The following is a 56,481-nucleotide window of genomic DNA, read 5'->3' as shown; positions in this document are numbered from 1 at the left end:
CTGCACACCGATGCCACATCACGATGGGCCACGCACGAAGGCCCATCAGGAACACGGAACGACCCTTGGGAGCGCGAACCCCCTCAGAAGGGGGTCGTGCGCCGCAAAGAGGATGCGATGGCGGCGGCCGTGGCGCCCGGGTCCGGGGAGGCGGTGATCGGGCGGCCGATGACCAGGAGATCGGCGCCGTCCGCCAATGCCTGCTCCGGCGTCGCCACCCGCGCCTGGTCCTGGCTGTCCGCCCCGGCCGGGCGTACGCCGGGTGTGATGAGGGTGATCTCCGGCCCGACCTCCGAGCGCAGGTCGACGACCTCGTGCGGCGAGCACACCAGGGCCGTGGCGCCCGACTCGACCGACAGGACGGCCAGGCGGCGGACCGCGTCCGAGGCGGGGCCGGCGAGCCCGATGCGGCTCAGGTCGGCCTCCGAGAGCGACGTCAGCACCGTGACCGCCGCGATCTGGGTGTCCGGGGCCGCCTCGACGGCCGCGCGGATCATCGCGGGGCCGCCGGCCGCGTGGACCGTGAGGATGGCCGGGCGGAGCCGGGCGACCGCCCTGGCCGCCGCCGCGACCGTGTTGGGGATGTCGTGCAGCTTGAGGTCCAGGAAGACCTGTACGCCGCTCGCGCCCCGGATCGAGGCGATCACGTCGGGGCCGTAGCGCAGATAGAGCTCCAGCCCGATCTTCACCGTGGTGACGTGCGGGGTCACCAGGGCGGCCCACCTGGCGGCGGTCTCCAGGTCGGGGGCGTCGAGGGCGACGGCGATGGGTGCGGGCGTCAAAGGGAGCTCTCCTCGGAGTCGACGAGCAGGTGCCGGGGGGCGCTCCCCGGCGGACGGTGGGCCAGGCCGACCGCGTCGGCCAGCCGCTGGAAGCCGCGTGCCCGCAGCAGGTCCTCAAGCTCTCGCTCGATGCGCAGGCACGCGTAGGGGTCGTGGAACAGCGCCGTCCCCACCCCGACCGCGCAGGCGCCCGCCAGGATGAGCTGGAAGGCGTCCCTGCCGGTCGTCACGCCGCCGACGCCGATCAGCGGCACCCCGGGCAGGGCGGCGTGCACCTGCCACACGCACCGTACGGCAAGAGGCAGGATGGCCGGTCCCGACAGCCCGCCGGTGACGGCCGCGAGCGAGGGCCGCAGCGCCTCGGTGTCGATGGCCATGCCGAGCGGGTTGTTGATCATGGACAGCGCGTCGGCTCCGGCGTCCACGCAGGCGCGGGCGACCGCCACGATGTCGGCCACGTCGGGCGCCAGCTTGGCGACCACCGGGACGTCGTACCGCATGATGGAGCGCACCGACGCGATCACCTCGGCGGCGGCGCTGCCCTCGCGGGCGAAGACTCGGCCGCGGTCCTCGATGTTCGGGCAGGACAGGTTCACCTCCAGGGCGGTGACGCCGGGCGCGTCGGCCAGCCTGCGGGCCAGCGCCGAGTACTCGGCCACGGTGCCGCCGCCGATCGAGACGATGGTCCTGATGCCGCGCTGGGCCAGCCAGGGCAGCTCGCGTTCGAGGAAGGCGTCGATGCCGGGGCCCTGGAGGCCGACGGCGTTGAGCATGCCCGAGGGGGTCTCGGCCATCCGGGGGGTGGGGCGGCCGGCGCGGGGGGCCATGGTGATCGAGCTGGTGGTCAGGGCGCCCAGGCGGTGGAGGTCGAAGAACTGGGCCAGCTCGCGGCCCGAGGCGGCGCAGCCGGCGGCGGTGGTGATGGGGTTGGCGAGCTCCACATGCGCCAGAAATGTCCGCATATCTACCGACACGTCAGCCCACCCGCCGCAGAGAAACCGCAGACAACGCAGAGAAACAGCCACCAGATCGCGCGGGACGCAGACGCCGTGGAGAAGCGGAACGCAGGCGCCGCAGAGGAGCGGGACCCGGGCGCCGCAGAGAGACAGCCGCCAGATCGCGCAGTACGCGGCAGAAAAAGCGCGGGCAGTCAGTGTCAGCCCGCATGGCGCGCACCGCCCTGGCCCCCGGGCGCCCCCAGCGCGTCGAACGGGATCGTCCCCACATCCTCGAACCGCACCCGCTCCCCCCGGAACACCGGCCCCTCGGCGCAGGCCCGCACCATCCGGGTCACGCCGTCGTCGCCGATGACCGGCAGCACGCACGTCATGCAGACCCCGATCCCGCAGGCCATCGCCTCTTCCACCGCCACCTGCACCGGGATGTCGAACTCCATCGCCACCGCCGTGACCGCCCGCAGCGTCTCCATGGGCGCGCACGCGTAGACCACGTCGGCCCGCGTGTCGGCGATCACCGCGGGCAGCGCGTCGGTCACCCTGCCGCGCAGCCCTAGCGAGCCGTCCTCGGTGGTGAGTGTGGTGGTCTGGGCCATCCGCCTGGCCCGCATGGCGCCGAACACCCGGTCCGCGCTGGCGCCGCCCAGCACGAAGTCGACGCGGCAGCCGCGTTCGATGAGCTGGTCGGCCACCGGGAACAGCACCGCCGAGCCGTACTCGGAACCGACCAGCACGCAGTGGACCGGGTCGCGCGGCAGCGGGAAGGGCCGGCCGAGCGGCCCGACGAGGTCGATCGTGTCACGCGCCCTGCGCTCGGCCAGCCACGCGGTGCCGGGGCCGCGCACGGTGAAGACGAGCTCCACCGTGCCGCCGTAGTCGGGCTTGACGTCGTGGATGGAGAAGGCCCGCCGCGTCACCATGGACGTGTGGGCCCCGCCGACGGCGACGGACACGAAGTGGCCGGGCCGGTAGCGCTCGGCGATGCCGGGCGCCACCACGGTGAGGGCATGGTAGGCGTCGACCCGGCGCGTCGTCAGCACCGTGCCCGTCACCTGTACCGGAGTGCCGGCCAGTCCTCTTCACCTCCCGCGGGAGCCTGCCGTCGATCGAGCCCTACGCCCCTGCCGCCCGCAGCGCCCGCCCGTGCTCTTGGAGGGACCGTACGCCGACGTCGCCCCGCACGATGGCCTGGATGCCCGCGGCCGCGGCGGCGAGGCCGGCGACCGTGGTGATGCACGGGATGCCGCGCAGCACGGCGGCGGTGCGGATGTCGTAGCCGTCGAGCCGCGGGCCCGACTGGCCCGGACTGCCGAACGGCGTGTTGACGATCAGGTCGATCTCGCCGTCGAGGATGTACTGGACACTCGTGGGCTCACCTCCGGCTCCGGGCCCCTCGCTCTGCTTTCGCACGATCTTGGCATGGACACCGTTGCGGCGCAGCACCTCAGCGGTCCCCTCGGTGGCCAGGATCTCGAACCCGAGGTCGGCGAGCGCCCGTACCGGGAAGATCATCGCACGCTTGTCCCGGTTGGCCACGGACACGAAGGCCCGGCCCTTGATGGGCAGTTCCCCGTACGCGGCCGCCTGCGACTTGGCGAAGGCGACGCCGAAGGACTCGTCGATGCCCATGACCTCGCCCGTGGAGCGCATCTCGGGCCCGAGCACGATGTCGACGCCGCGGAAGCGGTTGAACGGCAGCACCGCCTCCTTCACCGCGATCGGCGCCTCCAGCGGCAGGGTGCCGCCGTCTCCCGTGGCGGGCAGCATGCCCTCCTCGCGCAGCGAGGCGATCGAGGCGCCCAGCATCACGCGGGCCGCCGCCTTGGCCAGCGGCACCGCCGTGGCCTTGGAGACGAACGGCACGGTACGGCTGGCGCGCGGGTTGGCCTCCAGGACGTACAGGACGCCGGCCGACATGGCGTACTGGACGTTCAGCAGCCCGCGGACCCCGACGCCGCGGGCGATGCCCTCGGTGGCGGCGCGGATGCGCTTGATGTCGTTGCTGCCGAGCGTGATCGGCGGCAGCGCGCACGCCGAGTCGCCGGAGTGGATCCCGGCCTCCTCGATGTGCTCCATGACGCCGCCCAGGTAGAGCTCCTCGCCGTCGAACAGGGCGTCCACGTCGATCTCGATGGCCTCGTCGAGGAACTTGTCGACCAGCACCGGATGGCCGCCCTCCTGGGCCGCCATGTAGGTGGTCAGCGTCGCGTCGTCGTAGACGATGGCCATGCCGGCCCCGCCGAGCACGTACGAGGGCCGGACGAGCACGGGGTAGCCGATCTCCTCGGCCACGGTCAGCGCCTCGGCGACGGTCGTCGCGGTGCCGTGCTTGGGCGCGGGCAGCTGCGCCTCGGCGAGCACCCGGCCGAACGCGCCGCGCTCCTCGGCCAGGTGGATCGACTCGGGCGAGGTGCCGACCACGGGCACGCCCGCGTCCTTGAGCGCCTGCGCCAGGCCGAGCGGCGTCTGCCCGCCGAGCTGCACGATCACGCCCGCGACCGGGCCCGTCTGCTGCTCGGCGTGTACGACCTCCAGCACGTCCTCCAGCGTGAGCGGCTCGAAGTAGAGCCGGTCGGAGGTGTCGTAGTCGGTCGAGACCGTCTCCGGGTTGCAGTTGACCATGACGGTCTCGAACCCGGCCCGCGACAGCTCGAAGGAGGCGTGCACGCAGGCGTAGTCGAACTCGATGCCCTGCCCGATGCGGTTGGGCCCGGAGCCGAGGATGATGACCTTCTCCCGCTCGCCGTACGGGACCTCGCTCTCCTCGTCGTAGGCCGAGTAGAGGTAGGGGGTCTTGGCGGCGAACTCGGCGGCGCAGGTGTCGACCGTGTTGTAGACCGGCCGCAGGCCGAGCGCGTGGCGCAGGTCGCGTACGCGGGCCTCGTCGATGCCGCGGATCTCGCTGATCTGCGCGTCGCTGAAGCCGTGGCGCTTGGCCCGCTCCAGCACCTCGGCGGTCAGCTCGGTGGCCTCGCCGAGGGTCCGCGCCTCCTCGTCCAGCAGGAACAGCTGGTCGAGGAACCAGGGGTCGATGTGGGTGGCCTCGAAGAGCTCCTCGGCGGTGGCGCCGGCCCGGATGGCCTGCTGCACGGTGCGCAGCCGGCCGTCGTGCGGGACGCGGGACTCGTCGATGAGCTCGGCCTTCGGCCGCTGGGGGCCGGCCCAGGTGAAGGAGGAGTCCTTCTTCTCCAGCGAGCGCAGCGCCTTCTGCAGCGCCTCGGGGAAGGAGCGGCCGATGGCCATGGCCTCGCCCACCGACTTCATGTGGGTGGTGAGTGTCTGGTCGGCGCCCCTGAACTTCTCGAAGGCGAACCGCGGCACCTTGACCACGATGTAGTCGAGCGTGGGCTCGAAGGAGGCCGGGGTCTCCTTGGTGATGTCGTTGGGGATCTCGTCGAGGGTGTAGCCGATGGCCAGCTTGGCGGCGATCTTGGCGATCGGGAAGCCGGTGGCCTTCGAGGCCAGTGCGCTCGATCGGGACACGCGCGGGTTCATCTCGATGACGATCATGCGGCCGGTCGCCGGGTTGACCGCGAACTGGATGTTGCAGCCGCCGGTGTCGACGCCGACCTCGCGGATGACCGCGATCGCGACGTCGCGCATGTTCTGGTATTCGCGGTCGGTCAGCGTCAGCGCGGGCGCGACGGTGACGCTGTCGCCGGTGTGGACGCCCATCGGGTCGATGTTCTCGATGGAGCAGACGATGACCACGTTGTCATGCTTGTCGCGCATGACCTCGAGCTCGTACTCCTTCCAGCCGAGGATCGACTCCTCCAGGAGCACCTCGGTGGTCGGCGAGGCGTCCAGCCCGGCGCCGGCGATGCGCCGCAGGTCCGACTCGTCGTAGGCGAACCCGGACCCGACGCCGCCCATCGTGAAGGAGGGCCGCACGACCAGCGGGTAGCCGAGCTCGGTGGCGGCGGCCAGGCACTCGTCCATCGTGTGACAGACGACCGAGTTGGCCGACTCCGCGTTCAGGCCGTGCTCGCGGGCGACCTTGGCGACGATCTCCTTGAACCGCTCGCGGTTCTCCCCCGCCTGGATCGCGTCGAAGTCGGCGCCGATCAGCTCGACGTCGTAGCGCTCCAGCGCGCCCGACTCGTGCAGCGCGACGGCGGTGTTGAGGGCGGTCTGGCCGCCCAGGGTCGGCAGGAGCGCGTCGGGGCGCTCCTTGGCGATGATCTTCTCGACGTACTCGGGGGTGATCGGCTCGACGTAGGTGGCGTCGGCGAACTCGGGGTCGGTCATGATCGTCGCCGGGTTGCTGTTGACGAGGATCACGCGGAACCCCTCGTCGCGCAGCACGCGGCAGGCCTGGGTGCCGGAGTAGTCGAACTCACACGCCTGCCCGATCACGATCGGCCCCGAGCCGATCACCAGGACGGACCTGATGTCATCACGCTTGGGCACGGTTCATGACCTCACAGAACTCGTCGAAAAGGTAGGCGGCGTCGTGGGGGCCGGCGGCGGCCTCCGGGTGGTACTGCACGCTGAAGGCACGCCCGTCGAGCAGGCGCAGCCCTTCCACGCAGCGGTCGTTGAGGTTGACGTGGCTGACCTCGGCCCGGCCGTAGGGGGTGTCGAACGGCTCGCCGAGCGGCGCCTCGACCGCGAAGCCGTGGTTGTGGGCGGAGATCTCTACCTTGCCGGTCCGTACGTCCTGGACCGGCTGGTTCACCCCCCGGTGGCCGTAGCGCAGCTTGTACGTGGACAGGCCCAGGGCCCGGCCGAACAGCTGGTTGCCGAAGCAGATCCCGAAGAACGGCACCTTCGCCTCCAGCACCCCGCGCAGCGCGGAGACGTCCGCGGTGGCCGGGTCGCCGGGGCCGTTGGAGAAGAACACCCCGTCCGGGCCCACCGCCATGATCTGCTCGAAGGTGGCGGTGGCCGGCAGCACGTGCACCTCGCAGCCGCGCTCGGCCATCCGGTGCGGGGTCATGCCCTTGATGCCCAGGTCCACGGCCGCGACCGTGAACCGCTTCTGGCCGATGGCCGGCACGACGTACGGCTCGGCCGTGGCCACCTCGGCGGCCAGGTTCGCGCCTTCCATGACCGGCACCCGCCGTACGCGCTTGACGAGCTCATCGACCGGCGCGGTCGGATCGGTGAAGATCCCGGCGCGCATGGCGCCGCGCTCGCGCAGGTGGCGGGTGAGCGCGCGGGTGCCCGGCATGGCGATGCCGACGACGCCCTGTTCCTTGAGGTAGTCCTCCAGCGAGCGGTTGGCCCGCCAGTTGGAGACCACGCGGGACGGCTCGCGTACGACGTAGCCGGCGACCCAGACGCGGCCCGACTCGGGGTCCTCGTCGTTGACGCCGGTGTTGCCGATGTGGGGGGCCGTCATCGCGACGATCTGCCGGTGGTAGGACGGGTCGGTGAGGGTCTCCTGGTAGCCGGTCATGCCGGTGTTGAAGACCATCTCGCCGAACGTCTCGCCCGCGGCGCCATACGGGGTTCCGTGGAAGACGCGACCGTCTTCCAGAACGAGCAGCGCAGAAGTCACACCAGCTTCCCTTCAAGTACTGTCGGCTTGCCGCGCAGGAAGGTCGCCACGACCCGGCCGGGGAGCGTCATGCCCTCGTACGGCGTGTTGCGGCTCTTCGACGCGAAGGCGGACGGATCCACCTCTGTACGGACGGACGGGTCGTACAACGTGAGGTTGGCCGGTACGCCCACCTCGATCGGTTGCCCGTGCCCCGAAAGGCGGCCGATACGCGCGGGCACGATCGACATGCGCTCGGCGACGCCGGCCCAGTCGAGCAGCCCGGTGTCGACCATGGCCTCCTGCACCACGCTGAGCGCGGTCTCCAGGCCGACCATGCCCATGGCCGCGGCCGACCACTCGGTCTCTTTGTCCTCGACCGGGTGGGGCGCGTGGTCGGTGGCGACGATGTCGATCGTGCCGTCGGCCAGCGCGGCGCGCAGCGCCTCGACGTCGGCGCGGGTGCGCAGCGGCGGGTTGACCTTGTAGATGGGGTTGTAGGCGCCGACCGGCGAGTCCTCGACGAGGTCGTCGGTGAGCAGCAGGTGGTGCGGGGTGACCTCGGCGGTGATGTTCCAGCCCTTGGACTTGGCCCAGCGCAGGATCTCCACCGAGCCGGCCGTGGAGACGTGGCAGACGTGCAGCCGGGAGCCGACGTGTGCGGCCAGCAGGCAGTCGCGGGCGATGATCGCCTCCTCGGCGACCGCCGGCCAGCCGGTCAGGCCGAGCCGGCCGGAGACGACGCCCTCGTTCATCTGGGCGCCGCCGGTCAGCCTGGGCTCCTGGGCGTGCTGGGCGATCACGCCGTCGAACGCCTTGACGTACTCCAGGGCGCGGCGCATCAGCACGGCGTCGTCGACGCACCTGCCGTCGTCGGAGAAGACGCGGACCCGGGCGGCGGAGTCGGCCATCGCGCCGAGCTCGGCCAGCTGCCTGCCCTCCAGGCCGACGGTGACCGCGCCGACCGGCTGGACGTCGCAGTGGGCGAACTCCCGGCCCAGCCGCCAGACCTGCTCGACCACGCCGGCGGTGTCGGCGACGGGCGAGGTGTTGGCCATGGCGTGCACGGCGGTGTAGCCGCCGCGGGCGGCCGACTGGGTGCCGGTCTGCACGGTCTCGGCGTCCTCGCGGCCGGGCTCGCGCAGGTGGGTGTGCAGGTCGACGAGGCCGGGCAGCACGATCGCGCCGCCGCCGTCGATCGCCGCCTCCCCGTCGATCCGCGGGGCGATCTCGGCGATCACCCCGTCCTCGATGCGGATGTCGGCGGGCTCGCCGCCGAGAATCCGTACATTCCGAATGATCACGAGGTCTCTCCCCCGAGCAGCAGGTACAGGACGGCCATGCGGATGGTCACACCGTTGGCGACCTGCTCGACGATGGTCGAGCGCGGCGAGTCGGCCACCTCGGCGGCGATCTCCATGCCCCGGTTCATCGGCCCGGGGTGCATCACGATGGCCTCGTCGGGCATCTTGGCGAAGCGGTCGCGGTCGAGGCCGTAGCGGCGGGAGTATTCGCGCTCGCTCGGGAAGTAGGCGGCGTTCATCCGCTCCTTCTGCACCCGCAGCATCATCACCACGTCGGACTTGGGCAGCACCGCGTCGAGGTCGTAGGAGACCGCGCACGGCCAGGTGTCGACCGAGACCGGCAGCAGCGTGGGCGGCGCCACCAGTGTGACGTCGGCGCCGAGCGTGGCCAGGAGCAGCACGTTGGAGCGGGCGACCCGGCTGTGCAGGACGTCGCCGACGATCGTGACCTTGCGGCCCTCCAGGCCGCCCAGGCGGCGGCGCATGGAGAAGGCGTCGAGCAGCGCCTGCGTGGGGTGCTCGTGGGTGCCGTCGCCGGCGTTGACGACGCTGCCGTGCACCCAGTTGGCCAGGCGGTGCGGCGCGCCGGAGGCGCCGTGGCGGATGACGACCGCGTCGGCGCCCATCGCCTCCAGCGTCAGCGCCGTGTCCTTCAGCGACTCGCCCTTGGAGACGCTGGAGCCCTTGGCGGAGAAGTTGATGACGTCGGCGGACAGCCGCTTGGCCGCCGCCTCGAAGGAGATGCGGGTCCGGGTGGAGTCCTCGAAGAACAGGTTGACCACCGTACGGCCGCGCAAGGTCGGCAGCTTCTTGATGGAACGTTCCGAGACCCTCGCCAGTTCCTCGGCCGTGTCGAGGATGAGCAGGGCGTCGTCCTTGCCGAGGTCGCCCGCGGAGATGAGATGGCGGTTCACTTGGCCTCCTCCTTCATCAGCAGCACGGCGTCGCGCCCGTCGGTCTCCTGCAGGTAGACCTTCACCTTCTCGCTCTTGGCGGTCGGCAGGTTCTTGCCGACGTAGTCGGCGCGGATGGGCAGCTCGCGATGGCCGCGGTCGACCAGCGTGGCCAGCTGTACGGCGGTCGGGCGGCCGAGGTCGTTGAGCGCGTCGAGCGCCGCGCGGACGGTGCGGCCGGAGTACAGGACGTCGTCCACCAGCACCACGATCCTGCCGTCGATGCCGTCGGGCGGCAGCTCGGTGTGGCCGAGCGGCCGGGCGGGCCGGAGCCGGAGATCGTCGCGGTACATCGTGATGTCGACCGAGCCGACGGGGATCTTGACGCCTTCGAAGCGCTCGATGCGGTCACCGAGCCGGCGGGCCAGAGTGACGCCGCGGGTCGGGATGCCGAGGAGGACGACACCGTCGGCGCCCTTGGTTCGTTCGAGGATCTCGTGCGCGATACGAGTCAGCGCCCGGTGGATGTCCGGGCCCTCCAGAACAGCCCTCGACAAGGGTGTCAGGTCGGACGTTGGGGATTCGGACACGGCAGAGCTCACCACCTTTCCCGCCTCACGGGACGGGTCTTAAAAGGGTGTTGGTCGTGACACACAGTACCAGGGGCTACCAGCCAGAACTCTTGCCACCTACTCCCCATGGCCGCCCACGGTTGGGTAATTTCCCCGCCCTTTCCGTGTCGGAACCGTCCACGCGGGGCACGTGACGGGCATCGCGGGCGGTGCCAGCGCGTTGACGTCCGCCTGCTTCGAGGGGATACAGGGACAATGACCTTCCATGTCGACTCCGAGGTGGGCAAGCTCTACCAGGTGCTGCTGCACAAGCCTGACCTGGCGCTCAAGCGGCTCACCCCGACCAACAAGGACGCGTTCCTCTTCGACGACGTGCTGTGGGTGCAGCGCGCGATGGAGGAGCACGAGGAGTTCCAGCAGGTGCTGCGGGAGCGCGGCGTCAAGGTCCACATGCTGGCGGACCTGCTCAGAGAGACGATCGAGATCCCCGAAGCGCGTAAGCACATCCTCGACGGGATCCTCGACGAGCGCTTCATGGGCCCCCTGGCCGTCGACGACATCCGCAACACCCTTGACTCCATGGACTCCAAGACCCTGCAGATGTACCTGACGGGGGGCATCACCAAACGCGAGATGGTCGAGGCGGGCTGTGACCCCAAGTCGATGTCCTACCACGCGGCCGGTGACGACGACTTCATCCTGCCGCCGCTGCCGAACCACCTGTTCACCCGCGACACCTCCTGCTGGGTGTACGACGGCGTCTCGATCAACGCGATGAAGAAGAAGGCGCGCATGCGCGAGACGGTGAACATGGAGGCCGTCTACGAGTTCCACCCGACCTTCGCCGACGGGTTCGGCCGGCCGCAGAAGGGCGGCTACAACGTGTGGCTGCCCGGCCAGTCGGTCGCCCCGGCCACGCTGGAGGGCGGCGACGTGCTGGTCCTCGGGCGCGGCGTGGTGCTGATCGGGATGAGCGAGCGCACCCAGCCGCAGGCCATCGAGATGCTCGCGCAGCGGCTGTTCCAGGCCGGCTCCGCGCGGAAGATCATCGCGCTGAACATGCCGAAGGCCCGCGCGTTCATGCACCTCGACACCGTGATGACGATGGTGGACGTGGGCGTGTTCACCAAGTACGCGGGGCTCGGCATGCTGCCCTCGTACACGATCGAGCCGGGCGACACCGAGAAAGAGCTCAAGGTCACCGACCACCCGCCGGAGGACATGCACCGCGCCATGGCGCGGGCCCTGGACCTGGACGACATCAAGGTCCTCATCCCGACGCAGGACGTCTACGCCGCCGAGCGGGAGCAGTGGGACGACGGCTGCAACGCGCTGGCCATCGAACCGGGCGTGGTCGTCGCCTACGAACGCAACACCACGACGAACAACTTCCTGCGCGGCCACGGCATCGAGGTCATCACCATCCGGGGCAGCGAGCTCGGCAGGGGGCGCGGCGGGCCGCGCTGCATGAGCTGCCCGCTCGAGCGGGACGGCTTCTGAGCGATGAGGGTCATCGTCGCCCTGGGGGGCAACGCGGTGCTCCGGCGCAGCCAGCAGGCGGACGTGGAGCCGCAGATCGCCAACGTCGCCAACGCGGCCAAGACGCTGGCCAAGCTCGCGGAGAAGCACGAGCTGATCATCACCCACGGGAACGGGCCGCAGGTGGGCCTGCTGGCGCTGGAGAGCGCCAACGACCCCCGCCTGACCAAGCCCTACCCGTTCGACACGCTCGGCGCCGAGACGCAGGGCATGATCGGCTACTGGATGCTGCAGGCCCTGCAGAACGCGCTGCCCGGCCGGCAGGTCCTGGCCATGGTGACGCAGACGCTCGTGTCGGCGGTCGATCCGGCCTTCGACAACCCGACCAAGTTCGTCGGCCCGGTCTACGACCAGGAGGAGGCCACGAAGCTGGCCAAAGAGTACGGCTGGACGGTCGCCGCCGACGGCCACGACTGGCGGCGCGTCGTCCCCTCCCCCACCCCGCAGCGCGTGGTGGAGACGCGGCTGATCAGCAAGATGGTCCGCGAGGGGGTCGTGGTGATCTGCGCGGGCGGCGGCGGCATCCCGGTCATCCGCGACGAGCACGGCCGCCTGTCCGGCGTCGAGGCGGTCATCGACAAGGACTCCACGGCGTCGATGCTGGCCGAGGCGCTCGAATGCGACGCCTTCCTCATCCTGACCGACGTGCCGCGCGTACTGAAGGACTTCGGCACGCCGCACCAGAGCGAACTCGCGAACACCACCCCGCACGAACTACGCGCCCTCGACTTCCCAGCGGGCTCCATGGGGCCGAAAGTGGAAGCGGTCTGCCGTTTCGTGGAGACCACCGGCGACATGGCGGCCATCGGCGAGCTCGGGCAGGCGGAGCAGATCCTGGAAGGCACCGCCGGCACGATCGTCACGCCGAACGCCCGCTGGCCGCTGACCAGCACGCTTTAGGGCTCTAGGAGGTTTCGATGGCACTCGCCCAACGGCTCTTCCGCATCAAGCCCACCGACCAGATCGTGGCCGAAGGCGGCCACGGCGAGGGCGGTGAGCTGCGCCGCACGATGTCGCTGTGGCAGCTCACGCTGTTCAGCGTCGGCGCCACGCTCGGCACCGGCATCTTCGTCATCCTCGGGCAGGCCGTGCCGAAGGCGGGTCCCGCCGTCGTGCTGGCCTTCGTGCTGGCCGCGATCACGGCGCTGTTCTCCGCGCTGTCGTACGCGGAGCTGGCCGGCACGATCCCGGTGTCCGGCTCGTCCTACTCCTACGCGTACGCGACGCTGGGCGAGATCGTCGCCTGGATCTGCGGCTGGTGCCTCATGCTGGAGTACGCGGTGTCGGTCGCGGCGGTGTCCGTCGGCTGGGGCGAATACCTCAACTCCTTCCTGAAGGGCCTGTTCGGCTGGGAGCTGCCCGCGTCGATCACCCACTCCCCCGGCCAGGACGGCGGTGTGGTCAACGTCACGGCGATCCTCATCGTGCTGCTGGCCACCTGGCTGCTGCTGCGCGGGGCGTCGGAGAGCGCCACGGCCAACGCCGTGTTCGTGCTCATCAAGGTCGCCGTGCTGATCTTCTTCTGCGTGGTGGCCTTCACCGCGTTCAGGGCCGGGCACTTCTCGCCGTTCGCGCCCATGGGCGTCGCGGGCGTCACGGCCGCCGCCTCGCAGGTGTTCTTCTCCTACATCGGCTTCGACGCCGCCTCCACCGCCGGTGAGGAGGCCAAGAACCCCAAGCGCGACCTGCCCCTGGCGATCATCCTGTCGCTGGCCATCGTCACGATCATCTACGTCGTGGTGGCCGTGGCCGCGATCGGCGCCATGCCGTGGACCGACTTCGACCCCGAGCGCACCGAAGCCAGCCTCTCCTACATCGTCGACCTCGCCACCGGCGCCACCTGGCCGGGCCTGATCGTCTCCTTCGGCGCGGTCGTGGCCATCGCCAGCGTCGTCCTGACCGTCATCTACGGCCAGACCCGCATCCTGTTCGCCATGTCCCGCGACGGGCTCATCCCGCACATCTTCCAGAAGGTGAACCCGCGCCGCCAGGTGCCCGTCGCCAACACGCTCATCGTGGCGGCGTTCATCTCCGTACTGGCCGGACTGGTGCCGCTGGGCCAGCTCGCCGAGGCCACGAGCATCGGGACGCTGTTCGCCTTCGCCATCGTCAACATCGGCGTGCTCGTGCTCCGCTACCGCAGCCCCGAGCTGCCGCGCAGCTTCCGCACGCCGCTCTTCCCCGCCACGCCGATCCTCGGCACGATCTTCTGCGTCATCGTGATGGCCGGTCTGGCCGGCGTCACCTGGCAGGCGTTCGGCCTCTGGATGCTGGTGGGCCTGATCTGTTATTTCCTGTACGGCTATCGCCACTCGCGGTTGAACACCGAGGTGCCTCGATGAAGCTCGAAAGCGTACTGGCCGGATTCATCCCCGAGCCGAGAGGACGTGACGCGCTGGCGCTGGCCATGCTCCTGGCCGGACAGGTCAAGGGGCAGCTGACGGTGGCGTACGTGCAGCCGCCCGCGTGGACCACGCCGGGGCCCGCGCGCGCCGACCTGACGGAGTGGCGCAAGTATCTGCAGGAACAGGCGGAGGCCACGCTCGGGCAGGCCCGGGCGCTCACCGGCGACAAGGCCGACTACATCGTCCACACCAACAAAGGCAGTGGGCGCGGGCTGGTGGACCTGGCCCGCAAACGCGCGGCCGACGTCGTCGTGATCGGCTCCGCGCCGGGCGGCGGCAGGGGCCGCATCTCCGTCGGCAGCACCGCCGACCAACTGCTGCACTCCTCGACGGTGCCGGTCATGCTGGCCCCACGCGGTTACGCGGACGCGCCGCCCACCGCCGTCGAGCGGATCACCGTCGCCTACCGCCGCGGCCCGTGCGCCGACGCCGCGGTCCGCGACGCCGCCCAGGCCGCGGTCATCCTCGACGTGCCGCTGCGGCTGGTCACCCTGCTGATCCGCGGCGCCCGCCGCGCCAAGATCGAGGAGGACATGCTCACGCGGCTGCGCGACCAGGTGGCGGACGACCTGCAGGCGGCGGCCACCGGGCAGCGGCGGCACATCCGGGCGGAGTTCGAGATCCTGGAGGGCCGCGACGTGGCACAGGCCATGGGCCAGACGTCGTGGTCGCCGGGCGAACTGCTCATCTGCGCCTCCAGCAACGCGGGGCCGTTGCGGCGGGTGTTCCTCGGCGACACGTCGCTCAAAATCGTCCGTGCGGCCACGTGTCCGGTCATGATCCTAACCCGTCAAGACTGATCCCGACGCCACACCACCCGCCCCATCGCCGGGTCCACCGCCCTTCGCGGCGCTCTTGGATGGCCCCGGCCAGCCCTTCTCAGTGCCTCTCACCTCGGTCTCCACGCGATCACTGACATGGTTTAGAGGTGATTTCCACCATGCATGTCACCGGACAAACAGTGACGAAGTATTGTTACTCAGGGGACAAGAGGGGCTATTAAGTCGTTCCATCCCGGATCGGATTCGGCATCTTTTTTCCAATCAGCTTGACCTTCGGCGTCCGCCCCTTTACCGTCACTGTGCGTAACCACACTGCGCGGCGTTATGGGGTAAACCCAGAGCCATGGCTACCGATGGTGCCTAACAAGGCACACACCCCCCGGTGGCCGGGGCATTCGCCGCAAGGGAGCACAATCTACTGAGAGCGCTACATACGAGAGCCGGGGGGCCACACGATGCCGTCTGAGTACGCAAAGTCGCTGGGTGCACGACTCCGCGCCATCCGCACCCAGCAGGGCCTGTCCCTGCACGGAGTCGAAGAGAAGTCGCGTGGCAGGTGGAAAGCCGTGGTCGTGGGCTCGTACGAGCGTGGCGACCGTGCTGTAACGGTTCAGAAACTTGCCGAGCTTGCCGACTTCTACGGGGTGCCCGTCTCCGAGCTGCTGCCCGGCGGTGCCGCGCCGAGCCCGCTCGGCCCGACACCGAAGCTTGTCATCGACCTGGAACGTCTTGCGACGCTGCCGAAGGAGAAGGCCGGGGCACTCGCCCGGTACGCGGCCACCATCCAGAGCCAGCGTGGCGACTACAACGGGAAGGTCCTGTCGATCCGCCAGGAGGACCTGCGTTCCCTGGCCGTGATCTACGACAAGTCGCCGAGCGAGCTGACGGAGGAGCTCATCAGCTGGGGCGTCCTCGACGCGGAGGCCCGCCGCGCCGTCGAGTCCTTCTGACCGCTCCTGTTTTTTCGGGGCGCGCCATGTGACGGGCGCGTCCCGCTTTTTCGTCTTGGTGCTCGCGTACGGCGGCACGGTGAACCTCCGTACGGGAGCACGACGAACCTTCGTGCGGGAGCACGAGGACGGGCTTTGTCCGGGCACGCACGGGACCCACCACCCGCCGACCAGGCCGAAGACCCCAGTAGGGCGGCCCTTTCCGCACGCCTCCAGGCCCGTGGTCCTGCCGTACAGGTCTCTCACGCGGACCCCGCCGCACCCCCGCCGTGCCCGCACGCCCACACACGTACACGCAGGCCCGGCCACGCAGGTCCAGCGGAGTCTGGCCGTCCAGATGCCCATCGCGTTCGCCCAGATGGGGCCCGGGAAACGGCGTGTCGTCTAGCGATATCGAACTCCAGTTCGTATAATGGATCAATGCATCTCGACATGAAAGGCCTACCAGGGTTGTGGCGGCCGCCGATCGTCGAACATGCCGCGACGACGTTCTCGACCACCGACTGCGGCGGCGAGGCGCGTTATCTGCTGGCTTGGGGCGATACGGAGGGAGAGCGGTGGGGATTCCTGCTATGGCCCCCGCAGACGCTGAACACCGACGACGGCACCGAGCACATGGGCCAGGCCCGGTGGGTGCGCTGGCAGGACATCCGACCGGTGAACGGCGAGGATTACAGCACCGTACCGCTGTGCGATCCGATGTGAACCACCTCCTGACGCGCCACTGAGGACGGGCGGGCAGCCCGGCCGGGACTCGTGCGCCGAGCGGGCCGGGCCTCGCAGAGCGAGCATGTTGAGGCGCGTGGAGCGGATCTGAGCGCTCGGGGCGAGCAGATCGCGCGAGGATCGTTCATGCCGTGGTGGGCACGGCGATGTTCTGCTCGTAAGCGGTGCCGCCGGGAAGGCGGAAGGCTTCATCGGGGCCGGGACTTTGCGCGTTCTCGCGGCGGGCCATCTCGGCGGAGTCAGCCGTGAAGGTCTGCCAGCGCCTGGCCTGGCTGTTGAGGAGAGCGACCAGAGGCAGCAGCGGAGTGGCGTCCGATTCAGGGATGCCCAGGTGGTCGGAGAGCTCGCTGCCGAAGGCACGCCGCAGCAGGCCGTGGAGGAGGGCGGCTGTTCGCCCAGGCTGGCAAGACCGTCGGCGAGTCCCCTGTTGAGGATGTGGCGGCCTTCCTTGCCCAGCTGGTCGAGTTCGGCGATCACGGCGTCGGCCAGCGGGTCTCCGGCCATGACCAGCTGGGCCGCGTGGTCGGCCATCGCACCGTGCCGTTGTCGGGCCTCGTCCAGGTTCACGACTCGCTCGGGGATGACAGCGTTGCGGTAGGTGTGGGACATGCGTCTGCTCTTACTTTCTCTAGGGGGAGCGGCCGGTGGGAGGGGGAAGACTCTCCTCGCCCCTTCGGTAGGTGGCACTTGCCTGGGCTCCCATAAAAGCGCTGGTCAGTGGGGTTTTTGTGAGCCGGGGTCGGTGTGCTCGTGCTGGTCGTCCGGCTGATCGTGCTGGGGGGATCGTCTGCCGCGTCGAGGCAGGGTCAGCGGGAGGTGAGGGGGGTTTCCGACTCGACGCGGGTGAGTTTTTCGGGGTTGCGGACGTAGTAGAGGCCCGTGACGCGGGCGTTGTCCACGCGGAAGGCCAGCACGCCGTCGATCACGTCGTCCAGGCGCAGGATGAGTCCGGGGTTGCCGTTGACCGTCGTGGGCTCACTGGTGAAGGTGCCGCCGGCCTTGCCGAGACTGCCGGCCATGTAACTGAGCACCTTGTCGGCGCCGACGACCGGCCGCAGGGCCGCCAGCTTGAGGCCGCCGCCGTCGCTGACGAAAACAACATCCGGGGCGAGTACGTCGAGCAGCCCCTGCAGGTCCCCGGTCACGAGCGCGGACTGGAACGAATTCAACGCCGCCCGGGTTTCTTCCTGGGAAACCGGTGTGGACGGTCGGCGGGCGTCGACGTGCCGGCGTGCGCGGTAGGCGATCTGGCGTGCGGCGGCGGGACTCTTGCCGATCGCGGCGGCGATGTCGTCGTAGCCGATGTCGAAGACCTCGCGCAGCACGAAGACGGCGCGTTCGGTCGGTGAGAGGGTTTCGAGGATGAACATGAGTGCCATCGACAGGTTCTCGGACAGTTCGACGTCCTCGGCCACGTCCGGCGCGGTGAGCAGGGGCTCGGGCAGCCAGGGGCCGACGTAGGCCTCCTTGCGCCGTTGGAGAGTCCGTAGCCGGTTGAGTGCTTGCCGGGTCGTGATCCGTACCAGGTATGCGCGCTGGTCCCGCACCTGCCCCAGGTCGACCTTCGCCCACCGCAGCCAGGCCTCCTGGAGGACGTCCTCGGCGTCCGCCGCCGATCCGAGCATCTCGTAGGCGACGGTGAACAGCAGGTCTCGGTGGGCGACGAAGGCCTCGGTCGCGGGGTCGGTGACGTGGTCGTTCATGTCGTGCGCTTCACTCTCTCGTGGTCGGCCTCACAAGCCGGAAGCAGACCGTGGATATGTACCCAGTCCAAAGACGGGGTCGTCGGCAGCGGCCTCCCCACTGATCAGGTCAGGTGGGATGCGCCGGAGGTGGCCTTGCGTGCCCCGGACACCAACTGATTGAGGGTGAACCGGCAGGCGATCTCCTTGACGGGGGCACCAAGCCGCCCGCTGATGTGGAGCGCGTTCACCCTGTCGTTCAGGTAGGAGAACTGGGTGATGCCCTCGTTGCGGCCGAGGCTGAGACATTGCCCGGCGAACAGCAACCGGACGGGAGCGGGTGTTTTCCCCGCGACCCGCCGCAGAATCGTGGTGGCGGCCCCCGGGCCCAGCTGCACGGCGGCCTGGCAGCTCATCCGGAATGGCCGGTCCGTCATCGCCGCCGCGTCCCCAGCGGCGACGATGCGCACGTCGTCCACACTGGTCAGCGTCGTGTCGGTGATCAGGCGGCCTTCGGTGTCGGTGCGCAGCCCGCTGCGGGCAGCCAGGTCCGGGACACGGAATCCCGCGGTCCAGATCGTCACCGCGCTGGGCAGCTGACGGCCGTCGTCGAGCCGTATCGCCTCGCGTGTCACTCCGCCACCCGCGCGCCGGGACCTTCGAGGATGGTCACACCCAGCTCGGCGAGCCGGCGAGCGACCAGGCGGCGGACCCGGGCATGCAGGTAGGGACCCAGCACATTGCCGCAGACCAGGGTGACCTTGCGGCCCAGTTCCGCCAGCTCGGCGGCGGTCTCCAGGCCGGTCGGGCCGGCCCCGACCACGGTCACCGGAGCCGTCGCGGGCGTCGCGGCCAGGGCCGACCGCAGTCGTCGCGCTCCCTCGAGGGTCGACACCGAATGAGCGAACTCCGCCGCTCCGGGCACGCCGGGATCGGCGGCGCCACTGCCCACCGCGTAGACGAGGTAGTCGTAGGAGAGTGTGCCACCGCCCGCCAGCGAGACCCGGCGTTCGGCAGCGTCGATCCGGGTCGCGGTGTCGACCACCAGCCGGACGTTCCTGCCCAGAACCTCACCGAAGTCCTCGACCGCGTCCTTGGAGCCGGTCACGAGCTGGTGCAGACGGATCCGCGAGACGAAGTCGGGACGCGGATTGACCAGGGTCACCGACACGCCATCGCGCCGAGCCAGGCGATTGGCCGCCGTCACGCCCCCGTACCCGCCACCGACCACGACCACCGCGACGTTCCCGTTCATCATGTCTCCCTCGTGTTGTGAACTCGACATGGAGACACCAGCCGCGCATCCGGTGTAACAACCCGCGGATGAGACTTAACGCACAACGGAGGAGACGCAGGCGGAAACGCCGCCCCCTTCCGCCGCGAGTGGCGTAACACGGCCCTGACGAGGTCGGGCAAGGGACGAGGACCCTCGCGGTAGCGGGCGAGCGGGGCCCAGCCCGCTGTATTCGGCCTGGCACGGCCCCCGGCGGTGGCCGCGCGGGGTCCTCCCGGCGGTGGCCGCGCGAGGTCCTTGGCCGCCACGACCAGCCCCGGCTACCTGGCCGACCCCCAGGCCGCCAAGACACTGTTGCCCTCAACGGCCGGCTGCGTACCGGAGACCTGGTCCAGATCGACACGCAGGGGTACCGCCGCATCACCGGCCGCCTCAAGGAACTCATAGGAGTCCTGCTCACGTCAGAGTCGGTCCGGTAGCCGGGTGACGCCAGAGACATCCTCGAGTTCGGCCGCGCGGCCATGGAGGAACGGATGGGTCACAGGTTCCGCAAGACCCTGTCCATGACGCAGATCATCGAGCTGGCCCAGGCCGGCAGCAGCGCGATCGCCGTTGAGAACTGGACGGCCTGACGTTCCCCCTGCCGCCCTGCCGATGGACCACGAGGCCCCTTGGCCTACCGTTCAATTCTGCGGAGATCCTCCTCGACCGCCTGCCCGCCCAAGTTCGCGGCGTTCGATCGTCTGCATGCGGCGTCTTTGCGCATGCTTCAGGCGTCGCGCTCTGCTTCCACCGGTTGGGCGGGGTCGTCCTTGGTCGGGATGGTCTGCTGGCCCTCGCCTGGGTCGGTGTGTTCGCTCGTGTTCGAGTTGTCCGGCTGCCCACTCGCCGTCGGGGTCGGCGGCGCGAGCGGTGTGGTCAGCCGGCCAGGGGGACCTCGACCGGGAGTGGGGGTTGAGCGGGGACGCCCAGGATGTCCTGGACTACGGCGACGAAGGTGTCGGCTTCGGCCAAAAGCTCGTCCGCGTCGGCCGCGCTGACGCCACGGACCATGCCGGCCTCGGCGGCGGCGCGCTTGGCGGCGCTCACCGAGAAGTAGGCGGCCCATTCCGCGAGCTTGGGCTCCGCCTCCGGGAGCAGCTCCCAGGCGCTGCGCAGGCGGCGCCTGCGGCCTTCCATGGGGCGTGGGCGGGCGGCCAGGATCGCCGCCGCCGCTCGTAGGGCTGCCAGGTGCGCTGCCACGTATCGGGATGCCGGGGTGCGAGCGGCTGTCGCCTCCGCCAGGCAGGAATGTGAATCCGTCAGGTGCGCCCTAACTGCGGGCGACAGCCGGGGCCCCTGCGTATCGCTGAGCCTTGGTGCCATCTTGCGCGCCTCCTTGGAGTCATGGCGGCTCCCGGCGTCTCCGCCGGTGAAGCCAAGGTTCGCAGACTCCACCGACAATTCCGCCGGGCTGGCCGGACGAGGAGCTTCCCCGCACCCCGTCCGGCCAGGACGCGCCCACTCGTCTCCGCCGACGACGAGGACACGCCCTTCGCCCTGGAGCCTGATCGCGGGTCTCGCTTGGGGGAAGCGAACGGCCCGCGACCAGGTCCTACGACGTGAGCCGCGAGCCTCACGTCACTAGGTCGAACATAATTTCGATCACGCTCGGTGTCAACCTGTTCTACGAACACAGATTCGATCAGCGTGGGGGAGGGTGGACTACATGCCCATTGACGTGCGGCGGGACGAGGTTGGTGGCCAAGGTTGTTGAGGGACCGAGGTTGAGGGACGGGCAAAGGCGTGTAGAGGCCATGCGAGAGGCACGCGAACACGTAGAGGCCGACCCCTTGGCGAGGGTCCGCCTCAGCGGAGATCCGGCGCCCAGGCCGCCCCGGCGGAGTCTCCAGAGGGCTGTGAAGGTCCAGAAAGGGGATTGAGGTCCAGGGGGGCGGGGGTCCCCAGGGAGGTGGAAGTCCAGGGAGGTGGGGGTCCAGGCTCCAGGGGGCGAACAGCTGCAGTGAGATGACGGTCCGCAGGAGGACGCGGAGGTCCGCGGAACGGGCAGCGCGCTCAAGGACTATCCGGAGGTCTGGGATCAGCGGTCCGCACCCAACTGGTCGGCGCCTCAGCAGGTCCGCGAACCTGGCGCATCCGCGCTGGCTGCCTGCAACCGAGGGGCGATGGGCCGGTGCCCCATGAGCCAGTGCGCGGTGCGCAGTGGGCCAGTGCAGGGTGGGGCCGGTGGGCGATCCGGCCGGTAAGCGATCGGGCCCGTGGGGGCATCCGGGCACACGGCCAGCCCGATAGGCGGTCGGCCCAGTAAGGGTCAGCCCCGATGGACGAGCGCCCCAGAAGACGGTCGCGGCGACGGCGGGGAAGGTTCGGGCTGGGCGAGCCGTAAGTCGGCCGGCCAGACCGGTACGACAGAAGGCACCCGCCGTCGACACGAAGGACCCAGCAAATCGAAATCAGACCACCGAGATGGCGCCTGACGGGCACAGCGTCACGGCGCGGCGGACGGCTTCTTCCAGTTCGGCCGGTGGGGTGGAGTCAAGGACCACCACGGTCCCCTCCTCCTCGCTCTGGTCGAATATCGCCGGCACCGTCAGCGCGCACATGCCCGCACCGATGCACACCGTCGTGTCTGCCTTGATCTCCATCATTGACCTACCAGGTGACAGGGAGGCGGTGCACACCATAGATGCTCATGTCCGAGCGCATCGGCACCTCCTCCGGTGATATGGCCAAGCGTAGGCCGGGGAAGCGCCGCAGGAGCGCCGGGTAGGCGATGCGCATCTCGGCCCGGGCCAGTTGCTGGCCGAGGCACTGGTGGATGCCGTGGCCGAACGTGAGGTGGCCCGTGGCGGGCCGGGCCAGGTCGAGGGTGTCGCCGTCCGGGAAGCGGGAGGGGTCGCGGTTGGCCACCGGGAGGTGGATCGCGACCGATTCGCCGGCCTTGATGAGCTGGCCCTCGATCTCGACGTCGACCAGGGCGCTCCTGACCGGGCCGAGGTGGATGATCGTGAGGTAGCGCAGGAGCTCCTCGACGCCGTTCTCGACCGCCGACGGGTCGTCACGCATGAGGGCGAGCTGGGCGGGGTTGGTGAGCAGCGCGTACGTGCCGAGGCCGAGCATGTTCGCGGTCGTCTCGTGGCCGGCCACCAGCAGCAGGAACGCGACGCCGGTGAGCTCCTCGTCGTTCAGCTCGCCGCCCTCGATCAGCCCGCTGAGCAGGTCGTCCTCCGGCTTCGCCCGCTTGCGCTGGATCAGCCCGTACAGGTACGCGGAGATGCGCGTCATCGCGCCCATGGCGTCCTCGGCCTTGATCTCCAGGTTGACGAGCACCTTGGTGTCTTCCTGGAACTGCGCCCGGTCCTCGTACGGCACCCCCAGCAGCTCGCAGATGACCAGCGACGGGATGGGCAGCGCGAACTCCTGCACCAGGTCCACCGGCTTGGCCGCGGCCTCCATGGCGTCCAGGCAGGCGTCGGTGATCTCGGCGATCCTCGGCTCCAGCTCCTTCATCCTGCGCACGGTGAACTGGCCGGTGAGGAGCTTGCGGTAGCGGGTGTGCTCGGGGGCGTCCATGCGCAGGAAGAACCCGGGCGGCACCCGGAAACCCTGCTCCTTCGCGAGCTGCAGCCGGGCCGGGATCGGCGGGTGGATGAGCTCGGGGCGGTTGCTGAAGCGCGCGTCGGCGAGCACGGCGCGGGCGGCGGAGTAGCCGGTCACGATCCAGCCGAGGTGCCCGTCGGCGTAGGTCATGCGGTGGATCGGCGTTTGTTCTCGCAGCTCGGCGATTTCGTCAGGTGGATCGAAGGGGCGCTGGCGGGTGGTGGTGAGGGTCAGATCCGACATGGTGTGGCTCCTTTTCGCTTGGTCAACTCCACCAGAAAACCTCATTCGCTGCAAAACTTCAATGGATGAAAATCCCTAAGTTTGGCGGTACAGTTCCCGGCATGGTGGGACTACGGGAGCGCAAGAAGCAGCGCACACGCCGGGCGCTGATCGAGGCCGCGCTCCGGCTGTTCGACGAGAAGGGTTTCGAGGAGACCACGCTGGCCGAGATCGCGGCCGAGGCCGAGGTGTCGACGCGGACGTTCTTCAGCTACTTCGTCAGTAAGGAGGACGTGCTGTTCTTCGACAGCGCGTCCCGCATCGCGCGGGCGATCGAGATGATCTCGTCCAGGATGCCCGGCGAACGCGTGGCGGACCTGCTGCTGCGGCTCGTACGGACGAGCCTGCGGTGGGCGAGCGACGACGACTTCCGAGTGTTGGACGCGCCCCTGCGGATGCGGCTCATCATGACCGTCCCCTCCTTGCAGGCACGGGCGCTGCATCTGCTGTTCGACAGCCAGCTCCAGCTGGCGCGGGCACTGGAGGACGCCTTTCCCGACGAGCTCGACCACGTGGACGCGGCGGCGGCCGTGGGCGCGCTGATCGGCGCCACCAAGCTCGCGGTCATCTCCACCATCAACCGGGGCGGGTCGCTGGAGCAGGCGGAGGAGTCGGCCGTGCGCGCCGCCCAGCTCGCCCTGCGCGGCCTTTCATCAATCGGATAAGACCGACTCGACTACACCGAGCGCAGGCGGATCAGTGCGCTGGTGTAGTCGCCCGGAGGCAGGTCCGGCCGCAGGCCCGCCGACATCAGCAGGGCTCCGTGATGCAGCTGCCCGGTGTCCTCGTCGCGGTAGCGGCCCAGCGGGTCGAGCCCGGCCAGGCGGAGCGGCACGAGCGGTGTCCCGTGCGCGACCGGCCCCCGCCAGGCGAGTACGACGGTCCGGTCGCCGTAGGTGTACTGCACGCCGTACTCGAGCCTGTCCTGCCGCCCGAGCTGGACGACGGGCCTGATGTCCTTGTAGACGGCGACCAGCTCGGCGGCCTCGGCCAGCTCCGCCGGGCTCCACTTCAGCAGGTCGCCGCCGAGGCCGAGGGCGCCGGCCATGGCGACGTGGAAGCGGAAGCTGAGCGGGGTGAGGCGGCGGGTGAGCGGGTTCGGGCTGTCGGTCACCCAGGCGGCCATCACGCGGGCCGGGTAGATCTGGCTGAAGCCGTGCTGGATGGCGACGCGGTCGTGGGCGTCGGTGTTGTCGGAGGTCCACACCTGATCGGTACGGGCCAGCATGCCCAGGTCGGTACGGCCGCCGCCGCCCGCGCACGCCTCGATGCGCAGGTGCGGATGGTCGGCACGGAGCCGGTCCATGATCGAGTAGACGGCTCGCACGTGGTCGATCCAGAGCCGGTCCTGGTCGGCGGCGCCGGGCCAGCCCGCCTCGGTGAAGGCCCGGTTGAAGTCCCACTTCAGGAAGTCCACGCCGTGCTCGCCGACCAGCCGGTGCAGCCACTTGTGCGCCCAGTCCGCGACGTCGGGCCGGGCGAAGTTGAGGACGAGCTGGTTGCGCAGCAGCGTACGCGGGCGGCCGGGCATGTGCAGCACCCAGTCGGGGTGGGCACGGTAGAGGTCGCTGTCGGGGTTGACCATCTCGGGCTCGACCCAGAGGCCGAACCGCATGCCCAGCCCGTGGACCTCGTCGATGAGCGGAGCCAGCCCGTTGGGGAAGCGGTCCGGGTTCGGCCACCAGTCGCCGAGCCCGGCGCTGTCGCCGGTGCGCCCGCCGAACCAGGCGTCGTCCATGACGAACAGCTCCACCCCCGCGCGGGCGGCGAGCGCGGCCAGCTCCTTCTGGTTCGACTCGGCCACCTCGAACCCGACGGCCTCCCAGGCGTTGTAGACCACCGGGCGCAGCTCCTCCGGCTGGGGCAGCACGTACCCGGCGATGTGCTCGTGCCAGCGGCGGCTGGCCCCGCCGAACCCGTCGGGAGCATAGACCCCGGCGAACACCGGCGTCACCCACTCCTCCCCCGGCTCCAACCGCCAGGTGAGGCCCTCGTGGCCGAACCCGCCCGTCCACCCCGCGCTCCCCGACGGGTCGCGGGTGACCGTGATGCGCCAGCTGCCGCTCCAGGCGAGCGCGCAGCTCCACACCTCGCCGTGGCGCTCGCCCGCGTCGCCTCCGTCGACGGTGAGCCACGGGTTGGCGTGGTGACTGCTCAGCCCTCGCCTGCTGGTCAGCGTCGTCTCGCCCACGGTGAGGTCGGTACGGCGCAGCCCGTGCTCGGCGCTCCACCCGCCGACGGCGTGGCTGAGCCGGTACCCGGACAGCGGCGGAACGCTCCACGCGGCCGAGTCGCACCGCAGGATCGTCACGGGCACCTCCGAGCGCAGCGCGGTCCACCGCTCCACGACGTCGCCGCGCACCCGGTAGTGCAGGTCCACCTCGAACGGCTGGACGGCGTCCCGGAAGTGGACCGTCAGGTGTCCCCCGTCGATCGTGTGACCGAGATGGCGCCAGTCGACGCCCCGGGCCCCGTCCGGGAAGGCGATCTGCAGCGACGGAGTGCCGAAGCGCGCGCCCGCCTCGGTGCCGAGCTCCTCGGCCGGTCCCGCGCCGTCGAAACTGCTCGCGGGGGGTGCCGCCGGGCGGGGCAGCGACGCCGCCTGCTCCTGGGTCAGAAGGGGTCCCCAGTGCAGGTGGACGGGGGTATCGTCGGCGTCGAGCCCGAGGACGTAGCTGGCGGTTGAGGTGGGCAGCAGATACGTACGGCTGGCCGCGTCGAAGGTCACCGAAGGCATGTCCCGGAGCCTAGATCGATGGGCCCTTCGAATCAATTCTTAACGAAGTTAATTAGTGTTACGATGCCCATCATGCCTGCACCGCTCACCACTCCCGCGGCGGCCACCGTGTTCACCATGGTCCTGACGCAGGGGCCGGTCTCCCGGGTGGAGATCGCCAGGCGGACGGGGCTGTCGTCCGCCGCCGTCACCAAGGCGGCGCGCCCGTTCATCGAGGCGGGCTATCTGGAAGAGCTGGAGGCCACGGACCGGCCGGGCCCCGGCGCGGGCCGACCGGCCAGCCCGCTGGCCATCAAGCCGGACCGGGAGTTCTTCACCGGCGTGAAGATCACCGACGACGAGCTCATCGGCGTCGTCACCGACCTGCGCGCCCAGGTGCTCGTCGGCGCGCACCGCCCTCTGACGGCGTCCTCGCCCGAGGACGTGGTGGCGACGCTGGCCGACCTCGTGGCCGAGCTGCTCGCCGCCGACCCGGCCTACCGGCAGCGCTGCCACGCGCTGGGCCTGGCCGTGTCGGGCGATGTGGACAAGGCGCACGGTATGGTGCGCTACTCCCCCTTCCTCAACTGGCGGCAGGTGCCGCTGGCCCGGCTGGCCGCCGAGGCGACGGGCCTGCGGGTCACCGTCGAGAACGACGTCAAGTCCCTCACCGTGGCCGAGCAGTGGTTCGGCGAGGGCATCGGCGCGTCGTCGTTCGCGGTGGTCACGGTGGGGGTGGGCATCGGCTGCGGGCTGGTGGTGAACGACCGGATCGTGGCCGGATCGCACGGCGTCGCCGGGGAGATCGGGCACGTCCCGGTCGGCGGCGAGGAGCCCGCGTGCCACTGCGGGGGACGCGGCTGCGTCGAGGCGATCGCCGGGACCGCGCCCATCGTGGCCGCGGTCCGCGAGGCCACCGGCGACGCGTCGCTGACCATCGACGCGGCCATCGACGCCGCCCACGCGGGCGACGTGGCGGCGCGCGAGGTGTTCGCCAGGGCGGGGCACGCGATCGGGCTGGCCATGGCGGCCATGGCGAACCTCATCGGGCCCGAGCGCATCATCGTGACCGGCGACGTGCAGGGGCTGGCGGCCTACGACCTGTTCGAGGAGCAGATCAGCCGGTCGTTCGCGAGCCAGGCGTTCGGGGCGGCGGCCGACTGCCGGATCTTCCTGCGCCCCCGGCCCTTCGAGCAGTGGGCGCGCGGCGCGGCCTCGGTCGCCATCCAGACCTTCTTCACTCTCCAGGAGCGACAGTGACTCAGGAGTGGCAGTGACCGCGACGACCGGGATCTGGCAGCCGCACGACCGCGCTCCGGGCGAGACCCGCGAGGTACGCGTCCACGCGGGCGCGACGGAACTGACCGCGACGGCGGCGGCCGAGCTGACGTGGACCGTCACCGAGGACGCCGAGGGCGTCCACGAGGTGCGGATCACCCCGGACCGGCCGGCGGTCGTCCGCGTGGCGTGGCGGGTGCCGTGCGTGGCCGCCACGGCCTTCTGGGCGCCCGACGGCGGCGAGCACAGAGGGCTGCCGCCGTTCTGGCGCAAGCCCCGGGTGGCCGCCCTGGAGAAGAACGCCCCCGTGGGCTGCCTGGTGGGCGCCGGTGACGTGTCGCTGTGCACGTACGCCGTCGGCGAGGTGGTCCGGCCGGTGCGCATCCGCACCGGGGTGGTGGAGGAGACCGGGGACTTCGGCTTCTGGGCCGAGCACGACGCCGAGCCCGGCACCGGCCTGGTGCTACGGCTCGACCTCACCGGACGGCCGTTCGCCCGCACACTCGCGGACGTGGCCGAGTGGTGGCGCGCGGACGTGGCCGAGGGGTGGCGCGGCCCGGCGGGAGAGGTGCCCGAGGTGGCGCGGATGCCCGCGTACTCCACCTGGTACGCCATGCAGCAGCACGTCGACGCCGTGAGCGTGGAGCGGCAGGCGGGCCCGGCGGCCGAGCTGGGCTGCGAGGCGATCATCGTGGACGACGGCTGGCACAGCGACGACCGCGGGCGCGGTTACGGGCACGTCGGCGAGTGGGAGCCCTCCGCCACGTCTTTTCCCGATATTTCCGGACACGTGGCGGCGGTGAAGCAGGCGGGGCTCGCCTACCTGCTCTGGTACGCCCTGCCGTTCGTCGGCCGCCACACCGCGCTCTGGGACCGCGTACAGCCCTACTCGCTGGCCTACAAGGAGCACATGAACGCGGTCATCGTCGACCCGCGCTACCCCTACATCCGCGAGCTCCTCGCCGGCCACCTGACCCGCGCGGTCCAGGAGTGGGGCATGGACGGCCTGAAGATCGACTTCATCGACCAGTTCGCCGTGGAGGACCCGCCCGAGCCGGGGCCCGAGGCCGACTGCGCGACGGTCAACGAGGGCGTGCGCAGACTCCTGGCCATGCTGCCCCGCGACTGCCTGGTGGAGCTGCGCCAGCCGTACGTGAGCCCGGGGCTGTGGCCGTACGCGACGATGGTCCGCGCCTCGGACTGCCCGCTCAGCCCGGCGCACAACCGCCAGCGCACGGTGGACCTGCGCCTGATCGCCGGGCCGCTGGCCGTGCACGCCGACATGCTGATGTGGCACCCGGACGAGACCCCGGAGCGGGTCGCGGCGCAGCTGGTCAACGTGCTGTTCGCGGTCCCGCAGATCTCGGTGGACCTCACCACGCAGACGCCCGGGCAGCTGGAGGTGCTGCGGTTCTGGCTGGGCTTCGTCAAGGAGCACGCCGATGTGCTGCAGCACGGCGCGTTCGAGCCGGCCCGTCCCGATCTGGTCTATCCGCAGGTCACGGCCCGCTCGGCGGATACGATGATCACCGCCCGCTACGCGCCGCTGCCGGTGGCGGTCCCGGAGGCGGGCACGTTCTGGCTGGCCAACGCAGACGACTCGGCCGACGTGCTGCTCCAGGTCGGCCACTCCGGTACGGCCCGCGCCAGGGTCCAGACCTGCCGGGGCCGTACGGTGAGCGACACGACGCTGGAGCTGTCCCCCGGCACGCACACGATCACAGTGCCCACCGGCGGGCTGCTCCGGCTGGACCTGGGCTCAGAAGCCGCCTCGTAGGCGCTGGACCCAGGCCTAGAAGCCGCACCGTGCTTTGCCCCGTTGGAGACGAATGCGTGCCGCGACTAGTATGCGCGGCAGTCGCGGAAGAGCACCTGCTGCGATTGACGTGCTCCTCGCCCTGAAGAGGCGAGGATTCCCGTGCTGCTTACGCAGCAGCCCATGCCGCGTAAGCAGCACGAACTGTGGAACAGGATGCTTGACGCTTCACCGACCCGCCTACCGGCAAGTCTCCACGTCCTGTCACCGCCCGCCACCAGTAACCCGCGTCTGCTGAGGTCGTGTGCCATGGCCTGACTCCGTCCTTAGGGGTAGGCCCGCTCCCCGGCGGGGCGCGGGCCGTACGGGCTCAGCTGATGACGATCTTGTCCAGCTCGGGACCCCTGGCCGTCAGGCTGAAGAACCGGATCGTGTTGACCCCGGCCACCAGGTCCACCGGCACGGTCGTGGTCGTCACGGTGTCCTTGGTCCCGGTCATCGGCACCTGGATGGAGTCGGCCCCGTTGACGCTGACCGCGAACGTCTGCGCGCCGTCCACCAGCGCGTGCACGGTCATCCGCCGGGTGCCGGTGGTCTCCGACAATACGCCCTTGACCACGGCGTAGTCGTAGACGTTGCCGCCGATGAGGATCACCTTCCTGCCGCCCGAGCAGACCGCGCAGTAGGCGGGCTCGGCCGCGCCCTCCCACACGTTGCCCACCCGCTCGGCCTCATAGGCGCCCGGGCTCCGGTCCGGCGCCGGCAGCTTGACCGGCGGCGTCGCCGGGCCGAGCTGCCACGCCTTGAGGTCCTTGACCAGCAGGTACGTCTCCTGCAGCCCGGCGCTCTTGATGCTGCGGTAGATGCCCCACTTGGGCCGGTTGTACTGCTCCTGGGTCCACCACAGGTCGATGTGCTCGATCTTCTGGTCGGCGATCGTCCGGCGGCCGTCCGACAGGGTCCAGCGCATGTAGCCGTCGTCGCTCGACTTGAACTCCAGCGTGGTGGTGACCCACTTGTTCTGGATCGGTTCCAGGTCGGCAGTGGCGAAGTCGTGCGAGGTGTTGTCAGGGAGCGTCCAGTACCGGGCGGCGATCTTCTGCACGCCCCCGATGACCGGCAGCGAGATCTGCGCGATCGGGGTGCCGACGTCGGAGTTCTTGAGCTGCCAGATGTGGGTGAAGGAGGTGGTCGCGTCGAGGGTGTCCGGGATGTACATGCGGTAGCTGATCCGCCAGGTCTCGTCCTTGCGGATCTCCAGCGGGGCGCCCTTGCCGTCGCGCATGCCGCGTACCTCGTTGCGCATGCGGTCGGCGCCGTCGCGGTCCTCCAGGTGGGCGGTGAAGCGCCAGGCGTCCTTGTCGGTGGAGACGTGCGGCAGGCCCTCGGGATGGGAGCCGCGCCGGTCGTCCTCCAGCGCCTCGAACGCCTGGACACCGTCCTTATTGACGCTCGGGTCCCAGCGCAGCTCCCAGCGCGGCGGCCGGGCCGTCTGGGTCTGCGACGGCCCCTCCGAAGGGGTGGGAGTGCGGGCCGCCACCGCGGGGGTGGCGGTCGCGATCAGGGCGAGCGTGGCGAGCGCACCCGCGAGGCGGGCGCCGTACTTCTTCACGGGTTGGCTACCTCGTCGGTGTCGGCCGCGCCGGCGGTCTGCTGTTCGGCGCGCAGGTTTCTGACCAGCAGGTACGTGTTCTGCAGGCCGGAGCTCTTGATGCTGCGGTAAATGCCCCACTTGGGGCGGAGGTAGTCGGTGTCGGCGCGCCAGAGGTCGGTGTTGTCCAGGCGCTTGTCGACCAGCGTCGTCGAGCCGTCCTTGAGCGTCCAGCGCAGGTAGCCGTTGTCGGCGGCCTTGAACTCGAAGGTGGTGTCGAGCCACTTGCCCTGGATCGGGTTCAGGTTGGTGTTGCCGACCTCGTGCGTCTGCTCGTCCTCGTCCCAGTAGCGGACGTTGATCTTCGGGGTGCCGCCCGAGATGGGCAGCGACATCGTGTAGAGGGGCGCGCCGGAGCCGGGCACCTTCATCTGCGCGATGTGGGTGAAGGAGCTGGTGGCGTCGAGCGAGGTCGGGATGTACAGCTGGTAGGAGATGCGCCAGACCTGGTTCTTGAGGATCTTGAGGTACGAGCTGCTGCTCGTCCGCATGCCCTTGACCTCGTTGCGCTGCCGGTCGTCGCCGTCGCGGTCCTGGGTGTGCATGTCGAAGCGGTAGGCGTCGCCGGAGACGTAGATGTGGGTGACGCCGGGGTGGGAGTCGGAGCGATCGTCCTCGATGCCCTCGAAGGCCTGGGCGACCGTCTGATTGGCCGGGTTCGGGTTCCAGCGCTGCGTCCAGACGGCCGCGGCGGTGGAGGCGGAGGCGGAGGCGGGTATCGCCGATAACGAGACGAGGGTGACGGCGGCGAGGGTGCCGCTCAGGCGCTTGATCATGAGGTCTCTCTCCTCAGATGGAGGGTGAACCCGCCGTTGGGGGATACGGCGAGGTCGAGCTTGCCCCCGGCCGACACCGTCGCCGTCTCGGCGAGGATGCCGTCGTCGGGGGCGTCCCGGTAGATCTCGGCCGTCCACTCCCCTTCGTCCAGGAAGTCGAGCGGCACGGTGAGCGTGCGGGCCTCGCCCGACACGCCCGCGCCGACGTACCATTCGCCGCCGCTCCTCCTGGCCAGCAGGATGTGGTCGGCGGGGTCGCCGGACAGCAGCCGCGTGTCGTCCCATGCGGTGGGGACGCCGGACAGCAGCCGCAGCGCCTCGGGCCTGGCCTCGTATGCCTCGATGCCGTCGGCGAAGTGCTGGACGCCCGATTCGAAGATCACGGATAGCGCGAGCTCGAATCCGGCGGAGATGGTGCGGACCGCGGTGAAGGTGCACGGGGTGAAGTCCATCGGGCCCTGCACGTTGCGGGTGAACGCGAGCGACAGGTAGTGCGCGGGCGGGTAGAGCGGCAGCTTGCCGGGCTTCGGCTTGATCCACTCGGCGCCCTTGACCGCCTCGGCGGTCATGAACTGCGGCCAGGTGCGCTCGGTGCCGCGCGGGATCGTGCCGCCGTGGAAGACGACCATGAGCTTCAGCCGGGCGGTGGCGGCCAGAATGGCGTCGAACCAGCGCATCCGGTCCTGGCCGTCGGACTCGGTGAAGTCGATCTTGACGCCGACGGCGCCCCACTCCTTCCAGAGCGCGAGCTTCTCGCGGTGCTCCAGCTCGGTGTCGACATGCTGCCAGTGCGACCAGAGCCAGACGCCGACGTTCCTGGCCGCGGCGTAGGCGATCAGCTCGGGCATCCACTGCTTGTTCCAGCCGGCGTCGGCCAGCACGTACGGCCAGCCGTGCGCGGCGGCGAAGTCGACCCAGCGCTTCTGCTCGTCCAGGTCACGGGTGGAGGGGCCGTCGGACCACCACGACCAGGCCGCCGCGCCGGGCCGGATCCACGAGGTGTCGTCCACCGCCGAGGGCGCGGCCAGACTGGTCACCAGGTCGCTGGCGACGATCGCGGCCAGCTCGCCGATGATCATCGTGCGCCACGGCGTGATGAGCGGGCTGGCCGCCGTCACGTACGGGTCGGGCAGGTCGAGGTGGAAGGCGTGGCCGTCGAAGCGCAGCCGGGTGCCCGCGTAGCCGCTGTCCAGGTTCGACTCGGTGACGAACAGCCAGGTGTCGCCGATCTGGAAGAGCGACGGGTAGCCGTACAGGATGGGCTCGGCGTCGGCGACCGGGCCGTGCCGGTGGATCTCCTCGTAGTCGCAGCGCCCGTTCTCGTACGGCAGGAGCACCGCACGGGCCTCCCTCGGCACCACATACTCCGAAATTTCGTCAATTACCGTCACCGGTCCGGTCCATGGCACCACGTACCGGTACGCCACGCCGTGGCCGCCGAGCCGCACCTCCAGGTGGAGCCGGTGCGCACCCTTGGTGAACGACAGCGTCCACTCCTTGGCCGTGTACAGGTGCTCGCGCCGCTTGCCGGTCACCGTCTCATAGGACTCCGTCACCTGCCTGGACGACATCCCGTCGAAGGCCAGGCCGGTGCTCAGGTCCTCGTGCGCGGCCCGCAGGCCCAGCCTGGACGGCCGCACCACCACCCGGCCGTCGCGCCGCACCTCCAGGGTCGGCTCGCCATCGGCCGAGAGCGCGATCGCGACTTCCAGGTCTTCGTCAGTGAGCGTCCATTGCGACACAGGGCCTCCAAGCAGAGATAGGAGGAGTGAGCCGGACTCATCGGTAACCCGCTCGGGACTGCCGGCTCGGGCAGGGCGGCCGACGCCAACCCCACTGAACTCCTCACAACGTGCCTGAGCCTAGGTTGCAAGCGCTTGCAATTCAATTCTTGACGAAGTTAATTACCAGGTCTACGGTACGGCCATGCCTCGCGCATCGGACGATGACGGATCCACACATCGGATCTCTCCCGCTCGGCTGGCCGAATTCCAGCGCCCGGACAAGGCGATAGCAGTGATCGAGCTCTTTCTCTGAAAGGCCCACCCCCCATGGAGATGAACCGGCGCCAGATGCTGGCCCTCGCGGTGGCCGCGGCGACCGTGCCCATGCTGTCCGCCTGCGCGGGCGACACCCGTCAGCAGCGGCAGGCCGCGGCGCCCACGAAGTCCGGCGTGCCGACGCTGGATCCGAACCGGCCCGGCAACGACACCTGGCCGTTCGAGGAGGCCGAGCAGCTCAACAACGCGCTGAAATGGCCGACGACCCAGGTGGCCGACCCGGCGTCGAAGGTGACGCTGACCGTGGCGATCACCGCGGACGTGATCGCCGAGGTACGCAACGCGCAGTTCGACTTCTTCTTCCACAAGCGCCACCCGAACATCGAGATCAAGCGCGAGACCTCGCAGTTCGACTCCTACCTCACCAAGTACATGGCCCAGGCGGCGGGCGGCTCCATGCCCGACGTGATGTACACGCACTACAGCTGGGCTCAGAACTTCATCGCCAACGACATCTTCCAGCCGCTGGACGAGTTCATCGCCAAGACGCCCGAGTTCGACAAGCAGGACCTGCCGGTGAACGCGCTCGGCTACTACGAGCGTGACGGCAAGCTCTTCGGCCTGCCCACCGACATGGCGCCCAAGCTGCTCTTCTACAACAAGGACGTCTTCGACAAGGCCGGCGAGAAGTACCCCGACGAGTCGTGGACCGTCGAGAAGATGATGGAGGTCGCCAGGAAGCTCACCAGCGGCTCGGGCGCCGAGAAGGTCTACGGCTTCACCCCGATGCTGCTGCCCGAGCCCGACATCACGCCCCGCGCCCTGGCGCAGTACGGCGGGCGCTACCTGAACGCCGACGAGTCGGTCTCCATGATCTCCGAGCCGGAGGCGCAGAAGGTCTTCGGCATGTGGCTGGACCTGCTGAACAAGGACAAGGCCGTGCCGAGCCTGGCCGAGCTCAACCAGGTGCTGGAGAAGGTGGAGCCGTTCAAGGTCGGGCACGCGGCGATGTCGATCAACGGCGCGTGGATCCTGACCGAGCTGGCCAAGCAGACGGCGTTCAAGTGGGGCGTCGCGCCCACACCGAAGGGCCCGAAGGGCCGCTTCACGCCGGTCATCGGCAGCGCCCTGGCCATGTACGCCAAGTCGCCGCAGAAGGACGCGGCCTGGATCTACCTCAACGAGTACCTCTCCTCGACCGGGCAGCAGTTCCGCCGCATCAGCGCCCCGGCCCGGCAGTCGGCCTGGGAGCCGAACGCCGAGGCGCTCGGCATCCCCAAGGACGTCGTCGAGACCGTCAAGAGCGCCATGAAGGAGTACGGCACCGGCGACGGCGTGCTCAAGCTGCCCGCCAACAAGAAGGTCGTCGAGACGGCCAAGCCCATCTGGGAGCGGGTCATGATCGGCAAGACCGATCTGGCGAGCGGCCTGAAGGAGATCACCGACAAGATCACCCCGCTGCTGGCCGAGAACAAGATCGCATGAGCGCTGTCGCCGCCGTCTTCTCGCGGCGCGGCCAGAGCACACTGGCCCGCCGCGAGGCCCGGCGCTTCCACCTGTTCGTCTCGCCGTGGGTGATCGGGTTCGTCTTCTTCAGCGGCGGGCCGATCCTCGCCTCGATCGCGATCAGCTTCACCGACTGGAACCTGCTGCGCAGCCCCACCTGGGCGGGCCTGGCCAACTACCAGAAGATGGTCAACGACCCGGAGTTCTGGGACTCGATCGTCAACACGTTCTACTACGGCCTGGGCGCGGTGGTGCTGGGCGTCGTCTTCACCTTCGCGCTGGCGCTGCTGCTCAACCAGCCGCTGCGCTTCCAGGGGTTGTTCCGCACGGTGATGTACCTGCCGTCGGTGGTGTCGGGCGTGGCGACCGCGCTGCTGTGGCTGAACATCCTGCATCCCGACTTCGGCCTGATCAACAAGCTGCTGGCCATGGTCGGCATCTCGGGCCCGCCGTGGCTGGGCTCGACGGAGTGGGCGATGCCGGCCCTCATCCTGATGAGCGTCTGGGGCGCGGGCAACACCATCGTCATCTACCTGGCCGGACTGCAGGGCATCCCGGCCACGCTGTACGAGGCCGCCGAGATCGACGGCGCCGGCTGGTGGCGCCGGTTCTGGAGCGTCACCGTGCCGATGATGTCGCCGGTGATCTTCTTCAACGTGGTGACGGGCTTCATCGCGAGCATCCAGGCGTACACGCTCATCCTCATCATGACCGAGGGCGGCCCGGCCAACTCCACCATGGTGCTCGGGCTCTACATCTACCGGCAGGCGTTCGTGTTCTTCGACATGGGCTACGCCGCCGCGCTGTCCTGGGCCATGTTCCTCATCGTCATCATCGTCACCCTGATCCAGTTCGGCCTGGCCAGGCGCTGGGTCCACTACGAGTTCAACTGATCTTTCGAGAGGAGGGCCGGGATGCTGGTCGAGACGAAGGCCGCCCCCGACATCCGGCGGCCGGGGCGCGCCGCCATGACCGCCGGTCAGGCCGAGCGCATCAGACGGGCCCAGCGGGCGGGCGCGTACGTGCTGCTCATCGCGGCCACCGGCGTGTTCCTGCTGCCGTTCCTCTGGATGGTGACGACGTCGCTGAAGTCGGACGCGGAGAACCTGGCCTTCCCGCCCCAGTTCCTGCCCGACGCCTTCCACTTCGAGAACTACACCCGAGGCTGGAGCGGGAACCTGCCCTTCACCCGGTTCCTGCTCAACACCGTCCTGATCACGGCCCTGTCGATGGCCGGCAACCTGATCTCGTGCGTCCTGCCCGCCTACGCCTTCGCCAGGATGCGGGCCCGGCTGGGCGCCGTCCTGTTCGCGCTCATGCTGGGCACGATGATGATCCCGCGCGAGATCACGCTGGTGCCGAAGTACATCCTGTTCGCCAAGCTGGGCTGGGTGGACACCTACCTGCCGCTGATCGTGCCGGAGTTCTTCGGGGTTGCGCTGTACATCTTCCTGCTGCGCCAGTTCTTCACCACGATCCCGCAGGAGCTCATCGACGCGGCCCGGATCGACGGCGCGTCGGAGTGGCGGATCCTGTGGAAGATCATGCTTCCGCTGTCGAAGCCGGCGCTGGCCGCGATCATGCTGTTCTCGTTCGTCGGCAACTGGAACCAGTATCTGGAGTCGGTGATCTACCTGCGGACCACCGAGAAGTTCACCATCCCCCTGGGCCTCGGGATGTTCTCCGGCCAGTACGCCACCCAGTACAACCAGATGATGGCCGTCTCGATCATCGCGATGATGCCGATTGTCGTACTGTTCTTCATTGCCCAGAAAACGTTCATCCGGGGCGTGACGCTGACCGGAATAGCGGGAAGGTGAGCTGTTGAACTACGAACGCCAGCCGTACAGGAGATGTGGCCGCAGCGGTCTGCGACTGCCCGCGGTCTCGCTGGGCCTGTGGCACAACTTCGGCGGCGGCAAGCCGCTGGACAGCCAGCGGGCGATCCTGCACAAGGCGCTCGACCTTGGCATCACCCATTTCGACATCGCCGACAGGTACGGTCCGCCGCTCGGCGCCGCCGAGTCGACGTTCGGCACGATCTTCCGCCAGGACCTGCGCGGCCACCGCGACGAGATCGTGGTCACCACCAAGGGCAGCAACCCCATGTGGGACGGCCCCTACGGCAAGGGCAACTCGCGCAAGCACCTGCTGGCCACGCTCGACCGCTCGCTGGACCGGCTCGGCCTGGACTTCGTGGACATCTTCTACCTGCACCGCGACGACGAGGAGACGCCGCTGGAAGAGCAGGTGAGCACGCTCGACCACATGGTGCGCACCGGCCGCGTCCTCTACGCCGGGGTCTCCAACTTCTCCCCCGAGCGTACGGCGGCGGCCGCCCGGCTGCTGCGCGAGCTCGGCACCCCGCTGATCGTGCACCAGCCCTCGTATTCCCTCCTCAACCGGCGCATCGAGGAGTCACTGCTGGGCGTGCTGGAGCAGGAGGGCGTCGGCTGCGTCGTCTACTCACCGCTGGCGCAGGGCCTGCTGACCGACCGCTACCTGGACGGCATCCCGGCGGACTCGCGGGCGGCCGAGGGGCGCTTCCTGACCACTGACCGGGTCACGCCCGAAGTGCTGGCCTTCGTCCGCGCCCTGGGCGAGCTCGCCTCGGCCCGCGGGCAGTCGGTGGCCCAGCTGGCGCTGGCCTGGGCGCTGCGCGACCCGCGCATCACGTCGGTCCTGGTGGGCGCGTCGAGCCCCGAGCAGCTGGAGGCGAACGTCGCGGCCGTCGACCGGCTCGACTTCACCGACGACGAACTGTCCCAGATCGACCGAGCCGCCAAGGAAGCGGGTGTCGATGCGTAGCAGGCTTCATCTGGCGTCGGCGTGATAGCCCTCCCCAGGGTGGGCCTGGGCGGCGGACCCCTCGGGAACTACCTCCATCCCATCTCCGACGCCCAGGCCCAGGCCGTCATCGACACGGCCTGGGCGGCCGGGGTCCGCTACTTCGACACGGCCCCGTTCTACGGCTTCGGGCTGGCCGAGCAGCGCCTGGGCAAGGCGCTGCGCGGCCGCCCCCGGTCGGAGTACCTCCTGTCGACCAAGGTCGGCCGCCTGGTCCGGCCCGGCGCCAACGGGTCGCCCGGGGCGGGCATCTTCGCGGTGCCCGACGATCGGCACGTCGAGTGGGATTTCACCCGCGACGGCGTCCTGCGCAGCGTCTCGGACTCCCTGGAGCGCCTCGGCCTGGACCGGATCGACATCCTGCTCATCCACGACCCCGACCACCACTGGCCGCAGGCCCTGGACGAGGCGTACCCCGCCCTTGCCGACCTGCGCGCCCAGGGTGTGGTGCGGGCGATCGGCGTCGGCATGAACCAGTCGCGGATGCTCGTCGACTTCGTCAAGCGCGCCGACCCGGACCTCCTGCTCGCCGCCAACCAGTGCACGCTGCTGCGCCGGTCGGCGTTCGAGGAGCTGTTGCCCCTGTGCCAGGAGCGCGACATCCCCGTCGTCGCGGCCAGCCTGCTGCACCGTGGCGAGCTGGCCGGGCCGCCGGCCGACGCCTCCGAGGAGGTGCGGCGGATCGCGGCGGCGTGTCAGGAGCACGAGGTCCCGATCACGGCCGCGGCCCTGCAGTTCCCGTTCCGGCATCCCGCGGTGCACTCGATCCTGGTCGGCGCCCACGAACCAGGCCAGATCACCGCCAACCTGGCCGCCTTGCGCCATTCCGTACCTGACGCCCTGTGGCAGGACCTGGGACCTAGCTGATCGGCTCTTTGTAGACGAGCAGGTAGCGCCAGAACAGCAGGCGGCGGATCGAGGCTCCGGGCAGCAGCGTCGCCGCCTCGGCGGTGATCTCCGGCAGCGTCATCATGGCCTTGGCGACCACCATCTCGGTGGGAGCCTCCGCCTCCTGCGGCCGGGCCGCTGAAAGGAGGCGCGCGACCGCGTTCACCGGCGCCGCGCACAGACTGACCGCGTAGTCCGCGGGTGTGCTCTCCCGATAGCAGCCGAGGATCGCGAGCACCCCGCCGGGCGCGAGCGATCGGCGTAACAGGCTGACCGTCTCGAAGGGCACATGGTGGATGCTGGCCAGGCACGAGACGAAGTCGTACTTGCCGCGCGGCAGCTCGGCCACCGCGATGTCGGCCCGCTCGTACCGTACGGGACCCGGGATCGAGCGGGCCGCCTCGACGGCCTCGGCGGAGGAGTCGATCGCGTCGACCACCAGCCCCTTCGCGGCCAGCCGCCGCGCGAACAGCCCGGTCCCGCAGCCCACGTCCAGGGCGGTCCCGGCGCCCTCGGGGATCTGCTTGAGCAGAAGCGGATGATAGTGGTCATTGTGACTGAACGACATGAGACGCAAAGCTACCGCTGCGGAAGCAGCTTGATCGTGCTTTCGGCGTGCCGTTCCACCTGGGCGCGGCTGTACAGCAGCGGGAAGTAGTCGCTCGTCCGCCAGCGCTCCGCCAGATCCCGGTAGTGCGGGCTGCGCGGATCGCCGGACTGGCCGGGGGCGTTGACCGCGCGGGAGTCGTCCCACTTGCCGACGTCGAGCACCATCTTGAACGACGCTCCGGACGACTGCTGGTAGGTGGCGGCGTTGTAGGAGGAGGCGTCCACCGTGTACGCCGAGCCGCCCCGGGGGAAGGGACCCACGTTCGCGCCGACGGGGCTGGTGAACTCCGTGTACTGCTGCGCGCCCCACTTCCACAGCCGCGGGTCGGCACCGAGCCGCCCGGCGACCTCGCGGTAGGCGGCGGCCAGTGTCGTGGCCAGCAGGTCGTCCCGCGCGGCCTTACCTCCGGTCCCGAACCAGCGTTCCGGGTTCTCCAGCGCGTCGATCAGCACGCGGACGTCGAGCACGGGGATGGCGTCCGCCACCGCCGGCGGCAGCACCGCGCGGCGGACGGCGGGCACGAGGTGACGCGAGAACCACGGCTCGAACAGGGCCGCCTCCGGCGAGCCCGCGTCCGTCGCCCCGTCCCAGGGCCGGAGCAGCGTCAGCGCCCGCTGGGTGTCCGGATCCGCGCTCGTCAGGCCGGCGAGCAGGCGCACGATCCGCTGGGCGGGCTTGGACACCTTGTCGGCCTGCAGGCGGATCGAGTCGTCGACCGAACTCCTCGGCCTCGCCGCGAGCACCTCGTCGATCCGCTGCTTGCGGTACGGAGGATCCCACTCGAACCCCACCTGGACCGGGTGATTCGCGGGCAGGTCGAACTCGTTCGCCGAAGAGATCAGCCCTCGCGGCGGATTGTAGGAGCGGGGCAGGCGGGCGCCGTCGTAGAAGCCCTTCCATTCGTAGCGGCCGTCGCCCGGCACGGGCAGCAGGCCGTCATAGCCGGTGCGCCGGGGGGTGAGGCCGCCGGGCACCCAGCCGATGTTGCCGGAGGTGTCGGCGTACACCTGGTTCTCGGGCGGGCCGCCCCAGGTGCTCATCGCCGCGGCGAACTGCTTGAAGTCGCGGGCGCCCATGTACGTCAGGCTGCCGAAGTAGGGCGACGTGCCGGGCTCCAGCCAGGTGGTGCGCAGGGCGTACGCGAGGTTGCGCTGCTTGTCGATCTTGAGCACGGGGCCGTGCCTGGTGAAGGGCAACTCCACGTCGACCGGCGAGCCGCCCGCGACCGGCACCTTCTCGGTGATCGTCGTGAAGCGCTGCCAGCCGTCGCCGTACCGGTACCTGCCCGGGTCGGCGGGGTCGAGCTGGTAGACGTAGAGGTCTTCCTGGTCGGTGCCGAAGATGGTCAGGCCGAAGGCGACCGTGCCGTTGTGCCCGATCGAGATCCCCGGAAGCGCGGGTTCACCGGCCCCGATGACGTCGATCCCGGGCGCCGACAGATGGGCCATGTAGCGCAGGGAGGGCGCCGTCAGCGACCGGTGCGGGTCGCCGGCCAGGATGGGACGGCCCGTCGCGGAGCGGCCCGGCGAGACCGCCCAGCTGTTGCTGCCCTCACTGGCCGCGGGGTCGGCAGGGGCCAGGCGTAGCGCGCCGTTCTGGAAGACCACGCCCCGCGTGGCCAGATCGTAGATCCGCAGCACGTCCACGGGCACGGAGCAGGGATCGAGCCCTTTGGGCAGAGTCGTGGTGTGTTCGGGTTCCAGCTGCCACAGGGCTTCGGCGGCCTCGATTCCGCCCGCGCAGGCGATGAGCGAGCGGAGCACCTCGCTGAAGACGTTCTTGGAGATGCCGTGGCTTCTGATCCGCACCACGTCCTCCGGCCGCCAGAGCGCGGGCGGGTATCCCAGCTGCCGGAACTCGGGCGGCATGCGGTCCGGATTCCGTTCGAGCCACCGTACGTAGGCGTTGACGCCCTCGGTGAAGCGGGTCGCCGCCTGCCTGGCTCCGGGGCCGTAGCTCGCCCATTCCCGGTCCATGTTCCCGCGATACAGGAACATCCTCGTCGCCTTGTCCTGCTCCACGTACGCGGAGCCGAACACCGCGGAGAGCTCTCCCAGACCGCGGCGGCGCCAGAGGTCGATCTGGAACAGCCGGTCCCTGGCGGCGTTGAACCCCTGGGCGAGGAAGAGGTCATCGGTGTTTCGGGCGTAGATGTGCGGCACACCCCACTCGTCCACCACCAGCTCGACCGGCTGCCTGAGCCCTGGGACGACCTGCTCCGTGGCCTGCCGTGACTGCGCCACGACCGGCGGCGCGGTCAGGCTCAGCACAAGGACGGCGGCCAGCGCCGCTCCGGCGCGCAGGCGTCTCCGCATGGCACAGCACCTCTCGGTGGGGTGTGGGACTCCATGACAGGACGCTTGCGGTGATTTCGGCCAGCGAATTCCGGATATTTAGGGGGCACAGCGGCGGAAATGTCCGATGAACCCCCTCCGCACCTCATCTGTAGGGGTCGAGTAGGGGTGGCTAGGCGCACGCCTTCTGCTCGACCTCACACAGCTTGACTTCGGGGAAACGGGGTGACCGCTCGTCGAACAGCGGCTGCGGCTTCGTGCGCAGGTGCAGGTCGAAGAACGCCGCCACGTACGTGCGGGTGATCCCCATAGAGCGGGCAGGGGGCAGGTCGGCGTTCCGGTAGATGCCGATCTGTGCGCCCAGCACGGCGATGTCGGTGAACGAGACGTGCTCCGCCCCCGCCACCACGAGCCAGCGCTTCCATCCCGTCAGGTTCTGCCAGACGCCGTCCCACGAGACGTCCTTTCCGCCCGGGCTGTGTTTCGCCTGCGTGCCCAGGAAGAGGAACGGCCGCGACAACCCGCTCTTCGGAACCGGGACGAACGCGGTGCCGTCGATGTCGATCCCGGCGCGTACCCTCGGGTCCTTGAGCATGGCGGCCACGGCGCTCGCGCCGCCCGCCGAGTGACCGGCCATCGCGATTCTGGACGGGTCGATCAGCGCGGCGCTCTTCCATTGGGGGTGTGCGCGCGTCAGCGCGTCCAGCACGAAGGACACGTCGGCCGCCCGGGTCGCGCCAACCTTGTCCCAGAATGTCTGGTTCTTCTCCTTGACCTCGCAGGCCACGCAGGTGGTGATCCGGCCGCCGGGGAAACTCGTCGCGGTCTCGTACGTGTGGCCGATGGAGACCACCGCGTACCCTCTGCTCGCCAGGTCCTCGGCCAGTGCGGTGAGCGAGCTCCGTGGCTCGGTGAAGCCAGTGGAGAGCACCACCAGCGGCAGCCCGCGCCGACGACCCGCGGGTTCGGCGTCGGTGGTCGCGTTCGTCCGTGTCTTGCTCAGCAGGTCGAGCGGCAGATCGGTTATCTCCCCCTCTTTCATGAGAAGTTCTGATTCCTTGGGCGTCATGTACGGAGCCGGCTTCCGGCCGCGGGACTTCGCCGGGTACCACAGGGAGACCATGAGCTCCCTCGCCTTCACGCTGGGCACCCAGGGGTCGGCGCGGGAGGTGTCCTTGAGGTACAAGGACGTGGTGCCGACCGGCTGGGATCCGGTCGGCTTGGGGAGGTACGGCGTGCCGCTCCGGAGAGACGCCTGACCGGCGGAGGCGGGCCTGGCGGGGTTCGGCGACGTCGTACGCGCGGGGCCGTCGGCCCGGGCCGGTCCGGCCGCGGAGGCGGGGGCGCAGGAGGTGACGGCCGCGAAGGCGAGCAGAGCCGCGACGGCGATGACGCCTCGGCGCGGCGTCGGATTCATCACATGACCCATGAACTGCTGTCCTTCCGGATGAGAGCGGCCGCCTCGATGGAGTCTCCGCGGGCGGCCGATGGCAGCAAGCAAGCTATGCGCGGAGGAGATTCGCCCGCGTCGTCTGTCATGCCGATATCGGCCCCTTCTTCGGGACGACTCCCAGCCGTGTCATCCCTGCGATGTACTCCTGGAGGACGTCGGGCCCGGTCACAGAGGCTGACGCGGACGTACCGCGCAGTCGGGACAATGCATCAGTGACAGTGAGCGAACGACGTGGATGGTGGCAGCTCGGGCTCGATGTGCTGCGCCCCGAGCAGAAACCCGCCCGGCCCTCGCGCCGGCTACTCCTCGCCGACCTACTGCTCGCGATCCTCCTGACCGTTGTCGCGGTGGCCGCGACGGCGAGCACGACCGACGGTGATCTCCACCGCGTCGACGTGCGACAGCACTCCCTGATGGAGCCCTTGCGACTGCGGCCCGCTCCTCAGCCACGAAGCGGCGATGTCCGGCCCGACCGTTTGGTACGGCCCGCCGACGACCCGTCGGGCCCGCTCCCCCTCCTGGTGGTTCTGACGGCGTTGCCGCTGGCGGTACGGCGGCTGTATCCGCTGACCACCTTCGGGGTGGTGCTGGTCGCGGCATTGGCCACGGCCGACGACGCGACCTGGATCACCGTGCTGACGTTCGCCATCGCCGCCTATGGCGCCGTGGCCCACAGTCGTTACCGGGCGCCGGCGATGGGCGGCATCGTCCTCGCGACCGTCCTGGCCGGCGCGGCCTTCAAGGACTCCGTACCGCCGTTGCCGAGCTGGCTCGGCCCGTTCGTGGTACTGCTCAGCGCTGGAGTCGCCGCGAGTTTCGGCCGGTTCTGGAGGCGACAGCTCGACGCCCTGCGGCAGGCTCAGGAGGAGGACATGCGCCGGGCCGTCGAGGTGGAGCGCTCCCGGATCGCCGGCGAACTCCACGACGTCGTCACCCACAATGTGAACGTGATGGTCATCCAGGCCGGAGCGGCGCGCAAGGTCATGGACGCGGCGCCGGATCGGTCGAAGCAGGCCATGCTGGCGGTCGAGGCCAGCGGCCGGGCCGCCATGGCCGAACTCCGCCACGTCATGGGCCTGCTGGCCGGTCCGGAAAGCGCGCGGGCGGTGGGCAGCGCCGACGGGCTCGAACCCCAACCGGGACTCGACCAGCTGGACTCCTTGATCAAACGGGTCCGCGAAGCCGGAATACCGGTCAGCGTCGAGGTCTCTCCACCGCCCGGCCCGCTGCCGCCGGGGGTGGACCTGGCCGCGTACCGCGTCGTACAGGAGGCCCTGACCAACACCATCAAGCACGCGGCCGGCGCCGCGGCGGCCGTAACGATCGGCCACAGCGGCGACTGGCTGGAGATCGAGGTCACCGACACCGGCGGCAGGCAGGCGACGCACGCCGGAGACGGCCAGGGCCGGGGCCTGGTCGGGCTACGCGAACGGCTCGCGCTCTACGACGGCACCCTGGAGGCGGGACCAAGGAGCGGCGGCGGCTACCAGATCAAGGCGAGGCTTCCATGGACGATCACATGAACCGGCCGCTGCGCGTGGTCATCGCCGACGACCAGGCGCTGGTACGCAGCGGGTTCGGGATGATCCTCGCCGCCGACGGCATCGAGGTGGCGGCCGAGGCGGCCAACGGCGCCGAAGCCGTCGCCGCGGTCCGGCGCACCCGGCCCGACGTCGTGCTGATGGACATCCGGATGCCGGAGATGGACGGCCTCGAAGCCACCCGGCAGATCATGGCAGGCGCCGCGGACGAGACCCGCGTCCTCATCCTGACCACCTACGACCTCGATCACTATGTCTATGCGGCGCTCACCATGGGGGCCAGCGCGTTCCTGCTCAAGGACGTCACCCCCGAGCACCTGGTGGCCGCGGTGCGCCTGGTCCGCGCGGGTGACGCCCTGCTCGCCCCGTCGATCACCCGCCGCCTGGTCGAACGCTTCGCCCGCCGCGACGAGGCCAGGGCGGCCGTCCACCGCGACCTGTCGGAGCTGACGCCCCGGGAGCTGGAGGTGTTGCGCCTGCTCGCCACCGGGCTGAGCAACGCCGAACTCGCCGACCGGCTGAGCCTCAGCCCGACGACGGTGAAGACCCACGTCGCGCGCATCCTGTCCAAGCTCGGCCTCAGGGACCGGGTTCAGGCGGTCGTACTGGCGTACGAGACGGGGTTGATCACCCCCGGCTCCCCCGCCGACGGGCCGCCAGGGAGCCCGCGGGGGCCGTCGTAAGCGCCGGACCCTCTCACGACGAGACCGTCCTGCAACGATCATCCGCAGGGCCCGGGATGCCGAAAGGTCCGCGAACCTCGGGCGAGAACTTCCCGAAGCTCACGGACCTGTCACCGGCGAGGCTAGCGGCGCACGTGCACCGGCACGCCCTTGCCCAGCAGCCCGGGCAGCTCGACCGCCACGTTCATCGGCATCCGCACGCACCCGTGCGACGCCGGGTACAGCGGCACCGACAGCGCGCCGTGGAAGGCGATGCCGCCGTTGAAGAAGATCGGGTTGTACAGCTGCCCCAGGTACGACCTGTGCCAGCCCTTGGCCCGCCACGTCGTCTTGTAGTCGCCCGTGGGTGTCCTGGCCGAGCCGCAGAAGCGCTGGCTCTTGCCCTGCCACTTCGCCGTTTCGCAGTACGGGACGCCGCTGCCGGACGAGATGTGGGTGATCAGCTTCACCTGGCCGTCGACGTACAGGACCATGATCTGCTTGGTCAGGTTGACCTCGGCGCGGGTCGGCTTGCCGTTCTTGACCAGGACCTTGGGGGTCCTGGGGTTCTCCAGCGCGGTCCACGTGCGCTTGGCGATCGTGCTGGTGGGCCGGATGCCGTTCACCTTCTGGAAGGCCCACACGGCGGTCATCGTGGACCCGCCGTAGCTGCCGTCGGCCCGGCCCGGACGGTAGCCGAGCTCCTTGAGGCGCGTCTGCAGCCAGGTGACCGCTTTGCCCTTGGCGCCCAGCTTGAGGGTCTTCTTGGGCGCGGCGGCGGTCGTGGTGGGCCCGGCCTCGGAGGCCGCCACAGTCGGCGGCGCCGCGGTGGGTGTCGTTGTGATGGGTGTCGTTGTGATGGGTGTCGTTGTGATGGGTGTCGTTGTGATGGGTGTCGTTGTGATGGGTGTCGTTGTGATGGGTGTCGTTGTGATGGAAACGATCGCGGGCGCGGCCGCCGACCGCGCATGGGTGACGGTCGTACCGCACCCCGTCAGGACTAGGGCGCCAGCCGTCAAGAGAGCAGCCACGCCGGGCAGCCGTCGGTCCCCCACCCGTACCACCTCTCAAACCATGAACATTCTGATCAAAGGACCATGTCAGGTTAATGCAATGGTCAACCTGTTTAGAGTGTGCCCATGCCTGAGAAGTTGCCTGCCAACGCCGTTCTGGTGGAAACCGCCCTCCGCGCGCTAGGTGCTGAGGGAGAAATCATCGTATTGCCGGAAAAAGCCCCCACTGCGGCCACCGCCGCCGCGCAGGTCGGCTGTGAGGTCGGCGCCATCGCCAACAGCCTCATCTTCGACGCGGACGGCACGCCGCTCCTCGTCATGACCAGCGGCGCGCACCGCGTCGACGTCGAGCTGATCGCCCGCACGGCGGGGGTCCAGAAGGTACGGCGGGCGACACCGGAGTTCGTCAGGGCGGCGACGGGCCAGCCGATCGGCGGCGTCGCGCCCGTCGGGCATCCGGCCCCGGTGCGGACCCTGGTGGACAACTGGCTGAGCAAGCACGAGGTCGTATGGGCCGCCGGCGGGCATCCGCTCACGGTCTTTCCCACCACATTCGATGAGCTGGTGCGGATCACCGGTGGCACCCCCGTCGACGTCGAGTAGTGTGCGACGCGTGATCGAGTTTCGTGGGGCGGGACAGGCGGAGTTCACCGAACACCTGGACACGGTGATCGACATCTACGCCGCCGCCATGCGCCCGCCCGCGGACCAGATCACCGGCCGCAAGGCCATCATGCGGAATCACGGGACATACCCATATTTCCAGTGCTATTTCGCTGAATTGCGTGGGGAGTCGGAGGCATACCCCCCGAAGATCGTCGGCTTCGCCTACGGCTTCCGGGGCGCGCCGGGCCAGTGGTGGCACGACGTCGTGTTCCGCGCGCTGGAGAACCAGGCGGGCAGGGAGGTCGCCGACGCCTGGCTGGGCAACGCGTTCGAACTGGCCGAGATCCACCTGCACCCCGACTACCAGGGCAAGGGCATCGGCCGGGCCATGATCGCCACGCTGTGCGCGGGCCGCCGCGAGCGTTCGGCGGTCCTGTCCACCCACGACCGCCCCACCACGGCCCGCCACCTGTACGCCAGCATGGGCTTCACCGACCTGCTGAGCCCGTTCCTCTTCCCGGGCGGCTACGAGCAGTACGCGATCCTGGGCAGACCCCTCCCCCTGTGACCACGACGGCTTTTGGCCACGGCGGCTTGACCCCAGCGCGGCCCTGACCCGGTTCGTTCCAGGTTCGTACCAGCGCGGCTCCGCCCTGTTCGCCACGCCACCGACATAATAAAGACGATCAACCTGGCGCCCCCATCCGCGTCAATCCCGGGCACCTCCCCCTGCACCGACGCCCACGTCGCACCACCCGGACGTCCGGCAGGAGGAACCTATGCGTCTCGTCACACGAATCGGAGTGGCCGCCACTCTCCTGGTGAGCCAGGGCACTCCACCCGAGCCGACCGCCACCCCCGCACCTACGCCCACACCCACATCGACCGCGAACACCAACAAGAAGAGCTCCAAGACCGCCATCCCCCCGGAGCTGAAGAACGTCCCGTCGCTCCGCGTCCTCCCCTGGGATCCCCGCCAGGCCAGCCACGTCCGGATCTTCGTGCACTGCCCGCCGAAGGCGAATCACGCGCTCATCGGCTCCACCGCGTTCGCCCTGAAGGGTTCGAGGCGCCTCTACCGGGAGGTGGGGCTGGGACTCTCCGACCGTGGCCTGGCGCACCGTGCCGTGTCCATCTCCTACTCCGCCCTGCCTGGGTTCCATGGCGCGCACCTGAAGTGCGTGAAGGTCAAGATGAACCAGAAGACACGCATCAGGCGCATCCGAGTGCTCGGCCGGGACGCCACTCCTCTCTACGTGCGCAGGTTCAGCATCTGGCAGTTCTTCGACTAGAGCGGAGAACGAACCGGCGTGTCATTGGCCGTCTCGTGACTTGTGGTTTGCCGCCCGTCACTCTGGGCAATCTTCACTACGTAGGGCAACCGGCCATCCGCCCGATCCCCCTGCGGGCGGAGCACCGGTACGAGATCCCCTCGCCGGATACCCGCTCCATGGGACAGATGATCTTCTTCCACTCCCCCGTAGGGGGGCTCCCTCAAAGAGGCCACGGACCGCGACAGTCGTGTGACGAACCACCCGGGAACCATTGTGGTCACACCAAAGGACCTAGATGGCCAAGGGACGAGTCGTGACGGCGGCAAGCCGGGGAACCTCGTAAGCGTAACCCTGGACAGACCTCAGCCCCAGTCGGCGGTTGGCGGCCCACCGGGCTTGCCGTACAAAAAACCGCTTGTCCCCCGCACGAACGGCCAGATCAACACAAACGCCTGGGTTACGCGGTCAGCGCCTCGACCGGAGCAAGCCGCTCGAACACCTCTCGCGTCGCGCTGGAGCGGTTGAACGTGATGAAGTGGATGCCCGGGGCGCCCTCATCGAGCAGCCGCTGGCAGAGCTCCACCCCGTGGTCGATGCCCAGCCGCCGCACGGCCGCCGGGTCGTCGGCCACCGCCTCGAAGCGGGCCGCCAGGTCCGCCGGGAACGGCGCCCCCGACAGCTGCTCCGACCTGGCGATCGTGCTCATCTGCGTGACCGGCATGATGCACGGGATGATCGGCGTGTCACACCCCTGCTCCGCCACCCGGTCGCGCAGCCGCAGGTAGTCGTCGGCCTGGAAGAACATCTGGGTGATCGCGTAGTCGGCGCCGGCCCGGCACTTCTGTACGAAGAAGTCGGTGTCGGACTCGATCGACGGCGAACGCGGGTGTTTGTACGGGAACGCCGCCACGCCCACGCAGAAGTCGCCCACCTGCCGGATCAGCCGCACGAGCTCCTCGGCGTACAGGACGCCTTCGGGGTGCTGAACCCACTCGCCCGTCGGGTCACCGGGAGGGTCGCCCCGCACGGCGAGGATGTTGCGCACCCCCGCGTCCGCGAAGCGGCCGATCAGGTGGCGCAGCTCGCGCATCGAGTGGTTGACCGCGGTGAAATGCGCCACAGGGGTGAGCGTGGTGTCGTGGGCCAGCCGTTCGACGATGTCGACGGTGCGGTCACGGCTGGAGCCGCCCGCGCCGTAGGTCACGGACACGAACGTCGGCCGCAGCGACTCGAGCTCTCTGATCGCCCGCCACAGCTGCCGTTCCCCCTCGTCCGTCTTCGGCGGGAAGAATTCGAAGGAGAACGACCGGCCACCGGACGCGAGAAGCTCACGGACGGTGGGAACACGATCGGGCCGGATGGAGGGTCGACCAAGCGCCATGTGACCCAGGCTACCGCCACAAGCCCCGTCCCTGGAGATCCGGCTCGGCCGCCCGGCCACTAGTCTCAGATGCATGACCACTGACGCCGCGAGCCTGGACGCCCTGCGTGCCAAGGTGGACGCCGCGCTGCGGACGTTCGTCCGACGGCAGTTGCCCACCCCCGGCGACACCGAGCTCGAGCCGCTCCGCTCGGCCGCCGAAGACCTGCTGTCCGGCGGCAAGCGGCTGCGCCCGGCCTTCTGCTACTGGGGCTGGCGGGGCGCGGGCGGCACCGACGTGCCCGGGATCTTCACCGCCGCCGCCTCGCTGGAGCTGCTCCAGGCCAGCGCGCTGGTGCACGACGACGTGATGGACAAGAGCGACCTGCGCAGGGGCATGCCGTCCGCGCACCGCCGCTTCGAGGCCATCCATGAGAAGTCGGGCTGGCACGGCTCGGCGGAGCAGTTCGGCGAGGGCGCGGCGATCCTGCTGGGCAACCTGCTGCTGATCTGGTCCGGCGAGATGTGGCGCAGCAGCGGCCTGCCGCCCGAGTCCCTGTCGGCGGCCCAGCCGGTGCACGACCACATGCGCACCGAGCTGATGTGTGGCCAATATCTCGACCTGCTGGAGCAGGCGCACGGCGAGAACACCTTCGAGTCCGCCCTGCGCGTCGCCCTCTACAAGAGCGGCAAATACTCCGTCGAACAACCGCTCCGCCTCGGCCTGGCGCTCGCCGCCGGCCGCCTGGAGCCGTGGATGGACGAGCTCTGCATGGAGTACGGCCGACGGGTCGGCATCGCCTTCCAGCTGCGCGACGACATCCTGGGCGTGTTCGGCGACCCGGCGCAGACCGGCAAACCGGCGGGCGACGACCTGCGCGAGGGCAAGCGGACGATGCTCGTCGCCCGGACGCTGGCCGCGGCCGCACCCGGCGACGCCGAGACCGTGCGCGCCCTGCTCGGTGACCCCGGACTCGACGAGGACGGGGTGGCCGCGCTGCGGAGCATCATCGAGGGCACCGGGGCGCTGCGCCAGTGCGAGGACATGATCGGCGACTACCTCGGCGAGGCGCTGACGTTCCTCGGCAAGGCGCCGATCACACCGGAGGCCCGCGCGGCCCTGTCGGACCTGGCGGTGGCCGCCACCTCACGCACCACCTGAGCCACCACACGCACTACCTGTCACTCTCAGGCACGCCTGAACGGCCGCACGTACAACCCGCCGCCCCACACACCACCTGAGTACGGCGCGGCGGGCGCCGGAGGGCGCCCGCGCGCGTCTGTCAGCCGGCCAGGCGCTTGGCGAACTCCGCTGCCGCGGCGCCCGGATCCTCGGCCTCCGTGATGGCGCGTACCACCACAACCCGTTCGACCCCGTACGACCTGACCTGGTCGAGATTGCCCAGGTCGATGCCGCCGATGCCGAACCACGGCCGCCCGGTGCCGAGCGACGCCGCGTGCCGCAGCAGCGACGGCCCCGGCGCGTGGCGGCCCGGCTTGGTCGGCGTCGGCCAGACGGGACCGCAGCAGAAGTAGTCGACGCCCTCCTCCACGGCCGCGGCGGACGCCTCGGCGACGGAGTGGGTGGACCGTCCGATGAAGACGTCGTCGCCGAGTATCTCTCGCGCGACCTTCACCGGAAGATCGTCCTGCCCCAGGTGGAGCACGTCGGGCCGGGCGGCGTAGGCGATGTCGGCCCGGTCGTTGACCGCCAGCAGCCGGCCGTGCCGGTCGCAGGCGTCGCGGAAGACCTCGAGGAGCGCGAGCTCTTCGCGCGCCTCCAGCCCCTTCTCCCGCAACTGGACGATGTCCACGCCCGCGGCCAGCACCGCGTCGAGGAATTCGGCCAGGTCACCGCGTTCGCGACGGCCGTCCGTGCAGAGGTAGAGGCGGGCGTCAGAAAGCGAGGGCTTGGGCACGCCGCTTGACCTCGGTATGGCGACCGGCCCTGATGGCGTCGACCGGCGAGCCGGGCAGGGAGTCGTCGGGAGTGAAGAGCCAGCGCAGCGACTCGATGTCGTCGTAACCGGAGTCGCGCAGCACGGAGAGTGTGCCGGGCAGACCCTTCATCACGTCCTTTCCGTCAAGGAACACCGCGGGCACTTGTGGCCCACCACCACCCCGGCGCACACCGAGCAGTTTCCGGTCCTTGAGGAGTTGCTTGGCCCGCCCTATCGAAAGGTCGAGGCGCGCGGCCACTTCGGGGAGAGTGAGCCACTCGGCGACGAGCTGGTCGGTCTCCCGGTCGATCTGCGCAACAGAAAGCGTCACGAAACCACAACTACCACATGGCGTGCTTGCTCAAACAACACAGTCCCGTAGGGAGAGGTCGGGATCTACCAGGCGTTCGGCGTCTACGCGGTGTCCGGCTTCGATGATTCTGCGGCCCTGGACGAGGTCTCGGGGCCGGTCCACGGCGAGTACCGCGGCCAGGGTGTCGTCCGAGGTGAGCCAGCAGGCCGACCATTTTCCGCCGAGTTCGCCTCGGTAGAGGAGGCGGTCTCCGGCCGGGTGGTGGCCCGCGTACTGGACCATGTGACCGAACTGCTCAGACCAGAAATAGGGCACCGGGTCATAGGCGGCCTCGACACCCAGCAGCGTGGCGGCGGCCACCTCGGGTGAGTTGAGCGCGGCGTCCCAATGCTCGACCCTCAGCCTGGTCTCGAACCGGCGCGACCACCAGGCGGCGCAGTCGCCCACGGCCACGACGTTCGGCAGGGAGGTGCGCAGGTGTTCGTCGGTGACGACGCCGTTGTCCAGGTCGATGCCGGAGCCCGCGAGCCAGCCGACGGTCGGGCGTACTCCGACACCGGTGACGACCACGTGCGCCTCGATGAGGCTTCCGTCCGCGAGCGTGACGCCGCCGTCGTCCACTGAGCCGACCAGGGTGTTGAGCCGCAGGTCGATGCCCTCGTACCAGCCCTGGGTGCGGGCGCCGATCTCGGGGCCGACCGCCTGGGCGAGCGGGGTGGGGCCGGCCTCGATCACGGTCACCTCGCAGCCGGCCCGGCGGGCGGCGGTGGCCACCTCGGCGCCGATCCAGCCGGCGCCGATGATCACCACGTGGGCGCCCTTGACGAGCCGGGCGCGTAGCTCCAGCGCGTCGTCGAGGGTACGCAGCACGTGCTGGCGGCCGTCGCCGGGCAGCGTGATCGGCTCGGCGCCGGTGGCGATCACCAGGCCGTCATAGCCGAGCTCGCCCTCGGTTGTCTCGACGACGCCGGGACGCAGCGCCTTGGCCGAGACGCCCGGCCAGAAGTCCACCTCCAGCACGGCGAGGTCGGCGTCGACGAAGCTGGAGTCACTGCTGCCGGACAGGACCGCCTTCGACAAGGGTGGCCGATCGTACGGCCGGTGCCGCTCTTGCCCGATCAGCGTGATCCTGCCGTCGAACCCTTTCGCGCGCAGCGCCTCGACACTCCGTACACCGGCCAGACCGGCGCCTGCCACCACCACATGATTCACGTTCAAGACCATAACGGGGCCCGTGCCGGGACGTCGCGCCGAGGCCGTAGGGTGGAGACGTAAGACGCGCGGGAGTCCGGCCGTTTACCGGGCTGAGAGGAAGGCTGCACCGGGCCTTCGACCGCAAGACACCTGATCCGGATCATGCCGGCGAAGGGAGCGGACGTGGACATCGTCGTAGGCGGCGGGATCATCGGGCTGTCCATCGCCTGGCGCCTGTCCCGCTCGGGTCGGCCGGTCACCGTGGTCGACCCGGCTCCGGCCACCGGGGCCTCGCACGCGGCGGCGGGCATGCTGGCGCCGGTGAGCGAGGTCACGTACACGGAGGAGCCGCTGCTCCGACTGGGCCTCGCCGCACTGCGCCGCTGGCCGTCCTTCGCCTCCGAACTCGCCACCGACGCCGACCTCGACGCCGGTACGGGATTCGCCGCCAACCGCTCTCACCGCGATGCTGGTACGGGATCCGCCGCCTCCGATGTCGGCCTCCATGCTGCTGCGGGTCCCGCCACCAACCGCCTTGACGAAGCGGGGGCAGCTGAAGCGGTCGTGAGCGGGCTCAGTGAGGCCGCGCGGGCCGGGCTGGACTTCCGGGTCGACGGGACGCTGGCCGTGGCGTTCGGGGCCGACGATCTGGCGGCGCTCGGTGAGCTGGCCGCGTTCATGGAGAAGCTGGGGCTACCGGTCGAGCGGCTGACCGGGCGCGAGTGCCGTCGGCTGGAGCCCATGCTGGCGCCCTCCGTACGCGGTGGGCTACTGGCCCGTGGAGACGCCTGGGTGGACCCGCGCCGTGTCACCGCCGCGCTCCTGGCCGCACTCGACCGCCTGGGCGTCCCCCTCGTCCGGGCTCGCGTCAGCGAACTGCTCCGGGACGGCGACGCGGTGGTGGGCGTACGCCTCACACCCCCAGACGGGACGGCCACCCTGGACAAGGGCCGCCCGCAGGTGGACATCCCCCATGAGATCCGGGGCGAGCGGGTCGTGCTGGCGGCCGGGGCGTGGAGCGCCGGGCTGGTCGATGTCCCGGTGCGGCCGGTCAAGGGGCAGATCATGCGGCTGCGCTCCCCACAGCCCCTGCTCGGCAGGTGCGTACGCGGGACGGTCCACGGGAAATCCGTGTACCTGGTGCCAAGGGGTGACGGTGAGCTGGTGGTCGGGGCGACCCAGGAGGAGCTGGGGTTCGACACGAGGGTGACGGCGGGCGGACTGTACGAGCTGCTGCGGGACGCCCACGAGCTGGTGCCGGGCGTCACCGAGCTGGAGATCGCCGACGTGGTGGCGGGGCTGCGGCCGGGCACACCGGACAACGTTCCGCTCATCGGGCCCAGCGGGACGCCGGGGCTGGTGCTGGCCACTGGGCATCACCGGGGCGGGGTGCTGCTGGCTCCGCTCACGGCGGCCATTCTGCTGGGCGAGGAGAGCGAGCTCGCGGAGCTGTGCTCGCCGCTGAGGTATCGGGATATTTCATGAATGTGATCATCAATGGGGCCCCGCACGAGGTGCCCGACGGCACCACCGTGGCGCAGGCCGTACTCACGCTCACCACGGCGACGACCGGCGTGGCCGTGGCCGTGAACGACGAGGTGGTGACGCGGAGCGCCTGGGAGACGACGGCGCTCGGCGACAGCGACCGGATGGAAGTGCTGACGGCGGTGCAAGGTGGATGATCTGCTCATAGCCGGAGAGAAGTTCTCCTCCCGGCTCATCATGGGCACCGGCGGTGCCCCGTCGCTGGAGGTGCTCGACCAGGCGCTGGTCGCGTCCGGCACCGAGCTGACGACCGTCGCCATGCGGCGGCTCGACCCCAGTGCGCCCGGCTCGGTGCTCGACGTACTGCGCGAACGCGGCATCAAGGTCCTGCCCAACACCGCCGGCTGCTTCACCGCGGGCGACGCCGTGCTGACCGCCCGGCTGGCCAGGGAGGCGCTCGGCACGAACTGGGTCAAGCTCGAGGTCATCGCCGACGAGCGGACGCTGCTGCCGGACCCGATCGAGACGTTCGACGCGGCCGAACGGCTGGTGGCCGACGGGTTCGTGGTGCTGCCGTACATCGGGGACGACCCGGCGCTGGCGCGTCGCCTGGAGCTGGCCGGATGTGCCGCGGTGATGCCGCTCGGCGCGCCGATCGGCTCGGGCCTCGGCATCCGCAACCCGCACAACATCGAGCTCATCGTGGAGGCGGCCTCGGTGCCGGTGATCCTCGACGCGGGCATCGGTACGGCCAGCGACGCCGCCCTGGCGATGGAGCTGGGCTGCGATGCCGTACTCCTGGCCACGGCCGTCACCAGGGCGCAGCGGCCGGAGCTGATGGCGACGGCCATGAGAGCGGCCGTCCAGGCGGGCCGGCTCGCCCACCAGGCGGGCCGCATCCCCCGCCGCCGCTACGCGGAGGCCTCCTCCCCAACGGGCCCATAGCTACGCGAAGGCCCTCAACGGGCCCGTAGCCACGCGAAGGCCGCTGACTTGCCCGTAGCCACGCGAATGCTGCGGACGGGCCCGTAGCCACTCGGAGGCCGCCGGACGGGCCCGTAGCCACTCGACGCCACGCGGAACCGGCGAGACAGGATATGTCCGGTTATGTTCCAGATAGGCGCGTTCCAACGAGCACGGCTCGGCATCGGTTTCGGATGGTCAGGCCTTGCCAGTGGCAAAACGCCCGTAAACTCAGCGGGGTGGACACGACGACAGCGGACCCTCTCGTCGGACGGCTGCTCGATGGGCGTTACCGCATCGAGTCCCGGATCGCGCGAGGCGGTATGGCGACCGTCTACCTGGCGCTCGACGTCCGGCTTGACCGCACGGTCGCGCTGAAGGTCATGCATCGCTCGCTCGCCGAGGACCCGGCGTTCGTGCGGCGGTTCATCGGCGAGGCCAAGTCCGTGGCCAGCCTCTCGCACCCCAACGTGGTGCACGTCTTCGACCAAGGCACCGACGGTGACGTGGTCTATCTGTCGATGGAGTACGTCCCCGGCAAGACGCTCCGCGACACCCTGCGCGACCGGGGCAGGCTGCCCGCCCGCGAGGCGCTGGAGATCATGATACCGGTGCTCGCGGCCTTGGGCGCGGCCCATCAGGCCGGCATGGTGCACCGCGACGTCAAACCCGAGAACGTCCTGCTCACCGACGACGGCCGGGTCAAGGTGGTGGACTTCGGCCTGGCCCGGGCGATCGAGGCGACCAACCAGACCCGCACCGGCGTGATGATCGGCACGATCGGCTACATGTCGCCCGAGCAGGTCATGACCGGCGGTGCCGACGTGCGCAGCGACGTCTACGCGGCGGGCATCATGCTGTTCGAGCTGGTGACCGGCGAGCAGCCCTACGACGGCGAGACGCCGATGTCGGTGGCCTACCGGCACGTCCACGACACCGTGCCACCGCCGTCCTCCGTGGTGCCGGAAGTGCCGCCGCTGATCGACACGCTGGTGACGCACGCCACGGCCCGTTCCCCCGACGACCGTCCCGCCGACGCGACCGCGATGCTGGTGGCGGCCGTGGACGCGCACCGCATGCTGCCCCGTACGACGACGCCACCCATGCACGCGGGGGCGTCCGGCGTGCGCTCCATGCCCTACTCGATGCCGAGTGCCGGCCCCGCC

The 56,481-nt window shown here is 70.0% G+C and carries 50 protein-coding genes and 1 riboswitch (1 of these 51 running past the window's edge); of the genes, 24 read left to right on the top strand and 26 right to left on the bottom strand.

What is annotated here, in order from left to right; genetic code table 11:
• Positions 1 to 83: 83 nt before the first annotated feature.
• The 8 genes from pyrF to pyrR all read right to left on the bottom strand — a co-directional run bounded on the left by pyrF (position 84) and on the right by pyrR (position 10,007).
• Positions 84 to 782: an orotidine-5'-phosphate decarboxylase gene (gene pyrF, locus ACGFJ2_RS25205; protein ID WP_357945259.1), complete on the bottom strand. Its 699-nt coding sequence runs from the start codon at positions 780 to 782 to the stop codon at positions 84 to 86.
• Positions 779 to 1,744: a dihydroorotate dehydrogenase gene (locus tag ACGFJ2_RS25200; RefSeq protein WP_357639719.1), complete on the bottom strand. Its 966-nt coding sequence runs from the start codon at positions 1,742 to 1,744 to the stop codon at positions 779 to 781. The genes pyrF and ACGFJ2_RS25200 overlap by 4 nt, the downstream gene beginning before the upstream one ends.
• Before the next feature lie 194 nt (positions 1,745 to 1,938).
• A complete protein-coding gene (locus ACGFJ2_RS25195) occupies positions 1,939 to 2,811 on the bottom strand; it encodes a dihydroorotate dehydrogenase electron transfer subunit (RefSeq protein WP_263656021.1) in 873 nt (290 codons plus the stop codon).
• A 40-nt stretch (positions 2,812 to 2,851) separates the two neighbouring features.
• Positions 2,852 to 6,148, bottom strand: a complete 3,297-nt coding sequence (carB, locus tag ACGFJ2_RS25190) for a carbamoyl-phosphate synthase large subunit (RefSeq protein WP_393472074.1) — start codon at positions 6,146 to 6,148, stop codon at positions 2,852 to 2,854.
• Positions 6,135 to 7,241, bottom strand: coding sequence for a glutamine-hydrolyzing carbamoyl-phosphate synthase small subunit (gene carA / locus ACGFJ2_RS25185; protein ID WP_357945253.1), 1,107 nt, complete (start codon positions 7,239 to 7,241; stop codon positions 6,135 to 6,137). Before carA ends, carB begins: the two co-directional genes overlap by 14 nt.
• The gene (locus ACGFJ2_RS25180; RefSeq protein WP_393472070.1) at positions 7,238 to 8,524 is read right to left on the bottom strand and encodes a dihydroorotase; all 1,287 of its coding nucleotides are present in this window, start codon (positions 8,522 to 8,524) and stop codon (positions 7,238 to 7,240) included. Before ACGFJ2_RS25180 ends, carA begins: the two co-directional genes overlap by 4 nt.
• On the bottom strand, positions 8,521 to 9,438 hold the full coding sequence (locus ACGFJ2_RS25175; RefSeq protein WP_358181166.1) for an aspartate carbamoyltransferase catalytic subunit: 918 nt from the start codon (positions 9,436 to 9,438) through the stop codon (positions 8,521 to 8,523). The genes ACGFJ2_RS25180 and ACGFJ2_RS25175 overlap by 4 nt, the downstream gene beginning before the upstream one ends.
• Positions 9,435 to 10,007 carry a bifunctional pyr operon transcriptional regulator/uracil phosphoribosyltransferase PyrR gene (gene pyrR, locus ACGFJ2_RS25170; RefSeq protein WP_357945245.1) on the bottom strand — a complete coding sequence of 191 codons (573 nt, stop codon included), beginning with the start codon at positions 10,005 to 10,007 and terminating at the stop codon, positions 9,435 to 9,437. The genes ACGFJ2_RS25175 and pyrR overlap by 4 nt, the downstream gene beginning before the upstream one ends.
• 237 nt (positions 10,008 to 10,244) lie before the next feature.
• Between pyrR and ACGFJ2_RS25165 the strand changes: the two genes are divergently transcribed.
• The 6 genes from ACGFJ2_RS25165 (at position 10,245) to ACGFJ2_RS25140 (ending at position 16,370) form a co-directional block, all read left to right on the top strand.
• Positions 10,245 to 11,489 carry an arginine deiminase gene (locus ACGFJ2_RS25165; protein ID WP_357945243.1) on the top strand — a complete coding sequence of 415 codons (1,245 nt, stop codon included), beginning with the start codon at positions 10,245 to 10,247 and terminating at the stop codon, positions 11,487 to 11,489.
• Positions 11,490 to 11,492: 3 nt separating this feature from the next.
• Positions 11,493 to 12,428 (top strand): carbamate kinase, encoded by a 936-nt coding sequence (gene arcC / locus ACGFJ2_RS25160; RefSeq protein ID WP_358181169.1) that lies wholly within the window; start codon positions 11,493 to 11,495, stop codon positions 12,426 to 12,428.
• A 17-nt stretch (positions 12,429 to 12,445) separates the two neighbouring features.
• The gene (locus tag ACGFJ2_RS25155; protein WP_357945239.1) at positions 12,446 to 13,870 is read left to right on the top strand and encodes an amino acid permease; all 1,425 of its coding nucleotides are present in this window, start codon (positions 12,446 to 12,448) and stop codon (positions 13,868 to 13,870) included.
• Complete coding sequence (locus ACGFJ2_RS25150; RefSeq protein ID WP_393472064.1) at positions 13,867 to 14,733, top strand: universal stress protein; 867 nt, start codon at positions 13,867 to 13,869, stop codon at positions 14,731 to 14,733. The genes ACGFJ2_RS25155 and ACGFJ2_RS25150 overlap by 4 nt, the downstream gene beginning before the upstream one ends.
• Before the next feature lie 437 nt (positions 14,734 to 15,170).
• Positions 15,171 to 15,665 carry a transcriptional regulator gene (locus ACGFJ2_RS25145; RefSeq protein ID WP_026214021.1) on the top strand — a complete coding sequence of 165 codons (495 nt, stop codon included), beginning with the start codon at positions 15,171 to 15,173 and terminating at the stop codon, positions 15,663 to 15,665.
• A gap of 420 nt (positions 15,666 to 16,085) precedes the next feature.
• Positions 16,086 to 16,370 carry a hypothetical protein gene (locus ACGFJ2_RS25140; RefSeq protein WP_358181171.1) on the top strand — a complete coding sequence of 95 codons (285 nt, stop codon included), beginning with the start codon at positions 16,086 to 16,088 and terminating at the stop codon, positions 16,368 to 16,370.
• Positions 16,371 to 17,197: 827 nt separating this feature from the next.
• Here ACGFJ2_RS25140 and ACGFJ2_RS25135 read toward each other — a convergent pair.
• From ACGFJ2_RS25135 to ACGFJ2_RS25110, 6 genes are all read right to left on the bottom strand, one after another.
• Entirely contained in the window at positions 17,198 to 18,094 is an 897-nt protein-coding gene (locus ACGFJ2_RS25135; protein WP_358181174.1) for an RNA polymerase sigma-70 factor, read from the bottom strand.
• Between the two features lie 104 nt (positions 18,095 to 18,198).
• Entirely contained in the window at positions 18,199 to 18,708 is a 510-nt protein-coding gene (locus ACGFJ2_RS25130; protein ID WP_393472060.1) for a hypothetical protein, read from the bottom strand.
• Positions 18,705 to 19,331 carry an FAD-dependent oxidoreductase gene (locus tag ACGFJ2_RS25125; protein WP_393472057.1) on the bottom strand — a complete coding sequence of 209 codons (627 nt, stop codon included), beginning with the start codon at positions 19,329 to 19,331 and terminating at the stop codon, positions 18,705 to 18,707. The genes ACGFJ2_RS25130 and ACGFJ2_RS25125 overlap by 4 nt, the downstream gene beginning before the upstream one ends.
• 894 nt (positions 19,332 to 20,225) lie before the next feature.
• Complete coding sequence (locus ACGFJ2_RS25120) at positions 20,226 to 20,672, bottom strand: SAV_6107 family HEPN domain-containing protein (protein WP_357945223.1); 447 nt, start codon at positions 20,670 to 20,672, stop codon at positions 20,226 to 20,228.
• Between the two features lie 1,088 nt (positions 20,673 to 21,760).
• Positions 21,761 to 21,955, bottom strand: a complete 195-nt coding sequence (locus ACGFJ2_RS25115; RefSeq protein WP_393472053.1) for a ferredoxin — start codon at positions 21,953 to 21,955, stop codon at positions 21,761 to 21,763.
• A 4-nt stretch (positions 21,956 to 21,959) separates the two neighbouring features.
• The gene (locus tag ACGFJ2_RS25110) at positions 21,960 to 23,150 is read right to left on the bottom strand and encodes a cytochrome P450 (protein WP_357945220.1); all 1,191 of its coding nucleotides are present in this window, start codon (positions 23,148 to 23,150) and stop codon (positions 21,960 to 21,962) included.
• A 101-nt stretch (positions 23,151 to 23,251) separates the two neighbouring features.
• Between ACGFJ2_RS25110 and ACGFJ2_RS25105 the strand changes: the two genes are divergently transcribed.
• Positions 23,252 to 23,854: a TetR/AcrR family transcriptional regulator gene (locus ACGFJ2_RS25105; RefSeq protein ID WP_393472049.1), complete on the top strand. Its 603-nt coding sequence runs from the start codon at positions 23,252 to 23,254 to the stop codon at positions 23,852 to 23,854.
• Positions 23,855 to 23,865: 11 nt separating this feature from the next.
• Here the strand turns inward: ACGFJ2_RS25105 and ACGFJ2_RS25100 are convergent, their stop codons facing one another.
• On the bottom strand, positions 23,866 to 25,926 hold the full coding sequence (locus ACGFJ2_RS25100; RefSeq protein ID WP_358181177.1) for an alpha-galactosidase: 2,061 nt from the start codon (positions 25,924 to 25,926) through the stop codon (positions 23,866 to 23,868).
• A gap of 72 nt (positions 25,927 to 25,998) precedes the next feature.
• Here ACGFJ2_RS25100 and ACGFJ2_RS25095 point away from each other — a divergent pair, with 72 nt between their 5' ends.
• Together ACGFJ2_RS25095 and ACGFJ2_RS25090 are read left to right on the top strand one after the other, a co-directional pair.
• Positions 25,999 to 27,165 (top strand): ROK family transcriptional regulator, encoded by a 1,167-nt coding sequence (locus tag ACGFJ2_RS25095; protein ID WP_357945213.1) that lies wholly within the window; start codon positions 25,999 to 26,001, stop codon positions 27,163 to 27,165.
• Between the two features lie 13 nt (positions 27,166 to 27,178).
• A complete protein-coding gene (locus ACGFJ2_RS25090) occupies positions 27,179 to 28,960 on the top strand; it encodes a glycoside hydrolase family 36 protein (protein ID WP_393472046.1) in 1,782 nt (593 codons plus the stop codon).
• A 349-nt stretch (positions 28,961 to 29,309) separates the two neighbouring features.
• Here ACGFJ2_RS25090 and ACGFJ2_RS25085 read toward each other — a convergent pair whose 3' ends face one another.
• Genes ACGFJ2_RS25085 through ACGFJ2_RS25075 form a run of 3 tightly spaced genes read right to left on the bottom strand, consistent with a single transcriptional unit; the run spans position 29,310 to position 33,108 of the window.
• On the bottom strand, positions 29,310 to 30,551 hold the full coding sequence (locus tag ACGFJ2_RS25085) for a hypothetical protein (protein ID WP_393472043.1): 1,242 nt from the start codon (positions 30,549 to 30,551) through the stop codon (positions 29,310 to 29,312).
• The gene (locus ACGFJ2_RS25080; protein WP_393472040.1) at positions 30,548 to 31,366 is read right to left on the bottom strand and encodes a hypothetical protein; all 819 of its coding nucleotides are present in this window, start codon (positions 31,364 to 31,366) and stop codon (positions 30,548 to 30,550) included. Before ACGFJ2_RS25080 ends, ACGFJ2_RS25085 begins: the two co-directional genes overlap by 4 nt.
• Positions 31,363 to 33,108 (bottom strand): glycoside hydrolase family 97 catalytic domain-containing protein, encoded by a 1,746-nt coding sequence (locus tag ACGFJ2_RS25075; RefSeq protein WP_393472037.1) that lies wholly within the window; start codon positions 33,106 to 33,108, stop codon positions 31,363 to 31,365. Before ACGFJ2_RS25075 ends, ACGFJ2_RS25080 begins: the two co-directional genes overlap by 4 nt.
• A gap of 315 nt (positions 33,109 to 33,423) precedes the next feature.
• Here ACGFJ2_RS25075 and ACGFJ2_RS25070 point away from each other — a divergent pair, with 315 nt between their 5' ends.
• Genes ACGFJ2_RS25070 through ACGFJ2_RS25050 form a run of 5 tightly spaced genes read left to right on the top strand, consistent with a single transcriptional unit; the run spans position 33,424 to position 38,586 of the window.
• Positions 33,424 to 34,851, top strand: coding sequence for a sugar ABC transporter substrate-binding protein (locus ACGFJ2_RS25070; protein ID WP_358181189.1), 1,428 nt, complete (start codon positions 33,424 to 33,426; stop codon positions 34,849 to 34,851).
• Complete coding sequence (locus tag ACGFJ2_RS25065) at positions 34,848 to 35,765, top strand: sugar ABC transporter permease (protein ID WP_357945196.1); 918 nt, start codon at positions 34,848 to 34,850, stop codon at positions 35,763 to 35,765. The genes ACGFJ2_RS25070 and ACGFJ2_RS25065 overlap by 4 nt, the downstream gene beginning before the upstream one ends.
• 21 nt (positions 35,766 to 35,786) lie before the next feature.
• Positions 35,787 to 36,692 (top strand): carbohydrate ABC transporter permease, encoded by a 906-nt coding sequence (locus ACGFJ2_RS25060; protein WP_357945193.1) that lies wholly within the window; start codon positions 35,787 to 35,789, stop codon positions 36,690 to 36,692.
• A gap of 4 nt (positions 36,693 to 36,696) precedes the next feature.
• Positions 36,697 to 37,680 carry an aldo/keto reductase gene (locus ACGFJ2_RS25055; RefSeq protein ID WP_393472032.1) on the top strand — a complete coding sequence of 328 codons (984 nt, stop codon included), beginning with the start codon at positions 36,697 to 36,699 and terminating at the stop codon, positions 37,678 to 37,680.
• 21 nt (positions 37,681 to 37,701) lie between these two features.
• Entirely contained in the window at positions 37,702 to 38,586 is an 885-nt protein-coding gene (locus tag ACGFJ2_RS25050; protein ID WP_357945187.1) for an aldo/keto reductase, read from the top strand.
• Here the strand turns inward: ACGFJ2_RS25050 and ACGFJ2_RS25045 are convergent.
• The 3 genes from ACGFJ2_RS25045 to ACGFJ2_RS25035 form a co-directional block, all read right to left on the bottom strand.
• Positions 38,579 to 39,175, bottom strand: a complete 597-nt coding sequence (locus ACGFJ2_RS25045; RefSeq protein ID WP_357945185.1) for a class I SAM-dependent methyltransferase — start codon at positions 39,173 to 39,175, stop codon at positions 38,579 to 38,581. The two genes, ACGFJ2_RS25050 and ACGFJ2_RS25045, sit on opposite strands and share 8 nt — an antisense overlap.
• Before the next feature lie 11 nt (positions 39,176 to 39,186).
• Positions 39,187 to 41,532 carry a penicillin acylase family protein gene (locus ACGFJ2_RS25040; RefSeq protein ID WP_393472029.1) on the bottom strand — a complete coding sequence of 782 codons (2,346 nt, stop codon included), beginning with the start codon at positions 41,530 to 41,532 and terminating at the stop codon, positions 39,187 to 39,189.
• A 151-nt stretch (positions 41,533 to 41,683) separates the two neighbouring features.
• Positions 41,684 to 42,940 (bottom strand): alpha/beta hydrolase family protein, encoded by a 1,257-nt coding sequence (locus ACGFJ2_RS25035; RefSeq protein WP_393472026.1) that lies wholly within the window; start codon positions 42,938 to 42,940, stop codon positions 41,684 to 41,686.
• Between the two features lie 242 nt (positions 42,941 to 43,182).
• Between ACGFJ2_RS25035 and ACGFJ2_RS25030 the strand changes: the two genes are divergently transcribed.
• Together ACGFJ2_RS25030 and ACGFJ2_RS25025 are read left to right on the top strand one after the other, a co-directional pair.
• Positions 43,183 to 44,487: a sensor histidine kinase gene (locus ACGFJ2_RS25030; RefSeq protein ID WP_393472023.1), complete on the top strand. Its 1,305-nt coding sequence runs from the start codon at positions 43,183 to 43,185 to the stop codon at positions 44,485 to 44,487.
• The gene (locus ACGFJ2_RS25025; protein WP_357945176.1) at positions 44,472 to 45,188 is read left to right on the top strand and encodes a response regulator transcription factor; all 717 of its coding nucleotides are present in this window, start codon (positions 44,472 to 44,474) and stop codon (positions 45,186 to 45,188) included. The genes ACGFJ2_RS25030 and ACGFJ2_RS25025 overlap by 16 nt, the downstream gene beginning before the upstream one ends.
• 122 nt (positions 45,189 to 45,310) lie before the next feature.
• On the opposite strand, the gene ACGFJ2_RS25020 is transcribed toward ACGFJ2_RS25025, so the two are convergent.
• Entirely contained in the window at positions 45,311 to 45,979 is a 669-nt protein-coding gene (locus ACGFJ2_RS25020) for a L,D-transpeptidase family protein (RefSeq protein ID WP_393472020.1), read from the bottom strand.
• A gap of 327 nt (positions 45,980 to 46,306) precedes the next feature.
• On the opposite strand from ACGFJ2_RS25020, the gene ACGFJ2_RS25015 reads away from it, so the two are divergent.
• From ACGFJ2_RS25015 to ACGFJ2_RS25005, 3 genes are all read left to right on the top strand, one after another.
• On the top strand, positions 46,307 to 46,783 hold the full coding sequence (locus ACGFJ2_RS25015) for a YbaK/EbsC family protein (protein WP_357945173.1): 477 nt from the start codon (positions 46,307 to 46,309) through the stop codon (positions 46,781 to 46,783).
• Between the two features lie 10 nt (positions 46,784 to 46,793).
• Positions 46,794 to 47,354 (top strand): GNAT family N-acetyltransferase, encoded by a 561-nt coding sequence (locus ACGFJ2_RS25010; RefSeq protein WP_393472017.1) that lies wholly within the window; start codon positions 46,794 to 46,796, stop codon positions 47,352 to 47,354.
• A gap of 211 nt (positions 47,355 to 47,565) precedes the next feature.
• Positions 47,566 to 48,078, top strand: coding sequence for a hypothetical protein (locus ACGFJ2_RS25005; RefSeq protein ID WP_358181204.1), 513 nt, complete (start codon positions 47,566 to 47,568; stop codon positions 48,076 to 48,078).
• Between the two features lie 439 nt (positions 48,079 to 48,517).
• Here ACGFJ2_RS25005 and metF read toward each other — a convergent pair whose 3' ends face one another.
• Positions 48,518 to 49,441: a methylenetetrahydrofolate reductase [NAD(P)H] gene (gene metF / locus ACGFJ2_RS25000; RefSeq protein WP_357945167.1), complete on the bottom strand. Its 924-nt coding sequence runs from the start codon at positions 49,439 to 49,441 to the stop codon at positions 48,518 to 48,520.
• Positions 49,442 to 49,514: 73 nt separating this feature from the next.
• Between metF and ACGFJ2_RS24995 the strand changes: the two genes are divergently transcribed.
• Positions 49,515 to 50,582 (top strand): polyprenyl synthetase family protein, encoded by a 1,068-nt coding sequence (locus tag ACGFJ2_RS24995; RefSeq protein ID WP_393472013.1) that lies wholly within the window; start codon positions 49,515 to 49,517, stop codon positions 50,580 to 50,582.
• 121 nt (positions 50,583 to 50,703) lie between these two features.
• On the opposite strand, the gene thiE is transcribed toward ACGFJ2_RS24995, so the two are convergent.
• Genes thiE through ACGFJ2_RS24980 form a run of 3 tightly spaced genes read right to left on the bottom strand, consistent with a single transcriptional unit; the run spans position 50,704 to position 52,885 of the window.
• Entirely contained in the window at positions 50,704 to 51,339 is a 636-nt protein-coding gene (thiE, locus tag ACGFJ2_RS24990; RefSeq protein ID WP_357945162.1) for a thiamine phosphate synthase, read from the bottom strand.
• Entirely contained in the window at positions 51,317 to 51,691 is a 375-nt protein-coding gene (locus ACGFJ2_RS24985) for an Rv2175c family DNA-binding protein (protein ID WP_225298599.1), read from the bottom strand. Before ACGFJ2_RS24985 ends, thiE begins: the two co-directional genes overlap by 23 nt.
• Positions 51,692 to 51,721: 30 nt before the next feature.
• Positions 51,722 to 52,885, bottom strand: a complete 1,164-nt coding sequence (locus ACGFJ2_RS24980; protein WP_357945160.1) for an FAD-dependent oxidoreductase — start codon at positions 52,883 to 52,885, stop codon at positions 51,722 to 51,724.
• Between the two features lie 58 nt (positions 52,886 to 52,943).
• A riboswitch (TPP riboswitch) is annotated at positions 52,944 to 53,061 on the top strand.
• Between ACGFJ2_RS24980 and ACGFJ2_RS24975 the strand changes: the two genes are divergently transcribed.
• The 4 genes from ACGFJ2_RS24975 to pknB all read left to right on the top strand — a co-directional run.
• Positions 53,030 to 54,352: an FAD-dependent oxidoreductase gene (locus ACGFJ2_RS24975; protein WP_393472008.1), complete on the top strand. Its 1,323-nt coding sequence runs from the start codon at positions 53,030 to 53,032 to the stop codon at positions 54,350 to 54,352. (Overlaps the previous riboswitch by 32 nt.)
• Positions 54,349 to 54,549 (top strand): sulfur carrier protein ThiS, encoded by a 201-nt coding sequence (gene thiS / locus ACGFJ2_RS24970; protein ID WP_357945155.1) that lies wholly within the window; start codon positions 54,349 to 54,351, stop codon positions 54,547 to 54,549. Before ACGFJ2_RS24975 ends, thiS begins: the two co-directional genes overlap by 4 nt.
• Entirely contained in the window at positions 54,542 to 55,297 is a 756-nt protein-coding gene (locus ACGFJ2_RS24965) for a thiazole synthase (protein ID WP_357945153.1), read from the top strand. The genes thiS and ACGFJ2_RS24965 overlap by 8 nt, the downstream gene beginning before the upstream one ends.
• A 257-nt stretch (positions 55,298 to 55,554) precedes the next feature.
• Positions 55,555 to 56,481, top strand: partial view of a Stk1 family PASTA domain-containing Ser/Thr kinase gene (gene pknB, locus ACGFJ2_RS24960; RefSeq protein WP_393472003.1) — the start only. It continues 1,014 nt past the right edge of the window; 927 of the gene's 1,941 nt are visible here — the first part of the coding sequence; the start codon lies at positions 55,555 to 55,557; the stop codon falls past the right edge of the window.

The sequence above is a fragment of the Nonomuraea sp. NPDC049028 genome (assembly GCF_043197735.1).
Classification (GTDB): Bacteria; Actinomycetota; Actinomycetes; order Streptosporangiales; family Streptosporangiaceae; genus Nonomuraea.
This window is presented reverse-complemented; position numbering and strand designations above follow the sequence as displayed.

What these genes read in the sequence shown, in the direction of transcription:
- ACGFJ2_RS25200 (WP_357639719.1), bottom strand. Translation starts at nt 1,744, where the DNA reads ATGCGGACATTTCTGGCGCATGTGGAGCTCGCCAACCCCATCACCACC.
- ACGFJ2_RS25165 (WP_357945243.1), top strand. Translation starts at nt 10,245, where the DNA reads ATGACCTTCCATGTCGACTCCGAGGTGGGCAAGCTCTACCAGGTGCTG.
- arcC (WP_358181169.1), top strand. Translation starts at nt 11,493, where the DNA reads ATGAGGGTCATCGTCGCCCTGGGGGGCAACGCGGTGCTCCGGCGCAGC.
- ACGFJ2_RS25155 (WP_357945239.1), top strand. Translation starts at nt 12,446, where the DNA reads ATGGCACTCGCCCAACGGCTCTTCCGCATCAAGCCCACCGACCAGATC.
- ACGFJ2_RS25150 (WP_393472064.1), top strand. Translation starts at nt 13,867, where the DNA reads ATGAAGCTCGAAAGCGTACTGGCCGGATTCATCCCCGAGCCGAGAGGA.
- ACGFJ2_RS25145 (WP_026214021.1), top strand. Translation starts at nt 15,171, where the DNA reads ATGCCGTCTGAGTACGCAAAGTCGCTGGGTGCACGACTCCGCGCCATC.
- ACGFJ2_RS25140 (WP_358181171.1), top strand. Translation starts at nt 16,086, where the DNA reads ATGCATCTCGACATGAAAGGCCTACCAGGGTTGTGGCGGCCGCCGATC.
- ACGFJ2_RS25135 (WP_358181174.1), bottom strand. Translation starts at nt 18,094, where the DNA reads ATGAACGACCACGTCACCGACCCCGCGACCGAGGCCTTCGTCGCCCAC.
- ACGFJ2_RS25125 (WP_393472057.1), bottom strand. Translation starts at nt 19,331, where the DNA reads ATGATGAACGGGAACGTCGCGGTGGTCGTGGTCGGTGGCGGGTACGGG.
- ACGFJ2_RS25120 (WP_357945223.1), bottom strand. Translation starts at nt 20,672, where the DNA reads ATGGCACCAAGGCTCAGCGATACGCAGGGGCCCCGGCTGTCGCCCGCA.
- ACGFJ2_RS25115 (WP_393472053.1), bottom strand. Translation starts at nt 21,955, where the DNA reads ATGATGGAGATCAAGGCAGACACGACGGTGTGCATCGGTGCGGGCATG.
- ACGFJ2_RS25110 (WP_357945220.1), bottom strand. Translation starts at nt 23,150, where the DNA reads ATGTCGGATCTGACCCTCACCACCACCCGCCAGCGCCCCTTCGATCCA.
- ACGFJ2_RS25105 (WP_393472049.1), top strand. Translation starts at nt 23,252, where the DNA reads ATGGTGGGACTACGGGAGCGCAAGAAGCAGCGCACACGCCGGGCGCTG.
- ACGFJ2_RS25100 (WP_358181177.1), bottom strand. Translation starts at nt 25,926, where the DNA reads ATGCCTTCGGTGACCTTCGACGCGGCCAGCCGTACGTATCTGCTGCCC.
- ACGFJ2_RS25095 (WP_357945213.1), top strand. Translation starts at nt 25,999, where the DNA reads ATGCCTGCACCGCTCACCACTCCCGCGGCGGCCACCGTGTTCACCATG.
- ACGFJ2_RS25080 (WP_393472040.1), bottom strand. Translation starts at nt 31,366, where the DNA reads ATGATCAAGCGCCTGAGCGGCACCCTCGCCGCCGTCACCCTCGTCTCG.
- ACGFJ2_RS25070 (WP_358181189.1), top strand. Translation starts at nt 33,424, where the DNA reads ATGAACCGGCGCCAGATGCTGGCCCTCGCGGTGGCCGCGGCGACCGTG.
- ACGFJ2_RS25065 (WP_357945196.1), top strand. Translation starts at nt 34,848, where the DNA reads ATGAGCGCTGTCGCCGCCGTCTTCTCGCGGCGCGGCCAGAGCACACTG.
- ACGFJ2_RS25060 (WP_357945193.1), top strand. Translation starts at nt 35,787, where the DNA reads ATGCTGGTCGAGACGAAGGCCGCCCCCGACATCCGGCGGCCGGGGCGC.
- ACGFJ2_RS25045 (WP_357945185.1), bottom strand. Translation starts at nt 39,175, where the DNA reads ATGTCGTTCAGTCACAATGACCACTATCATCCGCTTCTGCTCAAGCAG.
- ACGFJ2_RS25040 (WP_393472029.1), bottom strand. Translation starts at nt 41,532, where the DNA reads ATGCGGAGACGCCTGCGCGCCGGAGCGGCGCTGGCCGCCGTCCTTGTG.
- ACGFJ2_RS25035 (WP_393472026.1), bottom strand. Translation starts at nt 42,940, where the DNA reads ATGGGTCATGTGATGAATCCGACGCCGCGCCGAGGCGTCATCGCCGTC.
- ACGFJ2_RS25025 (WP_357945176.1), top strand. Translation starts at nt 44,472, where the DNA reads ATGGACGATCACATGAACCGGCCGCTGCGCGTGGTCATCGCCGACGAC.
- ACGFJ2_RS25015 (WP_357945173.1), top strand. Translation starts at nt 46,307, where the DNA reads ATGCCTGAGAAGTTGCCTGCCAACGCCGTTCTGGTGGAAACCGCCCTC.
- ACGFJ2_RS25005 (WP_358181204.1), top strand. Translation starts at nt 47,566, where the DNA reads ATGCGTCTCGTCACACGAATCGGAGTGGCCGCCACTCTCCTGGTGAGC.
- metF (WP_357945167.1), bottom strand. Translation starts at nt 49,441, where the DNA reads ATGGCGCTTGGTCGACCCTCCATCCGGCCCGATCGTGTTCCCACCGTC.
- ACGFJ2_RS24995 (WP_393472013.1), top strand. Translation starts at nt 49,515, where the DNA reads ATGACCACTGACGCCGCGAGCCTGGACGCCCTGCGTGCCAAGGTGGAC.
- ACGFJ2_RS24975 (WP_393472008.1), top strand. Translation starts at nt 53,030, where the DNA reads ATGCCGGCGAAGGGAGCGGACGTGGACATCGTCGTAGGCGGCGGGATC.
- thiS (WP_357945155.1), top strand. Translation starts at nt 54,349, where the DNA reads ATGAATGTGATCATCAATGGGGCCCCGCACGAGGTGCCCGACGGCACC.